This is a genomic window from uncultured Draconibacterium sp., from assembly GCF_913060805.1.
Taxonomy (GTDB): domain Bacteria; phylum Bacteroidota; class Bacteroidia; order Bacteroidales; family Prolixibacteraceae; genus Draconibacterium.
The window spans coordinates 1-41,310 of the sequence record NZ_CAJXTC010000044.1; the positions used below are offsets into that span (position 1 = coordinate 1).

Annotated in this window: 26 protein-coding genes; 7 read left to right on the top strand and 19 right to left on the bottom strand. The window is 38.4% G+C overall.

What is annotated here, in order from left to right; genetic code table 11:
• The 3 genes from QZ576_RS19675 to QZ576_RS19685 all read right to left on the bottom strand — a co-directional run.
• A partial coding sequence (locus QZ576_RS19675) for a TonB-dependent receptor plug domain-containing protein (RefSeq protein WP_297100393.1) occupies positions 1-1,025 on the bottom strand: 1,025 nt, incomplete at its 3' end.
• Between the two features lie 43 nt (positions 1,026-1,068).
• A complete protein-coding gene (locus QZ576_RS19680; protein ID WP_297100396.1) occupies positions 1,069-1,971 on the bottom strand; it encodes a carbohydrate kinase in 903 nt (300 codons plus the stop codon).
• A gap of 32 nt (positions 1,972-2,003) precedes the next feature.
• Complete coding sequence (locus QZ576_RS19685; RefSeq protein ID WP_297100399.1) at positions 2,004-3,341, bottom strand: sugar porter family MFS transporter; 1,338 nt, start codon at positions 3,339-3,341, stop codon at positions 2,004-2,006.
• Between the two features lie 323 nt (positions 3,342-3,664).
• Between QZ576_RS19685 and QZ576_RS19690 the strand changes: the two genes are divergently transcribed.
• From QZ576_RS19690 to QZ576_RS19720, 7 genes are all read left to right on the top strand, one after another.
• Positions 3,665-5,314, top strand: coding sequence for a DUF6377 domain-containing protein (locus QZ576_RS19690; RefSeq protein WP_297100401.1), 1,650 nt, complete (start codon positions 3,665-3,667; stop codon positions 5,312-5,314).
• Between the two features lie 279 nt (positions 5,315-5,593).
• Positions 5,594-8,653: a TonB-dependent receptor gene (locus QZ576_RS19695; protein WP_297100405.1), complete on the top strand. Its 3,060-nt coding sequence runs from the start codon at positions 5,594-5,596 to the stop codon at positions 8,651-8,653.
• Positions 8,654-8,672: 19 nt separating this feature from the next.
• On the top strand, positions 8,673-10,151 hold the full coding sequence (locus QZ576_RS19700) for a RagB/SusD family nutrient uptake outer membrane protein (RefSeq protein ID WP_297100408.1): 1,479 nt from the start codon (positions 8,673-8,675) through the stop codon (positions 10,149-10,151).
• Between the two features lie 44 nt (positions 10,152-10,195).
• A complete protein-coding gene (locus QZ576_RS19705; RefSeq protein ID WP_297100411.1) occupies positions 10,196-11,713 on the top strand; it encodes a SusF/SusE family outer membrane protein in 1,518 nt (505 codons plus the stop codon).
• Between the two features lie 50 nt (positions 11,714-11,763).
• Positions 11,764-13,554 (top strand): glycoside hydrolase family 66 protein, encoded by a 1,791-nt coding sequence (locus QZ576_RS19710; protein ID WP_297100414.1) that lies wholly within the window; start codon positions 11,764-11,766, stop codon positions 13,552-13,554.
• 37 nt (positions 13,555-13,591) lie between these two features.
• Positions 13,592-16,255 (top strand): trehalase family glycosidase, encoded by a 2,664-nt coding sequence (locus QZ576_RS19715; RefSeq protein WP_297100417.1) that lies wholly within the window; start codon positions 13,592-13,594, stop codon positions 16,253-16,255.
• 845 nt (positions 16,256-17,100) lie between these two features.
• Entirely contained in the window at positions 17,101-19,851 is a 2,751-nt protein-coding gene (locus tag QZ576_RS19720) for a substrate-binding domain-containing protein (RefSeq protein WP_297100420.1), read from the top strand.
• Between the two features lie 46 nt (positions 19,852-19,897).
• Here QZ576_RS19720 and QZ576_RS19725 read toward each other — a convergent pair whose 3' ends face one another.
• From QZ576_RS19725 to QZ576_RS19800, 16 genes are all read right to left on the bottom strand, one after another.
• On the bottom strand, positions 19,898-21,466 hold the full coding sequence (locus QZ576_RS19725) for a glycoside hydrolase family 32 protein (RefSeq protein WP_297100423.1): 1,569 nt from the start codon (positions 21,464-21,466) through the stop codon (positions 19,898-19,900).
• Between the two features lie 71 nt (positions 21,467-21,537).
• Positions 21,538-23,700 (bottom strand): GH32 C-terminal domain-containing protein, encoded by a 2,163-nt coding sequence (locus QZ576_RS19730; RefSeq protein WP_297100426.1) that lies wholly within the window; start codon positions 23,698-23,700, stop codon positions 21,538-21,540.
• 111 nt (positions 23,701-23,811) lie between these two features.
• On the bottom strand, positions 23,812-24,918 hold the full coding sequence (locus QZ576_RS19735; protein ID WP_297100430.1) for a DUF4960 domain-containing protein: 1,107 nt from the start codon (positions 24,916-24,918) through the stop codon (positions 23,812-23,814).
• An 11-nt stretch (positions 24,919-24,929) separates the two neighbouring features.
• A complete protein-coding gene (locus tag QZ576_RS19740) occupies positions 24,930-26,762 on the bottom strand; it encodes a DUF4960 domain-containing protein (RefSeq protein ID WP_297100433.1) in 1,833 nt (610 codons plus the stop codon).
• A gap of 57 nt (positions 26,763-26,819) precedes the next feature.
• Entirely contained in the window at positions 26,820-28,508 is a 1,689-nt protein-coding gene (locus QZ576_RS19745) for a RagB/SusD family nutrient uptake outer membrane protein (RefSeq protein ID WP_297100434.1), read from the bottom strand.
• Between the two features lie 4 nt (positions 28,509-28,512).
• Positions 28,513-31,608, bottom strand: coding sequence for a TonB-dependent receptor (locus tag QZ576_RS19750; RefSeq protein ID WP_297100437.1), 3,096 nt, complete (start codon positions 31,606-31,608; stop codon positions 28,513-28,515).
• Between the two features lie 11 nt (positions 31,609-31,619).
• The gene (locus QZ576_RS19755) at positions 31,620-33,821 is read right to left on the bottom strand and encodes a GH32 C-terminal domain-containing protein (RefSeq protein ID WP_297100439.1); all 2,202 of its coding nucleotides are present in this window, start codon (positions 33,819-33,821) and stop codon (positions 31,620-31,622) included.
• Positions 33,822-33,833: 12 nt separating this feature from the next.
• Entirely contained in the window at positions 33,834-34,730 is an 897-nt protein-coding gene (locus QZ576_RS19760; RefSeq protein WP_297100441.1) for a carbohydrate kinase, read from the bottom strand.
• A gap of 13 nt (positions 34,731-34,743) precedes the next feature.
• Positions 34,744-36,078: a sugar porter family MFS transporter gene (locus QZ576_RS19765; RefSeq protein WP_297100444.1), complete on the bottom strand. Its 1,335-nt coding sequence runs from the start codon at positions 36,076-36,078 to the stop codon at positions 34,744-34,746.
• 702 nt (positions 36,079-36,780) lie between these two features.
• Complete coding sequence (locus QZ576_RS19770; RefSeq protein ID WP_297100447.1) at positions 36,781-37,683, bottom strand: relaxase/mobilization nuclease domain-containing protein; 903 nt, start codon at positions 37,681-37,683, stop codon at positions 36,781-36,783.
• Between the two features lie 9 nt (positions 37,684-37,692).
• Positions 37,693-38,061, bottom strand: a complete 369-nt coding sequence (gene mobC / locus QZ576_RS19775; RefSeq protein WP_297100450.1) for a plasmid mobilization relaxosome protein MobC — start codon at positions 38,059-38,061, stop codon at positions 37,693-37,695.
• A 213-nt stretch (positions 38,062-38,274) separates the two neighbouring features.
• Positions 38,275-39,000, bottom strand: coding sequence for a hypothetical protein (locus tag QZ576_RS19780; RefSeq protein WP_297100452.1), 726 nt, complete (start codon positions 38,998-39,000; stop codon positions 38,275-38,277).
• Positions 38,954-39,358 carry a hypothetical protein gene (locus QZ576_RS19785; RefSeq protein WP_297100453.1) on the bottom strand — a complete coding sequence of 135 codons (405 nt, stop codon included), beginning with the start codon at positions 39,356-39,358 and terminating at the stop codon, positions 38,954-38,956. Before QZ576_RS19785 ends, QZ576_RS19780 begins: the two co-directional genes overlap by 47 nt.
• Positions 39,358-39,708 (bottom strand): helix-turn-helix domain-containing protein, encoded by a 351-nt coding sequence (locus QZ576_RS19790; protein WP_297100455.1) that lies wholly within the window; start codon positions 39,706-39,708, stop codon positions 39,358-39,360. The genes QZ576_RS19785 and QZ576_RS19790 overlap by 1 nt, the downstream gene beginning before the upstream one ends.
• 111 nt (positions 39,709-39,819) lie before the next feature.
• Positions 39,820-40,497 carry a hypothetical protein gene (locus tag QZ576_RS19795; RefSeq protein WP_297100458.1) on the bottom strand — a complete coding sequence of 226 codons (678 nt, stop codon included), beginning with the start codon at positions 40,495-40,497 and terminating at the stop codon, positions 39,820-39,822.
• A gap of 150 nt (positions 40,498-40,647) precedes the next feature.
• Positions 40,648-41,163, bottom strand: coding sequence for a hypothetical protein (locus QZ576_RS19800; RefSeq protein ID WP_297100461.1), 516 nt, complete (start codon positions 41,161-41,163; stop codon positions 40,648-40,650).
• Positions 41,164-41,310: the final 147 nt, after the last annotated feature.

Below are 41,310 nucleotides of genomic sequence, written 5' to 3' on the forward strand. Positions count from 1 at the left end.
TTTCCGTTAGAGATTGTGAGGTTGTACGATTGAATGAGTGAAGTTTGAGAAATCTCGTCGTACCAACGTGTATCTGCAGGACGCATGGTTTGTGCCGGATCGATATATTCAGGCAATAAAATCCTGTCGAGGACTGCATTGTCGCCATCCAAATGCCAGTCATATTTATAAATACTTGAAGTTGGTGTCAATCCGTCGTTGATTGCAGCCTGCCAGTTTACATATCCCCGGTCATAGGTATTCAGCACATCGAGTTTTGAAGTATATTGCTGAATAGTGGCATAAGAACTGAACTCAACCTTGGAAACTCCTTCTTTTCCTTTTTTAGTTGTAATAAGAATTACACCGTTGTTTGCCCGCGAACCATAGATACTGGCAGCAGAAGCATCTTTTAATACCTGCATCGATTCGATGTCGTTCGGGTTTAGTTGTTCAATACCTCCGGTTGTCGGCACACCATCAATAATATAGAGCGGATCGTTGCTTCCTCCACCCATGGTACTACCACCCCTGATTCGAACAGTAGCGAATGACCCCGGATTTCCGTCAGTAGTTACATAAAGCCCGGCAACACGGCCCTGCAATGCTTTAATAGCATTTCCTGTTGGTGTTTCCTTTACTTCATCCATTTCAACTACGCTGATAGCACCTGTTAAATCAGTTTTTTTCTGTGTTTGATAACCCGTTACAACAATCTGGTCTAAGCCAATAGCTTCTTCATTCAACTGTACATTAATTGTTGTTTGGTTGCCTACAGCAATTTCCTGTTTAAGCATACCCACAAAACTGAATACGAGTGTTGCATCTGTTGAAACAGAGATGGTATAATCTCCGTCAATACCAGTAATTGTTCCATTCGTTGTTCCTTTTTCAATAATAGTTACGCCGGGCAAACTTTCCCCGTTGGAGTCTGTAACATTACCAGAAACAGTGGCTTGCTGTGCAAACGACACTGTTGAAAGCAAACTCAACAGGACAATAAATATCCCTTTGCCTGCTTTTTTCAATTTGATTAGTTTCATCATAATTAGATAAGATTACTTAGTTTTAGTATTATTTATTTCTCACTTACACTTTAATTTCAGATAGTATCGAATTGATTTCTTTCATGTCGTAATTTGGGGTCGCTCCCGTTTTTGTTGCCACAAAGGCACCGGTTGCGCATGCAAATGCCAAGGCTTCATCAGGGGATTTACCATTTATGAGCGAAGAAATTAATCCAGCCAGAAATGCATCGCCCGCCCCAACTGTATCAACTGCATTTACCTTGAAGCCCGGATGCTCATAAAATTCACCTTCGCAGTACAAAATGGCTCCGTCTTCACCTTTTGTAATACAAACCATTTTTATGTTGTATTGTGAAGCAAACCATTTAATCAGGCTTTTCTCGTCATATTTATGTTTATTGTACCAGTTTGCAAAAACGACTAATTCATCTTCATTCATCTTCACAATATCAGCTTTCATCAAAAGCTCTTCGACTACCTTTTGCGAGTCGTAAGGTTTTCGAAAATTGATGTCAACGAGCTTTACTCCACTATAGTCTAATAAAAACATGATAGATTCCCGTGAGATGGGATTTCGAGAAGCAAGCGTACCATAAATCAGCAGACCGGACTTTTTTGCTTTATCCATTAATTCTTTTGTCAAACGAATGTTATCCCAAGCTACCGGCTCACATATTTCATAGGTTGCATTATTGTTTTCATCCAGTTGAACAATAACTTCACTTGTTGGCAAAAAATCTTCCGTTTGGATATAACTGGTATCGAGCCCCGACCTATTCAAAAAGGCTTTTAGATTATTGCCTTCATCGTCATTCCCTATGCTACTTGCAATGGTAGCATCCATGCCGATAGCATTTAGGTGAAGCGCCACGTTCATTGGCGCTCCTCCCGGTTTTGCTCCCGAAGGCAACCTGTCCCAAAGCACTTCCCCAATGCACAATATTTCCTTGTTTTTAATTTCCATGATTAGTTTCTTTTGATGTTATATGATGGGTGTTATTTTCTTTTCATCTCAAGCTGAATTTCCTCCAGCGATTTCCCCTTGGTTTCAGGAAGAACTTTCCATGCAAAAAAGAAATGGAATACCATCATGATCGCGAAAAAACCAAAGGAGACTCCGCCGCCAACTGCATTGTTTAAAACCGGAAATCCCCATATAAGTGCAGCAGCAAAAATCCAATGTGTAAAACTTCCGAGTGCCTGTCCCTGCGAACGAACTTTGTTAGGAAAAATTTCAGAAATAACAACCCAGAGAACAGCTCCCTGGGAAAATGCAAAAAACGCGATAAACCCCATCAGGTAAATCATCACCCCGTAACCTCCCAGGTCGGAGTAATCGCCCGTGAAGAACGACTTTGAAAGCATCCCAAGAAAAAATACCATACCAACTGAACCAACCATTAACAATGTGCGCCGTCCATATTTGTCGATAAGAAAAAGAGCTACAAAGGTGAAAAGCAGATTTGTTGCACCTACCGAGATGGATTGGAGTAAAGAGATATCGGTTTCGAACCCTGCCATTTCGAAAACACGCGGAGCATAAATCATTATGGCATTAATACCGGCTAATTGGTTGAAAGCTGCAATCATTATTGCAATCATCACCGGTAAACGGTTTTCTTTTACAAACAGTTTACCGTAACCGATAGCTTCTTCCTGCTCAACTGATTCTTTGACAATCCTGACTTCCTCTTCCGGATCCTCAGCTTTGATACGTTCAAAAGTGGACAAAGCCTCTTCATATCGTCCATGGTTAATTAACCATCTCGGACTTTCAGGAACCAGATTCAACAATAAAAAGAATGAAAGGGCAGGAATTGCCTCAATTCCAATCATCCAACGCCAGGAATCGAGATCAATGGTGCTGACCAAAAAATAATTAACTGCAAATGCCAGGAAAATAGCGAATACAACAAAAAACTGATTGAGTAACACTAATTGCCCACGTTTTTTTGCCGGTGATATTTCGGCAATGAACATGGGTGTAACCACTGAAATACAACCTAGCATTATGCCTGTTACCAATCTAAAAAACAGTAACATACCCCAGCCTATTGAAAAAGCACTTCCTAAAGCTGAAATAAAAAAGATACCTGATAAAATGATTAAAGATTTGCGTCGGCCAAACTTTTCAGCTGGTTTCCCTATTATTATAGTACCAATTATAGTACCTACAATAGCTATTGCTATGGTAAAACCTAACCAAAAACTATTTAAATTATATAGCTCTTCAAGTTGTGTTGTCGTCCCCGACATCATGGCAATATCGTAGCCAAAGAGAAATCCGCCTAAAGCAATGATCAAGGCGACGGTTAAAACGTTCTGTTGTTTCATTTCGATTCAGAATTATTGGTTTAAAACTTTGAACCAAAAGTAGCGGGACGCCAATTTGAAGGCATTAATGAATGTTACAAATACAAGCAATGATGTTTCAACTCTTTAGCAACTAAGACTCGAAGCAACAACCCTGAAACATTTTTACAAGTAAATGTAACAATTGTGTAAGAGGCATCTTATTCCATTGTTCCAATTATAAAGAGCCAACAATTATTATCCTCTAATTTTGAAATAAGCTCTATATTTATGCAAAATGAACGAAATTCATTTTGAAATTTTAAACGTATTTTTGAAGTAGTATTTTTTTACATCCAAATTATATGGGAGTTTTCATACTTAAATTTATTTTTCTTTTCACTTCAATCATATACGTTTGTAATGGATATAGCCAGGAGACTTCGAAAGATATATTGACAACCCTGGATGAAGTTATCGCTCAAAGAGAATACTTTGTAACAAAAAAGCTCGACCGTCTTATCGAGTTAAAAGAATCTACACCAAGTCCGGAAAATGAGCATTATTTGACCAACTATTATGCCTATTGCTTAAGGCTTTATAATGAGTATCAAACGTTTAAATTTGATTCAGCATACTATTATGCAAAAGAGCTAAATGAAACTGCTCAACAAATTAATAACTCTGAATTGATTGCAAGTGCAAAGATTGAATTTGCCAATATTCTTATCTCTGCCGGAATTTTCAATGAATCGTTAAAGACATTGAATTCTATTAACTTATTCCCCCTTTCGGATAAAGTAAAAGCAAATTATTATCAGGTACTGAGCCGGGGATATTTTGATATGGAAAGCTTTTCGCAAAGCCCCGAATTTGCACAGGATTACCGGGAAAAAGGGATGGCCGGTTATGATTCGGCTTTAGTGTATTTGCCGCAATCTTCGTGGCAATACCATTCATTAATAGCTCAGAAAAATCTAAAACTGGGAAATAACGATACAGCCATTGTTGAGCTCGAAAATATAATAAGTACTTATAGTCTTACAAATGACGAATTAGCATTACCGTTAATATCTCTTGCTTTTACCTATGGAATTGTTGGAGACAAAGAAAAGGAGCTTATATATATGGCAAAAGCAGCAATGGCTGATCTAAGGGGAGCCAAAAAGGAAGCTGTTGCATTGCTTTTTCTTGCCAATAATCTCTATGAACAGGGAGATATAATCCGTGCCAGCAAATATGTAAATATAGCCTTAGAAGATAGTCGCTTTTACGGAAGTAATTTCAGGCTTTGGCAGGTTTCCAATTTTCTGCCTTTTATTAAAGCAGAGCATATTGGAACCATTGAAAAACAAAAGAAACAACTATGGAATTACGCCTTGGTTGTAACTTTACTGATTATCGTTGTGGGAATTTCTTTTGTTGTTATTGCAAGACAGACTGTAAAACTTAGAAAATCGAAAATAATCGTAGAAAAAACCAATAAAAAGCTGGCAGTAAGTAACGAGGAGTTACTGCTTGCCAACAGGATAAAAGAGGAATACATTGGTTATTATTTCGAAATTAGTTCTCAGATTATTGATAAGCTTGAAAAGTTAAAATTATTGGTTGGCAGACGGTTGAAGAAAAGACAGTTTGATGAACTTTCACTTGAAGTTGACAACCTAAATATACATAAAGAAAAAGCAAAATTGTACCACAACTTTGATAAAGCATTTCTCGAAATTTTTCCAGAGTTTCCGAATAAAATAAATGCCTTATTAAAACCTGAAGAGCAAATTCGCATGAAAGAAGGACAACTTTTAAATACCGAGTTGCGCATTATTGCTTTATTCAGGTTGGGCATTCAAGATGCTGAAAAGCTTTCCCGAATTCTCGACTGCTCGGTAAATACCATTTATGCTTACAAATCGAAAATGAAAAACAAGTCTCAAAATCCTACCCAGTTTGAGCAGGATATCATGTTGGTTACTCGTGGGGCGAATATCGAAAATACGAGTTTATTACCTAAATAGAAAGTTCTGAAGAGGATGTTTTCGGGGCTGATTTCCTTTTTTTTGAATCATATTTCATCTATATTTTTTCAGGATCAATGCATTGTAACTAATTGACAAATAGACATGTATGAGAAGGACCCTCAAAATAAATCTATATAAACCTTTTACTTTTTCCTTTTAGCACTGCCTTAAAATACTTTTGAATTAGAAATCAAAAATTTTCAGATTCCCAGTTAAGCTTAATTATCAAAACCGGGAAATGAAAATTAACACTGTAAAACTAATTCAAAGTAAACTATGACGAAATTTGTAAACAGCGTACTGGCTATTGGTATTATTCTAATTACGGTACATTCCAGTTCTGAAGTTTATGCAAACGGGAACTTACAATCCGGTTCAACAAAAACTTCAGTACAGCAAAACGAAAAAACAGTAAAAGGTACGGTTACTGATTCCAGGGGAGAGCCTTTACCAGGCGTAACAGTTGTTTTAAAAGGTACAACCAAAGGAACAACAACCGACTTCGATGGAAATTACTCCTTGTCGAATATTCCCGCAGATGGTATTCTGGTATTTTCTTTTGTTGGTATGCAGGATGTTGAAGAAAGTATACAAAACAAAAGTGAACTTAATGTAACCATGCTTGAGAAAACGATTGGCCTGGAGGAAGTGGTTGCGATAGGCTACGGTTCACAAAAGAAGAAAGATCTTACCGGTTCTGTCGTTTCAGTAAGCACCGATGATTTAAAATCGCTCCCACTGGCGAGCGTTGGTGAAGCCATGCAGGGGAAAGCTGCCGGTGTGCAGATTATCTCGAGTGGTACTCCCGGTAACGACCCAACCTTTCGTATTCGTGGTATTGGCACCATTAATAACAACGATCCTTTACTCGTAATCGACGGTGTACCAACTCAATCCGGTTTAAATCAATTAAACATGGATGATGTGGAATCGATACAGGTTTTAAAAGACGCATCGGCAACGGCAATTTATGGTTCGCGAGGTGCTAACGGTGTAGTTATTATAACCACAAAAAGCGGTAAATCAGGAAAAGGGGTTATTTCTTTCAATGCCTACTATGGTATGCAAGAGGCAACCAATATGGTTGACATGCTAAATGCTTCCGAATTTGCTTCGTTGCATAATGAAATGATGGCTAATGCCGGTCAGAATCAAAATCCGGCATATTCAAATCCGGCATCGCTGGGCGAGGGAACAGATTGGCTTGGGGCCATGTTTTCTACGGCTCCCATTCAAAATTATTCTATCTCGTATTCTGGCGGTAACGAAAAATCAAATTATTACGTTTCCGGCAACTATTTCGACCAGGAAGGAATTGTAAACAATACAGGATTTGAACGTTACACTTTAAAATTCAATTCAGACAATCAGATTCTTGATAAAGTGAAATTTGGTAATAACATTACTCTAAATCACGACAAAAAATACAGCGGCGACTATAGCATAATAGATGCTATGAGAGCACTTCCAACTCAGGAAATTTATAACCAGGATGGTACGTATGCCGGACCGGTTGGAATCCCAATGTGGTATGGCGATGTTGTAAATCCGATTGGACGTTCAGAAATAATTGAGAATACAACCCTGGGATACAACCTTATGGGATCAGTTTATGGCGAAGTAGAAATATTGAAAGGGCTTGTTTTTAAATCGCTGGCAGGTATAAAGGCTAACTTTTGGGAATCACGTTCGTGGTCACCAAAATATGACTGGCAGCCTACTCCACAGGAACAATCTTATCTTGGCGAAGGCTGGAATCGCTCCATAACCTGGAACTGGGACAACACGCTTACCTATAAAACAACAATAGACGAGAAGCATAAGCTAACACTGCTGGCTGGTACAAGTGCCCAGGAAAATAAGTTCAAATATATGACCGGTTCCATTCAGGAATTTGCCAGCGACTTAACCCAGCAACTTGACAATGGTTTAACTCAAAAAAATATAGGAGGAAATACAAATGAGTGGTCTTTAATGTCTTATATGGGGCGTGTAAATTATTCGTTTGCCGACAAATACTTGCTTACCGGAACAGTTCGTTACGATGGTTCATCAAGGTTCGGGCAAAACAACAAATGGGGATTATTCCCATCGGGTTCTGCAGCCTGGAGGATCTCGGAGGAGGATTTCTTTGAAAACATTGAATTTGTTGACGATTTAAAACTCAGGGCAGGATATGGTGTTACCGGTAATCAGGAAATTGGAAACTACTCGTTTGCTTCGGCGCTAAATACCATTAAGTATAACCTAAACGATAATCTTGTAAATGCAGTTGTGCCTATTGTGATGCCCAATCCCAATGTTCAATGGGAATCGCAAAAGCAGGCAAACATTGGTTTCGATGCTACTATTTTAGACCAACGCCTGAATATCACATTCGATGCCTATATCAAAAATACGGAGGACATGCTTGTTCCTGCTTCAATACCCATTACTACGGGTTATTCCGATATTTATGTTCCATCGATTAATGCCGGAGAAATTGAGAATAAAGGAATCGAGCTTAGTATTACCTCGCATAATTTAAAGGGTGATTTTACATGGGATACTGATTTTAATATTTCGGTAAACAGAAACGAGGTTAAAAGCCTGAACGACACCATTCCGATGGCACGAGGCAGCGTAGGTTTTAACCAAAGTATTGCCCGCTTGGAAGTTGGACAGCCCATGGATGTATTCTATGGTTTTGTAACTGATGGGATTTTTCAAAATCAACAGGAAGTTGACGAACATGCCTTGCAGGTACCCGGAGATGACCCGTATTCAAGAACATCGGCTGGAGATATCCGGTATTTGGACTTAAACAGCGACGGCATAATCGATGATAACGACCGTACGTACATTGGTAACCCGAATCCTGATTTCATTTTTGCTTTAAACAATACTTTCACCTATAAAGGGTTCGACCTTACAGTCTTTCTTCAGGGGGTTTACGGAAATGATATTTACAACGCCAATAAAATCTGGAGTGAAGGTATGGCCGTAGCCCAGAATCAAACTATAGGAGCACTTGACCGTTGGACAGCAGAAGGTACAAGCACTACAGTACCACGAGCCGTATTTAACGACCCCAATAAAAACATTCGCCCATCTGACCGCTTTGTAGAAGATGGTTCGTACCTGAGGGTGAAAAACATAACATTTGGTTACACCTTACCGGCCAGCATCATTCAAAAGGCAAAAATGAGTTCTGCTCGCATCTATGTCTCAGGAACGAATCTTTTCACATTTACCGATTACTCGGGATTCGATCCTGAGGTTGGTGTTAACGGAATTGATTTAAATACTTATCCGGTGACAAAAACCTACAGTCTGGGTGTAAATATTAGCTTCTAACCAATTAAATCAGAATAAAATGAATACAATAAAAAATATACTGGCAATAGCGGTTTTGGCTGTAATTGCTATTTCGTGTAGCGATGAATTTCTTGATAAAGCGCCACTCGATTCGATAAATACTGATAATTATTATCAAACTGAAGAGGATGCCATAAATGCTGTAAACGGGGCATACCAACCATTACAATGGCCCAAACTGTATAACATGCGCATGTGGACAACGGATATTATGGCTGGAAACAGTATTGTTGGTGCCGGAGGTGGTGATGATGGCCGCGAAACACAAGACATGGCCAACTTTGTTACAACAACCGATAACCCGGGCGTTTTAGATTTATTCCGTGGTCCGTGGCCGGGTATTTTACGCAGCAATATCGTTCTGGAGAAAATTCCGTCAATGGATATTGATGAGTCCTTAAAGAATCGAATTTTAGGTGAAGCACATTTCCTAAGGGCACATTACTACTTTATTCTGGTGCGTTTTTTTGGCGATGTTCCGCTAATAACAGAACCACAAGTACCTGGCGATGATTTACGTCCGGCACGAACCGACAAAAGCCTGGTTTACGATCTGATTATCGATGATTTAACCACCGCAAAAGATTTATTGCCAACAAAATCAAGTTATTCTTCCAACGATTTAGGAAGGGCAACCAAAGGTGCTGCCACAGGGCTGTTGGCTAAGGTTTACCTCACGTTAGGCGAATGGGAGAATGTGGTTTCGTTAAGCAACGAGGTTACTGCATTAGGCTATCGTTTAAATGAAAACTATGCGGATAATTTCGATGTTTACAATAAGAATTCCATAGAATCATTATTTGAAGTGCAATATACCGGAGATGCGGGCGAAGACTTCTGGTCAAACGAAAACCAAGCATCATGGTTGAGTACTTTTCAGGGGCCACGAAACTCAGGAATGGTAGCCGGTGGTTGGGGCTGGAACCAGCCAACGCAGGAATTTATCAATGCTTACGAGGAAAACGATTTAAGAAAGGACGCAACAGTATTCTACGAAGACTGTCCAAATTTTGATGGTCAGAAATACAATCCTACTTACTCCATAACTGGTTTTAATCTTCGGAAATTTCTGGTTACCAAGGCAATTTCAGCCACTTACGATAATAGCCCAATGAACTTTCCGGTACTACGTTATGCTGATGTCTTGTTAATGAAATCTGAAGCACTGAACGAGTTGAACAGGACTTCTGAAGCAGAAGCTCCGTTAAATGAGGTGCGCGAGAGAGCAGGATTAGAAGCAGTAGGCGGAAAATCGCAATCAGAAATGAAAGAGATCATCCTGAATGAACGCCGTTTGGAATTGGCTTTTGAAGGTCAGCGCTGGTTCGACTTAATTAGAGTTGATAACGGGCAATGGGGACTGGATTTCCTACACTCAATTGGCAAAGTAAACGCTACCGAAAAGCATTTTCTGTTTCCAATCCCGCTAAAAGAGATTGAGTCGAATCCTAATCTTACCCAAAATCCGGGATACTAAGTTAACGGGCAGTTTCTTAATAAATCAAACGTAAATAGTAAACAATGAAAAACTTTAGATATAAAAATAATAACTGCAGTAAGCGAAATTACATGCAAAACGGGATGTGGATTTCTGTACTCGTAGTAATAGCTATAACGCTTTTAAATTCTTGCCAAAAAGAAGAAGATGTTGTTGTTGCATTGGGAGCCCCCATAGCAATATCAGTATCAAATTCTGAACTGACACTGTCTCAAAAACAAGCTTCTGAATCTGTTTTTTCTTTTAGCTGGACACGCGGAACAAACCACGGAACTTCCAGCTCAATTTCATATTCACTTGAAATGGATATGGAAGGAAATGAGTTTGCAACAGCACAGATTTACGACCTTGGAAAAGGTGTTTATGAAAAGAAATTTAATGCCGAAGAATTAAACGATTTACTGTTGAATTATTGGGGGGTGGAACCCGGCTCAACAGCTTCGTTCGAGGCAAAAGTTACGGCAAATGTGGTTAAAGAGGGGGTTGAAGACGGTGTGTCAGAAACATTAATTTTTTCTTTAACGCCTTATAAACCGGTTTCCGAAGAATTGTACATGGTTGGCAGCGCCACTCCAAATGGTTGGGATATTGGCAACGCTACTCCTTTGATACCTAATTCTTCTCAGCCCTGGGTTTTCACTTATGAAGGGCAAATGAAAACCGGAACATTCAAATTTGCAGTGAATACCGATGGATGCTGGTGCCAGGATTTTTACACAAAAGATGCAAATGACGATTCAAAAATGGTGTACAACGAAGGAGGTAGTGGCGACGATCTGCAATGGGAAATCATTGAAGGAGGAAACTATAAACTCACGGTTAATTTATTGGACCTAAGCATTGAAATGAAAAAACTTGCGGGTCCTGAATTTGGTGAACTGTATATTGTTGGTGATGCTTCTCCATCGGGATGGAACATCGGAAATCCGGAGGCTTTTACTCAAAGCGCAGCCGATCCGTTTGTATTTACTTATGAAGCGATGCTAACTCCCGGAGAATTTAAAATATCAACTTTTGCAGGCGATTGGTGTGATGGGCAATGGATTAATCCAAGTCAACCCGATCAGGATGTTACAGCTACCGATTATATTGTAACCAACAGATGCGATGGCCCGGACAACAAATGGCGTGTTACCGAAGAAACCCAGGGACGATACCTGATTACAGTTAACCTGTATAATAATTCGATAAAAATAGAACGAGTAATGCTTTACATCATTGGAGATGGTGGCCCTAACGGATGGAATATTGGAACTCCGGAACCGATGACAATAGTAAACGGCATTTATGTTTTTGAGGGTGAACTTGGTGCAGATAACCCAACCGGCGAATTTAAAATTTCAAAGTTCAAAGGAGATTGGTGCAATGGCGATTGGATTAATGCAGCCAATCCAAACCAGTCAATTTCAAATACCGATTTCATTACAACTCACGGGTGCGATGGACCGGACAATAAATGGAAATTACAGGATGGTGACGCTGGAACTTATCGGATTTCCATCGATCTGGAAGCAGATGTTCTTACAATTGAGAAACAATAAATTTTAATATGCGCAGGGGGTGTATTGCTCCCTGCTGATTTTAATCAAAAATGAGAGAAAACAAAGTGCAAATAGTAGTATTATTAATGCTTCTGTTCCTACAAATGGGATGTGGCAGCAACGAAGAAATAGTTCCGCCAGTAGCGGAGCCGGAGTTTCCTACAAATCCGTCATTACCGGGTTTCAATAATTACTTTGTTGAAACAGATAAGTCAATTTATAATCCGGGCGATGAAGTTCAATTCAATCTTGATATTACATCGGTTCCTGAAAACACAAAAGTACGATACAAATATCTTGGGGAAGTTGTACTGGAGCATGCTTTAACAAACAGTTCATGGGTTTGGAATGTACCATCAGAGGATTTTAAGGCTTACATGGTTGAAGTTTATACAACTGCAAACAATGCCGAAAATATTCTTGCTGCAATTGCAGTTGATGTTTCTTCCAATTGGACAAAGTTCCCGAGATATGGATTTTTATCAGACTATTCAAATATTGATGACGAGACAATAAGCTCGGTGTTGAAAAATCTGAACAGGCACCATATTAATGGTATTCAATTTTACGACTGGCACCATAAACATCATCAACCGATGGCTGTGGATGGTGACTCTCCAAAAGCGGTGTGGAAAGATATTGCCAACCGTGATATTTACTTTTCAACAGTTGAAAAATACATTGAAAACGCCCACAACTACAATATGAAAGCCATGTTTTACAATTTGGTGTATGGAGCATGGGATCACGCAGAGCAGGATGGTGTAAAGGCAGAATGGTATATTTTTAAAGATGCCGGTCGGATAAACAAAGAGGTAATGACACTTCCTCAGCCCCCGTTTTTAAGTAACATTTTTCTTCTCGACCCATCAAATACAGAATGGCAGGCTTACATCAATAACGAAAACAAAAAGGTATATCAATACCTCGATTTTGATGGCTTTCACATGGATCAGTTGGGTGATTGGGGACAACATTATACCTACCACGGCAATTCGTTAAGTCTGTATAAAACATTTAAACCATTTATTGAGTCGGTTAGGACGAGCGAGCCGGATAAGTTTATCGCCATGAATGCCGTGAATCAATACGGACAAGAGAATATTGCTTCCGCATCGACGGATTTTCTTTATACGGAGGTTTGGGGACCAAACGATACCTACAACGATTTGGCAATGATTATCCAGAATAATAATTCATACAGCGATAATACCAAGAATACAATACTAGCCGCCTACATGAATTACGATTTAGCGGAAAATCAGGGTTATTTCAATACCCCGGGAGTTTTACTAACAAACGCAGTAATTTTTGCCTTTGGAGGTGCACACCTGGAATTGGGCGAACACATGCTGGGCAAGGAGTATTTCCCAAATAACAACCTTAAAATGAAGTCGGAATTAAAAACCGCAATGGTACATTATTACGACTTTTTGGTTGCTTATCAGAATATTTTACGCGACGGAGGTGAATTTAATGCCGTAGAGATTCAGTCGGCAGAAAACAAATATCCTATCTCCCAATGGCCTGCCCAAACCGGAAACATTGTATCTGTAGGCAAAAAAGTGGGAAACAGGCAGGTTGTTCATCTTATAAATTTTAAGGATGCCAACACGAATGAATGGCGCGATAACAATGGAACTCAATCCAGACCTGCATTAATGGAGAATATTCCTATTTCAATAAATATTTCAGAGAAGGTAAGCAGTATTTGGTTTGCTTCACCCGATGCAAACGGAGGAACATCGGTATCGTTGAATTTTACCCAGCAGAATGGTGAAGTATTACTTACAGTACCTCAACTAAAATATTGGAGCACAATTGTTCTGGAGCTTGAATAGTTTGTGACCAATAAATAGGCTTTAAAATCAGAAAAATATGACACGACTTATTGCAATACTATTCATTCTGTTTCTTTTTGCGGGCTGCCAAAAAAAATCAGATATGCTCTATAAAGGAAATGAATTCTCGGTTTTTACGGATAAGGTTGTTCAGGGAAATTACGAATCGAAAGCGAATTCCCGGACAAACCTGGTTTCAAACTATGTAAGTACCGCATCCGACAATTATTCGCGGCTAATTACCTTCAAATTCAGTATTAATGAAAAGGATAATGAAATGATTTCCGGGGAAGACCACTGGATTATGATTGGTGACGAAAACAGTTCTCCATTAATAAAGTTTGGTGAGTCAGACGGTAAAGTCGCTGAAAATAACGGATCCAAACTTCCGGTTAATTATTTGTACACCTTCAGGCTGGATATGTCAGAAGTTTTAGACGCTTTCGACAAACAAGGCTATTATGAAGCTTTTGACGGAAGCAGAATTGCAAAATCTGATTTTAAAGGAGTTTATATTGCTGGTGGTTCTGAGCCACTAACCTGGGACTTTTCCAATCTGGAAGAAAACAATCTGGAACTGAAGGATGAAAACCATGATGGAATTTATGAGCTGACAGTTTTGCTAAATCCTACTAGTAGCGACGAACATCAGGCAAAACAATGGAATTTATCTCGAAATGTTGCTGCAAAACCAGCTTATCATTCGGAGCAGATTATTGTTGATGCACTGTACAATCTGGCCCTTGAAGAAGCTTTATTGAATATCGAGCCGGATAGCACACTTCGTACAGGAGCAAAATGGGGAGGAGTTTGGACCCGCGATGTGAGTTACAGCACTTTGTTAGCTTTTGCTTATCACGAGCCAGAAGTAGCCAAAATCAGTTTAATGAAAAAAGTGAAGCGTGGACGAATAGTTCAGGATACAGGCTCCGGTGGTGCCTGGCCTGTTTCGTCTGACCGCACCACTTGGGCATTAGCTGCCTGGGAAATCTACAAAGTTACCGGAGAAGAGGAATGGCTGGAATACGCTTTCGATGTTATTAAAAATACCCTGGATGATGATATGAAAACTTTGCGATCAGGGACCACCGGAATGTACAAGGGAGAATCGTCGTTTCTCGACTGGCGGGAGCAAACCTACCCCAAGTGGATGTCGAACATGGATATTTACGTTTCTGAGAATCTGGGAACCAACGTAGTTCATTACCAGGCTCACATTATTCTGGCTGAAATGGCCAGGCTTTTAAACAAACCTTCCGAAGAATATTTGCAGAGAGCAAACGAGATAAAAACAGGCATAAACAAATACCTTTGGATGGAAGACAAAGGTTATTATGCACAGTATCTTTATGGACGAAATTCACTGATACAATCACCACGTTTTGAGGCACTGGGAGAAGCGCTCGCGGTACTATTCGATGTTGCCGATAAAAATCAGGCTGAAAGTATCTTATCAAATTCACCGGTTACCGAATTTGGAACGACCTGTATTTATCCTCAAATCCCCGGAATTCCGCCCTATCACAATAACGGTATCTGGCCTTTTGTGCAGTCATTTTGGAATATAGCGGCAGCAAAGGTTGGTAACGAAGTGGCGCTTGAACATGGCCTGGCATCAATATATCGTGCGGCAGCCTTATTTCTGTCAAACTATGAAAATTTTGTAGCTGAAAATGGCGATTATGTTGGTACAGAAATAAACTCTCATCGTATGCTTTGGAGTATGGCTGGTAACCTTGCCATGGTACATCGTTTATTTATCGGGATGCATTTTGATGTTGATGGTATACGTTTTAATCCCGTGATTCCTGAATCGTATAAAGGAACAAGAACCTTATCGAATTTTAAGTATAGGAAAGCAGTTCTTGATATTGAAGTCGATGGCTTTGGAAATGAAATTGAGTTTTTCATGCTTGATGGGCACGCAATTGATAACGCATTTTTCCCTTCAGAACTAGAAGGAAAACACAATGTGCATATTAAAATGAAGAATAAAAGTTTTTCTTCTTTTGGTATAAATTTGGTCGCTAACAAATTTTCCTTGCCTAATCCACAAATCAAATTTGAAAATTCAAAAATTACCTGGAATCCGGTAAAAGAGGCTAAATCTTATAAAATATATAGAGACGGAGCTTTTTTGAAATCAACCAGTACAGAATATTTTATTCCTGAAAAAAAAGGTTTCAGCGAATACTCGGTAACTGCTGTTGACGATGAGGGAAGTGAATCGTTTGGAAGTGAACCTTCAGCAAATTGTTCTTCGGAGAATGAATTAGTATTTGAGTTAGAAAATTATATTAGTCCTTCAAGTGCCAATTACACCAACTTTTCTGGTACTGGATTTATCGAAACCAGTTATACAACAAATACTGAAATTGAAGTTCCTGTAACTGTTGAAACTCCTGGTAGTTATCTAATCGATCTCCGTTATTCCAACGGGACGGGCCCTTGGAACACAGATAATAATTGTGCCATACGTAGTTTGTATGTAAACAATGATTATCAGGGTGTTCAGGTATTTCCACAGCGGGGACAGGATGAGTGGTCGGACTGGGGATGGTCAAACTCAACAAGAGTCAAGCTACTAAAAGGTAGTAACAATATTAAACTGATTTTTGAAGAATGGAATAACAACATGGATGGTAAAATCAACACGGCTATGCTGGATAAAATTAGGTTGATAAAACTCGATACAGAGTAATACCATTTTTCTAAAGCAGATTCGTGTTTATCGTTTTGTTTAAATTCCATATCAACTCTAAATCATGAAGAAATGGTGTGAATACAAGAATCATTAGGGATATTACAAAAGCCTGATATTGGAGAATAGTATCAGGTTTTGTTGTATAGTTTGCATGTATACAAACAGCCCGTCATATCCATGGTGCCATTTGTCTAACAAAACTTAAAACAATGGTTTCTAAATGGAATAGCGACAAACAATTAATCAATATATTCTCTGTTTCGTTTTGTTGTATTTTTTTATTTCACATAAAGCAAAAGGAACAAAACAGTGTACCATTCCATACCGTTAATAGCTTCAACAATAATCAAAAGAACTTAAATAAGGTTCCTTCGAAGGCAATGTATTGAATTAATATTCTAATATCGAAGATTATTTTGCACATTTAAAACTGCACCAAGAGAACAGGTTATACCGTCAGCATCCGAGAGGCCTCTTAGTATGTGGACAGCCGTCAAAATAAACTGTATCCATCTTTTGTGTTTTTTAGAAGTACATTGTTGTACTATAAACTTTGGATCGGTCTAGGATGCTACTTTTGGCCGGTGTTCCAAACTTATCCACAATATTTACTGAAATAATTATCTGTTTCTTAATATGCCCTCCGCCAATGATAAAATTACTCACAGCTTATCACCTTTTCTTATAAATATGAATCTAATTTTCAGACCGTTAATTTATTTATTGATAATAATGTTAATGAGTCCCCAGAATAAGAATGGGACTAGCACTCGATTTATTTAGTTTGGTAATAACGTTAAGCAAATTTATTCTATTTTAGTCAGGCTTTTCAAATATTAGGAATGAGTTTTTTTTTAAAACAAATATCAACGATTCTACTCCTTCTTTTCATTTCAGAATATGGATTCGCCAAAGATAAATACCTAATAGGTTTTTCTCAGTGTGCCCAACATGGAGATTGGCGACTAAATATGGAAGCTGAAATGGAGCGTGAAATAATGTTTCATGATGATTTATCCTTGATCATAAAACAGTCCTATGACGATGCCAACCTACAGGTGCAACAGATTCACGAATTGGTTGAAATGGGTATCGACTTGTTAATTGTATCTCCCTATCAAATTGATCCCGTACAACCGGTTATCGATGCGGTATTTAAAAAAGGTATACCGGTAGTATTGGTTGATAGAAGAATCAATTCAGATAATTATACGGCATACGTAGGTGGTGATAATTACATGATTGGGAAAGTTGCTGCAAGTTACATCGCCAATAGGCTTAACAACAAGGGTAATATTGTAGAAATTATGGGAGGTTTAACTTCTTCACCAGCTATTGAGCGAACCCGCGGTTTTAATGAAACTCTGGAGAATTTTCCTCAACTTCAAAATATTATGAGGATTAATACAACTGAGACACTTGAAGTTGTGACTGACAGTTTATCTGAGATCATCAAAAGAGACATCGATGTTGATGCAATCTTTGCATTCAATGATGATTATGCGGTAATGGCCAGGAATGTTATTAATCAATCGATAAACGAAGATCATATTTTAATAATTGGAATCGACGGATTACCTAATGCAGGAGGAGGAATAGAAATGGTTGAAAAAGGAATTCTCTCTGCCACTCTAATATACCCAACTGGAGGAAAAGAAGCGATTGAGATTGCGTCAAAAATTCTGCACAATGAGGTGTTCGAAAAAGAAAATCTACTAAGTACGACACTTGTAGACCGCTCAAATGTTGACATAATCAGGAAACAATTTGATAAAATCAACTCACTTCAAACCGATATTTCCAAATCTAAGGATATGCTACTGAACCTGGGTGAAAAGTTTAAGTTTCAACAGTTCATGTTATATCTAGTTACAGGCACTTTCGTGCTTGTTATCCTTTTAATGTTCTTGCTCGTTCGATCATTTTATAAATTAAAGGATGCTAACATTCATCTCAAAAAGCAAAAGAAAGAATTAAAAAAGCTATCAGATAAAGTAGAAAAGATTACGCAAGAAAAACTGAAGTTTTTTACAAATATTTCTCACGAATTCAGAACACCTCTCACTCTGATTGTCGGCCCTCTTGAGGATCTTTTAAAGACATCTGATTTACCGGATAATATTTATAAACGAGTTAGCCTGATGCATAAGAACTCATTGAGGTTACTCCAGTTGATCAACCAGCTCATGGACTTCCGAAAAATAGAAAATTCAAAAATGAAACTTCAGGCAGGTCATTATGATGTGGTTAAATTTCTTAGCGATATTCATGAATCATTTTTGTCGCTTGCCGAGAATAGACAGATTAATTTGATTTTCGACACCAATTTATCGCAACTTAAAGCCTGGTTTGATTGGGACAAACTAGACAAAGTTGTATTTAATCTTGTTTCCAATGCATTTAAATTTACACCAACAGGTGGCACTATTATAATTAAACTTCGAAAAGAACTACTCACTGTAAAATCTTTGTGGGAAGAACAACTGATAATTGAAGTCACGGATAACGGAAAAGGAATCTCACAAAAACATATCAATCATATTTTTGACCGTTTTTATCAGGTTGACAAAACAGACAATTTGAAAGGGACAGGACTGGGACTGGCTTTATCAAAGGAATTTGTTGAGATGCACCGCGGTAGAATAACTGTTGAGAGCATTGAAAGTAAAAAAACAACATTTATAGTAAAACTTCCATTGGGAGATGCACATTTAACCCAGGAAGAAAAAATAAAGGATGAATGTCAAAAACCGTTGGTGCAAGATCTGCTGGGTTATAGTAATACCAACCAGAATGTGGACAATGATAAAGGGGCAACAATCAAAACACCGGACTCCATACCAAAACCAGTTGTTCTGCTTGTTGAAGATGACAATGACGTACGGTCATATGTGAAAGAATGTCTACAGGATACATACGACGTTTTTGAAGCCCAAAATGGAAAAATTGCCTTAAAAATGATTGAAGAAGAAGAACCAGATGTAATTGTGAGCGATATAATGATGCCAGAGATGGACGGTTTGGAATTAACCCATCAACTTAAAAATGATCTGAAAACCTGCCATATTCCAATCATCCTGTTAACGGCAAAGTCTTCACTTGAACAAAGGTTGGAGGGCCTTGAAGAAGGAGCGGATTCTTATATTCCCAAACCTTTTAGCAAAGAGCATCTACAAATCAGGATTAGAAAATTGCTTGACCTGCGTAAAAAAATTCACGAACGTTACAAAAGCCAGTATATTATTGAAGATGAACAAAATAATATTTCAAGATTGGATAAAAACTTTCTAGATAAAATTTCCAAGATAGTGAAGGATAATATTCAAAAAGAAGAGTTTACGGTAGAAGAGCTGAGTGATTTGGCAGGTCTATCAAGAGTACAAATGTACAGAAAAGTAAAAAAACTAACCGGAATGTCGGGAAGCGAATATGTCCGATTAGTGAAGCTGAAAGAATCCCTTGAACTGATTAAGACGAGCGGAAAAAGTATGGCAGAAATTGCTCATGAAGTTGGATTTTCATCTCCTTCCTACTTCGCACAGTGTTTTAAGAAACAATTTGGGATTTCTCCATCCGACTATGCAAAAAAATAGCCCGATGCATGCACCGGGCCTTTGCCTACCAAACTTCAAACTATACTTACCAAACAGATTTTAAACTCCAAACTTCTGCTTCATAGAGCTTAACACTTCCATTTGTTGAGAACAATTCTATCTTATCGTATGATTCTTTTGGGAAAACAATGTCGGTAAAAACTAACTTTCCTCCATCGACAAACACCTCCACAGAGGCTTTATCAACAAATAGATGAATGTTCATGGTTTCACCGGCTTTATAATCCGCTGTATGAAGTCCTGCAAAATTATCGGAGAATGAACAAATACCTCCTTCTGAACGATCAGTGTAAAATTTATTCTCAGTGTGGTAATATCCAATTTTAAAATACTCACCTTTGTCATTTTTTAAAACAATACCAAACTCTTCGGGCGCATTATCCCCTGAATCCGGCTTTAAGTTAAAATTCAGTTTCATTTCGGAGCACATGAGTTCAATTTTTGGCATTTCAAGTTCAACCGAACTGGAAACAACTTGCTCTGACAGCTCAATTTTCTCACCGCGAATTTCTTTTAACTCATCTACAGGATTTGAAGCCAAAATATATTCGTCATTGTAAATTTCCAAAACCAACTCCCGCGGTATTGTATTTGCGCTGCGCCATTTTTCTGTTGGCACAACAGTAGCGTAACTCCAGTTACTCATCCAGCCGATAAATAGTCGACGTCCATCTTCTTTTGGGATATCGCTCCAGGTAACACCAGCGTAATTGTCCCTCCCGTAATCCAGCCATTTTGTGTCAGACTGTTCTGTAGTAAATGTATTGCCATCAAAGTCGCCCACAAAATATTGTGTTGCAGAACCACCATTTGGTCCACCAGGATTAATACTAACCAAAAGTACCCATTGTTTTTCATCGCTTCCCTCAAGTTCCATCTCAAATAAGTCAGGACACTCCCATACGCCACCATGTGCACCTAAATCTATTCCAAAATCACCTTCCTTTTGCCAATCGATTAAGTTAGGTGACGAATAAAATTCAATATGGTCTTTTACGGCCAGTGTCATAATCCATTCTTTGGATTCTTCGTACCACATCACCTTTGGGTCACGAAAATCGCGGATGCCAGGATTTTTTAAAACAGGCTCACCGTATTTTGTCCAGGTACGGCCTTTGTCGTTACTATATGCAATTCCTTGTGTTTGAAAATCTATTTTTCCCTCTTTCTCTAAAACAGGGTTGTGATAAGTGAAAATTGCAATCAATGGAGGTAGTCCATCTTCTCCCAAACCTGAAGTGTTTTCCCAATCAACTACGGCACTTCCTGAAAATATGTATCCATTCTCATCAGGTGCCAATGCAACCGGTAAATGTTTCCAGTGAATAAGATCAGTACTTACTGCGTGTCCCCAATGCATCGGTCCCCAAACCGTTGAATCCGGATAATACTGATAAAACAAATGATATTCGCCCTCATAATAAAACATCCCATTGGGATCGTTCATCCATTTTTCTTCTGGTGTGAAATGAAATTGTGGACGATAGTTTTCAGAATAATAAGTGTTAGCTTCAATGATTACTTCTGGATTATTTGTTTTGGTAGTGCAACCAAATATTAGCACTGCTGTAAAAAGAATTAGTATTGTCTTCATTATATATTTCTTGAAATATTTATTCTCGTTCAATTATCTATTTAAGTGGCAATTCGGTAAAAATTATTGAATTATTTCAGTAAAAAGTCTGTTTGATTATTACTGCTTCTTAGTTCCCAGACTTTTAGTTCTTCAATTAGAACAGTTCCACCCTCTGCAAAAAACTCAACTTGATTGCTATTCTCATATTTTGGAAAAATACGGGTTGTAAAACCATCTTTTCCATTAATGAATCCTTCTACTACTGAGCCATCAATAAAAAGTTGAATCTCTATCTCTTCATCTGAGTTAATTTCATATTGCCCTTTTTCAATTTTCTTTTCAACCAACTCGTTTTGGCTTGATCTCGTTAGATCAACAACCATTTCGTCGGTTTTAAGGTCGAAGTATATTCGGGTTTCTTCCCCGTTTTCTTTGTTTTTACCAATGTTGAATCCGAACTTTTCACAGTCTTTCGAAATCACTTTGGCCATAATTTCCAATTGCTGTTTACCGTTAGAAAGAAGCAGCTTTTCACCCGCTTTGATTTCCTTTTCAGCAATGCTTTCTTCATTAGTACGAAGAGCTTTCAGTGCCGGATGTGGCTGCTGATAGATGTACCCATCAACCAGGTCCCACGTGCGCGGCATGCTGTAAAGGTGGGTCCAGCCTTGCTGCATCTGCATTTCTGCCGGAATCAAATCAGGTATAATTGCAATAGCTGTTGTTTGTCCATTTTCGTCAAAACTTACGGATGGAGATAACATTCGATTGATTACTTCCAGACGCTTCGGTATTTTATGGTCGGGAATAAATTTTTCATCTACAAAATCACCAGTCCAATAAACAGTAACTGCAGGTTTTCCGTCATGAGGAGTTGGATTCACCAAAAGGATGTATTTTCCATTTATTTTCCAAAACACAGGCATTTCCCAAAATATACCGGTATCATCAACGGAGCGATTTCCTTTAAATAACGGGTGCAAATATTCCCAGGTCTTCATATCAGATGATTTGTAGAGCAACACGGTACCTTTCTCTTCCTCACCTTCAACCAACCCAAAACCAACTATCATGTACCAGTTGCCCCCCTCTTTCCATAAATAGGGATCGCGAAAGTCGATTCGTGAAAAGTTTTCGGGAGGTCCCTGAACAAGAGGGTTATTCTTATATTTCTCCCAGACAATTAAACTTTCATCTTTAGGAGTTGCCAAGCACATTCCGAATTCTTTACCATCACCTCCGGTATACATTATTGCTGGCTTGCCATTATCATCTATAACTACATGCCCCGACCAGATTCCGTATTGGTCATAACCTTTTTCGGGAGTTAATACCGGACGGTGTTCGGTCCACTGAACCAAATCCGAACTACTATAATGTCCCCAGTTTATTCTTCCCAAATAGACATTCGTACCGTTCTTTTGATTGAAAATGTGATATTTTCCGTTGTAATAAATTAACCCGTGTGTTTCGTTTGTCCAGTTCGCTGCCGGCAAAACATGGTATTTCGGACGATTAAAATCACTTTCAAAACGATTTGAGGGTATAGATAAATCTGGTTTATGTTGAGCGAATTCCTTAATTTCTTGTCTATCAAAATCGTTTTCTGTTAATGGCTTGAACCAAACTTTTACTTCATCAATTATCCCGTTAATATAGTTAATCGGGAAAATATGAATTTTGCTTTCACGTGAATCACGTCCAATAAATAAAGACGAATATACCATTTGAGAAGCGGTAACCGGGGTGCTAAGAATAGGTTCACCATTTACAAATAGAGCAGCTTTGCTTTCGGAAATACCAAGTGCCAGGTTGAACCATTCAAATTTCTGAAGTTGCACACTTGTCGGATACCATTCTGTTTTTCCAGCAACACAAACCGAGAGCATTAATTCTCCAAATTGATTGATATTAGCAGCTATCCAATTGTTGGCATCTTGTTGAAATGAGAAAAATCCAGCGGTATCCGTCGGGTAAGTTTCCAGCGCAAACCAGGCTTCTACTGAGATATTTGATACGTTCTCAGGAAGTTTTGTTTGTAAAAACGTGGAATATCCATCCGTTCGCAAACCATTTCCCAAAATTCCAGGCACTAATTCAAGGTTTTCTTTCAAAGATTGAACCGCCTTTAAAGTTTCGTTCTTCGTATCCTCTTCAAATGACCAATTGACGTTGTACTTTTGCCGTTTGGTGCAAGCAATTAAAAAGGAGAAAGTAAATACAATTAATATTGGTATGTATTTCAGTTTCATTTTACCAGATTTGAGTTGGAAATGTTGTTAAAAATTGTAGGCATAAAAAGAGGCTGCCTAAATAAACTGCTTAAACAGCCTCTTTATGTTTCAATTCAGATAAAATGAATTTTATTTGTTCAATAAATAATCAATACTATTCTTATATATCTTATGCACATTGCTTAAATACGGATTGTCGCGGCCATCGTTCATATTCCATTCCATACCACCAATTCCAATTGTAATGATATAACCTTCGAACCTATCAAATGGGTTCCAGACAATAATACCTGCAAAACCCTGTCCGCCAACAGCCCAATCCCATGCAGCAATCGGTTCGGCGCCATAAAGCGAATTAAAGGTGGTATATGGCGCGTTGGTAATAGAGCCTAAATTCCACAAAGCATTATGGTCTTCTTTATATCCAGCGTCGATTACGTAAGCCATATTTGGCGCATAGAAGTCTAAACCAGCAGAAATAATATTAGCGACCTCAGAACCGGAAAAACCAACTCCCCAAGTATCCGGATTATTGCCTCCTTCTCCTGTTCCAATTATATTTCTTAAACCGGAATTGTCACGTCCTAACTCTTCAACAAGGCCTGTCCCCAACAATCCGGCTACAATTTTACCACCTTGTACATAAAACTTAGAAAGCACATTCAGTTTTTCTAATAAGGCTGCCGGTTGGTCTGAAGTTCCTACATTGTCGTAAACATATACTATAACATTAACTCCATCCAGTGCTTCATCCGATAATTCATCGAAAGAAATGTAAATAAAGTCAGTTCCATAAGTTGCTTCTGTCCACTGGGCTGCAGCTTTCACATCATCATCGGCTATTTCTGCAATAGTTGTACCGTCACCCAAAAAAGCTACTTTCGAGGGCAGCAACGTTGCATGAACCATATAGGTTCTTTCTGAAAACCCGTTACTTACAACAACCTGAGTAGGACTATTTAAATCAAGACTTGAGCCGCTTGTGGGTGTTACAGTGACTCCATCGGGCACAGTTGCCTCAAATACCACAGAACTTAAATCGGTACCACCTGCCAAACTGATATTTATGGTGCCGGACAAATGGTCAATTTCAGCACTTTTACTATTGATTGTAACATCTTCAACTATATCGAGAACCGATGGGCCATCCATATAGTTTTCCCTCTCGTTGCAGGATTGCAACCCTAGTAACAGGGTTACAATCGCTACTATATTTATATAGACTATTCTCTTCATTTTATTGAACTTTAATTATTTAAATAATCAATAATGTTCGAAGTAAGCATCTCAATATTGCCTTGATAATCATTAGGTCTTCCGTCATTTGAGCCAAACTCGTAACCAATAATTGTATTTTCAAGTGTAATTACCTTGCCCGCGAAATCTGTTGAGATGTTCGAGTCGAAGTTTGGTTCAACTGCTCCGTTTGTGGGTAGAAACTCTACTGCACCGTAGCCAAAACCATCTCCAATCCAACGTAGTGTTCCCAATTTAACGGCATTAACAGATTGTTCAAACACTAAAGCCGCATCTTGTCCACAACATCCGGGAGTTAAAATACCATCCATGTGCTGCCACCAAATTAATCTTGCTTCCCGGGTACCGGCATTGTTTAGATAAAGTTCTCCATCCCCTTCAAATGTCAATCCATTAAATATCGGATGTCCCCTTCTATCGCCTGAATTGTTAGCATCTCTTACACCTAATCCCCAAATATCATCTACCGGTTTGTCGTAATCTACGCAACCACCAGCATCGGCACAGCCAAACTCGGTATATCTGTAATTTCCTAAACCTCTATCGGCATTATAATCTGCCGGCATACGACCTAAAACATGAATAAATGATGTTGGGTCACCAGCAAGGAATAAGTTTCCACCACCTTTTACCCAACTTGTTAAAGCACCTGCCTGAGCCGCTCCTGGCTGCAATTCTGCTGGCAATAATGTCATCACATTATCTGAAGTAGCAAAATACTGTGTCCCATTTGTAAGCGGAGTCAGGTAATATAACATGGCAACATTCGTATTCGCCAAGGCCTCTTCTGTTATGTTGGCAATTTTAATGTATGCAAAGTCATCCGGATATTGAGCTTTCAAATATTCTGCTGCTGCTTTTGCATCGTCATCTTCAAGGGTATTTATACAATCAGCTTCTCCTAAAAAGACCACTTTGTTGGTAGATTCCTGCGATGATATTGTAACTTGGTATTCTGTGGTTAAACCTTCTAAATTTGTAACAATATAAGTTACCGGCCCCTGACTAAAATCCTGAGCCTCACCTGAAGTTGGAGATACTGTTAATTCATCGTTTAATGTAATTACAGGCGAAACAGAAGACAAATCTGATCCGGCAGGTAGAATAATGTTAATTGTCGATGCATCATTATCAATAACTCCTGTTACTGCACAAACATCTTCAGATGTAGCAAAAACATCAATTACAGGAGCTGCCAGTTGTGTTACAGTAACAATATATGATTTCCCGGTAAATCCGTCGTCAGATAAAACGGTATATTTAACAGGGGCTGTAAAATCATTTATTACTCCAGATTGTGGAGACGCAGTAGTCCCTCCAGGTATAGTATACTGAGGTGTTAATGCTTTAATATCTTCCTCACTTCCAATCGTAACGTCAATTGTCCCATTTACCTGGTCAATTACACCTACATTTTCACCAATGGCAAAAGTCATAATCATCGGATCTCCATAGGCAGCGATGGTAACTGTATATTCTCTGCTCACCTCGTTATTGGTAACTGTGAAAATTACCGGGCCGGAAGAAAAATCAAGTGTACTTCCTGATTCAGGTTCTATTGTTGCTCCTTCTGGAAGTGTCATATCAACGGAAACAGAACTGACATCTGCGCCAGCAGGTAAAATTAAATTTACCACACCATTAGTATGATCAATAGTTGCCTTTTGTCCATTAGCAGAGAAAGACCTCATAATCGAATGAGTATAGTCAGGCACCATATCTTCAAATTTAATGTCATCTTCACAGTTTGTGAATAAGGCTAAAGTGATTCCGAAAAAAAGAACAGGAATCCATCTGTATATATTTTTAATTGAATTTTTCATTTTATCGTTTCTTTTTAATATTCATAAATAGGTTAATTATTTTGTCTAATTCATGGATTAATATCCTGAACGTTGTTGGTAAACACCACCTGATGCATCAATTTCAATTTGTGGAATTGGAAGGTATTCATCTCTTCCCGAAGTAAATGATGCTCCTGCATAATAACTTCTTTTAGTACTCTCTTTAAACATGTAGTTATTGATCCAACTCTCGGCAATACCCCACCTAACCAAATCATAAAAATGATGTCCTTCATTATGCAACTCTAAACGTCTTTCTAATCGTAAAGCTTTTCTTGCATAATCTTGTGTTACTTCTGTAGGATACAGTTCTATAGAATAAGTGGCTGCATCTTGCGAGGGACTGTTAAAGTCATACACACGGGGTGTATTTTTTGCCCTGGTACGAATTTGATTAATAATACTCATTCCTGTAGCCACGTCACTTAATTCTATTGCTGCTTCGGCTTTCCACAATAGTACATCGCTAAATTTAATTATTGGAAAATCCAAAGCTCCTTTTGCCCAAGGGAAACCTCCTGATGCCCTTAAATCAGAGTAAGGATCTATTTGATATTTTTTTACTACATAATAGCCGTAAGTTGGCACATCCCTGTTCCAGTTAACTCGCATGGGCATGTTTTCCCAATGCTTCCATGTTATTCCTGGTCTACCTATTGAGTGGTCCAGTCTTGGATCTACTGGAGTTGAAGTATCGTCGTACTCCAAATCAGAGTTATTATACGAATCTAATAACGGTAGCCCACTCGAATTTACCTTAAATGCGTTCACTATGTTTTGTGAAGGTTTATGAAAATCGTCTCCATTTAAATATGGGTGATTGGGATCATCAGCCGGAGAATCAGGAGAATTTATTAAATCTCCAAAATTTAAGTTCCCGAATTCCGATCCATCGTTTACAGAGTACTGAATAGCGAATACATTTTCATCATTGCCATAACCAGGCGTTGAGTAAAGTTTTTCAAGGTCATCAACCAACCTGTATGGTCCGGCTATAACTTTATCCGCATAGGTTATTACCTCACTCCATTGTCCTTGAAATAATTTAGCCTTTGCCAAATATGCATAGGCAACCAGTTTGTTTACTCTACCTAAGTCTTCTTGAGTCTCTGGTAATACTGAAATAGCAGTATTTAAGTCCTCTTCAATTTTACCCCATAAAAATGATGAATCAAAAGAGTTTTCAATACTGGTAACATCTTCAACTGGTGTGTTTTCATCTATGTAAGCAAAAGAGCCAAAATTTTTCATTAGTTCGAAATAGAAATGGGCTCTCAGAACTTTCAATTCCGCAATCCTTAATTCTTTTTGGGAAAAATCAGATGTGTTATTGAGTACTACTATTGCGCTATTCACCCTGAATATTGCAAAATACAAGGCTCGCCATAAATTGTAAACATTTTCTGAAGAGGGAAATACTTGATGAATTTCCAGAGCATGCATTCCGCCTCCAGGATTATCACCAACACCGCCTCCTCCTTTATAAGCATCTCCGCTTCTAATATCGGAGAAACACCAATTAGATGGAGCATGGTCAAAGGGCCAATTATCTCTAAATTCACCGGTGTTAAATCTATAGTCTAATCCACTATAGGCACTAACAACAAGTTGTTCAGGATCCAAATTTTCCTCAGAAACTACATTTTCCGGCGCAACATCCAGAAAGTCTTCCTGACATGAAACAAGCAATAATGCTGCAAATATTATTAATAGTAATTTTTTCATCTTTTTAAAATTGTAGGTTAAGTCCGAAACTATACGTTTTAGTGTGTGGGTACACACCCATTCCTGCAATACCAATGCCTGTCCTGCTAAGCCCAGGCACTTCGTAGTCAAACCCTGTAAAAGAAGTTATGGTCATCAGGTTTTCTGCCTGTACATAGAATTTACCAGCATCAAGTCCCAATTTCTTAAAAAAGCTGTCTGTTTTAGTTGAAAAGTTGTACCCAATATTGACACTCTTTAGCCTAAAATAAGAACCATCTTCAACAAAATATGTAGAAGCTCTTTTTTGATCGTTTACATCTGAGGTACTTAATCCAGGAATAAGAGAATTAGCATTATCGACAGCCCAGGCATCTAAAGTGTTTCTTCCATGATTAAAACCAAAGTATGCAAAGTCAAGCATTTCGCGTTGAGCATTATACATGTCATTACCCTGTCTTCCATCAAAAAACACATTAAATTCCCAGCTCCTATAACCTGCATATAGATTTATTCCGTAAATAAAATCGGGATGTGGATTTCCTATAATTGTTCTATCATCCTGGTTGATCACTCCATCTCCATTAAGGTCTCGGTACCTGATGTTTCCTAAAGCTTTTCCAGGTTGTACTGCATGTACAGCCACTTCTTCCGGAGTCCTGAATAAACCATCGGCGATATACCCAAAATAGGAACCAATTGGATGTCCAACTCCTGTATAAGACACCCCTTCTAAAATGAAATTATCTGAGCTGCTTAGATCTGTTACTTCATTTTCATAAGCAGAGAATGTGAGATCGGCTCCAAAAGTAAATGCTTTTTGTGGAGAGGACCTATAGCCTAGTACCACATCGATCCCCTTATTGGTCATATCACCTGCATTAAAAAATAAAGTTTTGCCGGCCTCTCCCAATACAGAAGGCTGAATGACCTGTAATAATAAATCAGAGGTTTTCTTTTCGTATAAATCTAATACTAAGCTTATTCTATTGTTGAATAAACTTGCATCTACTCCCACATTGGTTTGATAGGATTGTTCCCATTTTAAATCCGGGTTACCGACTTGATTGGGAGATACACCTAAATCAATTTCACCACTACCACCACCGTTTAAATCATAATTACTATTCTCTATGGCTTGCTGGTAAATAGAATATTGTGCATATTCAAGAATGTCGGCATTACCATTAGCTCCCCAAGAAGCTCTGAGTTTTAAGTTATTTACGATTTCACTGTTTAATAGAAAATTTTCGTTACTTATAGTCCATCCAATTGAAGCTGTTGGGAAAATGGCATACCTATTATTGCGCCCAAAGCGAGAAGAGCCATCTCGTCTAATACTGGCAGAAAGGTAATATTTGTCTTTAAAGTCGTATGATGCTTTTGCAAACATAGACTCTCTTCTGCTATCTGCACCTATTCCATAAGCATCAAGATTACTATTATCTGCAAGAATATCGTAGGCTTCAATATTTTCAAAATCAACCTCCGTACCATAAGGAACCTGAACACGATAATAACTGTTATCCTGGTCTTTTCGATATACCTCGTGACCTACAAATGCGTTTAATGAATGTACACCTAACTCGCGACCATAGGTTAACAGATTCGTAAAGATATAGGTGTCCATGTTATTTCTATTTCGGGAATAACGAGCAACCTCTTCTCCACCAGACAAATACACCAAGTTTCCTAAGATACTTCCATTCTGATTAAAAGCTTCTGTCTGCTCGTTAAACCTAAAGCGATTATTATCGAAGTTAAGTTTCGTACTGAATTTTAATCCCTCAACAATAGTTAGGTCGGCATAAATATTACCAAAGGTTCTCCAGGTTTTCTGTACATTATTCCTGTTAATGTATAAAATTGCCAATGGATTCCATTTGTCCTGAAGACCAGCTCCAACAGGGCCTCCCCAAGTTCCATCTTCGCCATATACTGGAATCAATGGATTTTGTAACAAGGCATCTTCCATCGAGTTGCCTTTAACTTCCTGAAAATTTGATACTGTAAGGTTTTCACCGATTGTAAGTCTATTATTGAAGAAATTAACGCTGGAATTTAACCTGAAGTTTGTACGTTCGTAGTAAGTATGCTCTATCACCCCATCGTCTTTACTATACCCCAGTCCCATAAAAACTTTATACCTCTCACTACCATTTGAATAACCAAAGTCAGTAGTGGTGGAAATGGAATTTTTCAGAATAACATTTATCCAGTCAGTATTTGACACCCTTAGGTTATTATCTGAATCCAAAAACTCAGGTAAAGGCGTACCTGGAGTATAAGTTATATTACCTGCGGTAACAGGAACATTTCCTTGGGCAATATATCTTACGTCTAACCATTCCTGCGAGCCTAACACACTAAAATTGTCACGGACGGTATTCAGAGTCACCCTACTGTCTAATGTTATTTTGGCTTTTCCGCTTTCGGCTTGTTTGGTTGTCACAATAATTACACCTCTAGCTGCTTCTGTACCGTAAATACCTGCTGAAGCCGCATCTTTAAGTACCTGAATACTGCCAATATCATTAGGATTTAAACCTGCCGGAGATGTTGTTTGTACACCATCTATTACCCAAAGCGGGCCAGTTCCTCCAAATACTGAAGTTAAACCACGTATAGAAATTTGGGTGTCGTTACCTCCGGGAACTCCGGAAGAAGTGAGGGTTAAGCCCGGTACTCTACCCTGTAGTTTCGAGATCACATTAGGAGTAGAAACCATGTCCAATTCTTCGGTTTTCACGATCGAAATTGCTCCCGTTATGTCTGATTTCTTTTCAACTGCATACCCCGTAACAACCACTTCTTCCAATTGCTCGGTGTCTTCTATTAAAATAAAATCATAGATACTCTCAGAGCCTACAACGGCGGATACTTCTTTGAAACCAATAAAGGTAACTAGTAAAGTATCACCTTGACCAACCTGAATTTGATAGTTACCATCAAAATTCGAAATTGTCCCATTCGTTGTACCTTTTACGACAACAGTAGCGCCAGGCAATGGCTCACCATCACCGGATTTTATTGTTCCGGAAATGGTGCGTTGTTGCGCAAAAGATAACAGCGAAGTAAAAAACATTAATGTAAAACATAAGCTTTTCATTGCATTCTTCATTTTAATTATCTTTAGTTAGTAATTTTAAAAACTGTTACATCGGCCGTTGCAGTTCCTCCGTTGGCAAACATGTCGACCCCGGTTGCATTAGCAAGTGTTGGGAAAAAACGTCCTGTAAAATGTGATTGATTATCTACGAATACTTCCAAAACCGATCCATCAACAAAAACACGCACATCAACTACATCTCCCTGTTTAACAGGATAGTAACCAGTCCTAATGTCTTTTCGAACCAATGAACTAAGTGATGATTTTGAAGCGTCAACCACCCACTGTTGTGTTGTAAAATCGTAGTATACTTTATATTCTTCCTTACCATCAGGAGATTTTCCGAAAATAAATCCTACCTGATTAGCATCGCCAGTATTAATAGTTGCGTTCAGTTCAAAATGACGTTCATTATAATTATTTAGATAGTTGCTTCCAGTGGCTTCTAATGTAAGACCAGTGAATGTTTTTTGGTCTCCCCTTAAGGTCTCCAGATTAGGGTGAGGTTTAATTACAATTGTATTCGATTCATCTAATTCCCAAACCTGTGGTACGCTGAATAAATGAGCCCATCCTTGCTCCATTTGGAATTGTGCATCCACCTCGTCTGGGATAATTCCTATGGCTGTTATTAACCCTTCTTTATCCTCTGTTACCGTCGGTGACAAAAATCCATTAACAACCTCTAATTTTTTAGCCTTTTCGAAATCAGGAGTGAATACACCGTTTTCGAATTGTCCGATCCAATATGTTGTAATGGCCGGAGTCGCATCGGGAGTTTTTTGAACTAAAAGCATTTCTTTTCCATTAGGGAATTCATAAACAACAGGCATTTCCCAAAAAGCTCCTTCTCCTTCACTCTTCCGCCCCTGAAAGGCTATTCCTTCATAATTCCAATTCTTAAAATCTTCACTTTTATAATAAACAAGATTACCACCTATTGATGATATTCCACTGCCAACTACCATGTGGTAGGTACCATCTTTTTTCCAGATATACGGATCTCTAAAATCCATATCTACCTGATATGGTGCGAAAGGAATTACGGGATTATACGAATCTTTAACAAGTGTCTGATAATTATCGGAGGATGTTGCAGTACCGATACCTGCCTTAACCCCATCAACACCTGTATATGCAACTGCGGGAGTACCATCGTTAAGTATAATTGCACAGCCTGACCATATGCCAAAATTATCCCATCCTTCATCAGGCCATAAAACGGCATTCTGTTCATCCCAATCTACAAGGTTAGAACTTGTGAAGTGCCCCCAATTTTGTTGAGCGATTCCCAGAAAAACTTCATTTTTCTGAAAGAACATGTGGTATTTATTCTGATGGTATATTAGTCCGTAAGATTCATTTGCCCATCCATAATCGGGAAGAGCGTGATATATCGGCCGATAAAAGTTATCAGAATAATTAATATCCAATTGATAGGATACCGGAGGCGATGGTGGGCTATACTTACTATATTCAGAATTTACAATTTCTTGAGTTAATTGACCAGAAAATATCATTAACTCATCTATTGCTCCTGAGAAATAGTCAATATCATAAATGCCAATCTGCTCACCTTTTGTATTTTTCCCAATAATGAACGAAGTGTTGCCTGCTGGCCATGAGATGTTTCCGTTCGGGATAGTAGTATTTTTAATAATCGTTTTATCAAGAAAGATCTTCAATAAACCGTTTTTGGGACTGATGCTTACCATCACAGAGCTCCATGCATTTTTTGGCAGACTTTCGGCAGTTACATGTTCATACGAGACTCCATTTATAAAGTAGTTCACTACTATCTGACCAAACTTATTTATACCTACCATCACTCCAGTATTCGAGCCCTCAGAAGTCAGTGCCAACATAGCAGAAGTGCGTATAGGATACGATCTGGGTGAAACCCATAAAGACAAACTAAACTGACTTTTAGGAAGAATACTGCTAGATAATGTCCCGGTTATCTGGCTTGACAAGCCATCGAAAAACAATCCATTACCCAATACGCCAGGCATTCGGTTAATACCGTTACCCAATATTTCGTAGTTATTGTTGGTATTCGATTCGACGGTGGTATTCCCGGAGGTTTCATTAAACTTAAACGCAACTACTTCCTCAATCGTTTCTACAGGAGTGACTACCGGAGGAAGTGGTCCATCATCATCGCTACACGATAAAGAAAAAGCAGCAATGAATAAAGATGAAATAATTAGAATGATTAGTTTCATTTTGTTCCCTATTTAGTTTCCTGATAAAATTTCATTAATTTCAGCCATGTCGTACCTTGGAGTCGCTCCTTCTTTTGATGCAACAAATGCTCCTGTTGCACAAGCAAATGCCAATGCATCGGCAGGTTCTTTTTTATTTAGGAGAGATGCAATTAATCCTGCAAGAAATGCGTCTCCTGCACCAACGGTATCAACCGCATTTACTTTAAAACCAGGGTGTTCATAAAATTCGCCATTGCAATACAACAAAGCACCATTTTCGCCCTTCGTTAAGCAAACCATTTTTATATTGTAATGTGCTACAAACCACCTTATCAGACTTTTTTCATCGTCTTTATGTTTGTTGTACCACTGCGCAAAAACCACTAGTTCATCATCGTTTAATTTTACTATATCGGTTTTTTCCAGTAGCTGTTCAACGACTTCTTGCGAATCATAAGGTTCACGGAAGTTTACATCAATAAGGTTAATACCTTCATTATCCAACATTTTCAGAATGGTCTTTCGCGTTAGTGGATTACGTGAAGCCAAGGAACCGTATATAACCAAGCCTGAACTTTTTGCTTTTTTGACTAATTCGTCAGTTAAAAGAATACTGTCCCAGGCAACCGGTTCACAAATCTCATAGGTAGCGTTATTATTATCATCCAGATGGACCAAAACCTCACTGGTTGAAAGAAATTCATCGGTTTGGATGTATTTCGTAGTAACACCAGACCTTTTTAGAAAATCTTTCAGTTTTTTACCTGACTCGTCGTTCCCAATTCTGCTCGCAATAGCAATATCTAACCCAATTGCATTTAAATGAAGTGCTACATTCATTGGCGCTCCTCCAGGCTTTGCTCCCGATGGTAAACAATCCCACAGCACCTCTCCAATACACAAAATTTCGTTATTCTTTATTTCCATTTTAAAGTGATTATTATCGTATTAGCTCTTTTTGAATGTCCTCCAATGATTTTCCTTTAGTTTCAGGAAGTATTTTCCATGCAAAGACGAAATGTAAAACCATCATTATTGTGAAAAAACCGAATGAAATACCTCCACCAACAGTATTGTTCAGTACTGGAAAGCCCCAAATTAAGGCAGCTGCAAAAATCCAATGGGTAAAGCTGCCAAGCGCTTGTCCTTGTGAGCGAACTTTGTTTGGGAAGATTTCTGAGATAACAACCCAAAGTACAGCACCTTGTGAAAATGCGAAGAAGGCGATAAATCCCATTAGATAAATCATGACACCATAGCCACCCAGTTCCGAGTAGTTTTCGGTAAAGAATGCTTTTGATAACATTCCGAGGAAAAATACCATACCAATCGAACCCGCCATTAGCAATGTGCGGCGGCCATATTTGTCAATTAAAAATAATGCTACGAACGTGAAAAGTAAGTTGGTTGCACCAACAGAGATCGACTGTAAGAGCGATGCATTGGTCCCAAAGCCAGCCATCTCGAAAACACGCGGTGCATAAATCATTATGGCATTGATACCTGCCAGCTGATTGAAGGCCGCAATTAGAACCGCTATTAGTATTGGGAAACGGTTTTCCTTAACGAATAATTTGCCATGTCCCATTGCCTCTTCCTGTTCTACTGATTCTTTTACATTTCGAACTTCCTCTTCAGGTCTTTCTGCTCCTATACGTAGAAAAACACCTAAAGCTTCTTTGCTTCTTCCTTTATTGATTAGCCAACGTGGGCTTTCAGGAACTAAATTCAGTAATAAAAAGAAAAGTGTAGCAGGCAGGACTTCAATTCCAATCATCCAACGCCAAGAGTTGCTTTCAATTATATTTGCCAGAAGATAATTAATTGCAAATGCCAAGAATATGGCAGCTACAACAAAAAATTGGTTCATGAGTACCAGCTGTCCGCGTTTCTTTGCCGGTGAAATCTCTGCGATAAACATTGGAGTTACTACTGTTATACACCCCAGTAACACACCTGTTATCAAACGACACACCAGAAGCATTGTCCAGTTTATTGCAAAAGCGCTACCTAAAGTTGATAAGGCAAAAAGACCAGATAATACAATTAATGATTTGCGGCGACCATATTTTTCTGCAGGCCTACCTATTATTAATGTACCAATGATGGTCCCAATAATAGCAACAGCCACAGTAAAACCCAGCCAAAAGCTATTTAAATTGTATAAAGTTTCTAATTGAGTGGTGGTTCCTGACATCATAGCAATATCATAACCAAATAGGAAACCACCCAAGGCGATTATAATTGCAACTGTAAAAACATTCTGTTGTTTCATCTCGATTCAGAATTATTGGTTTATCATGAATCAAAGATATTTTGCGCCTATTGGTTTCGCTTCCATCAACGATACAAAAGCTCCTTTAAATGTTACATTTTAAGTCGATTTTATGGGCATTTTAGTTTATGTAACAAATTGTAAGAAATGTTTCATTGAAAAGATTGCTCCTTTTTGAGAAACCTACATTCTTCTTAATTGTTGGACGACTGAATTTAAATGCCCTTTTTTTTGCGATCTCTATAACTTTTAATCAAATTACATTTTTTCAAATTCAAAAATGTCTTCACCACAACTCCCTCCTAATACTCACTAATTAAAACACTTGAGCCAATTATTCTTATTTTCGCCATTTTTTCATTTGTCCAAAAAAGATCCCCAGTTTCCTGAGAATCCATAAATTACACATTAACTCAATAATCAAAATTATCAGAATATATAAATACAAGTTTGCATCACTTCATTGTATTATGGCATATAATCAGGAGGTCGATGAAGAGGATTATGGCTACTTTAAAAGTTTTAGATTAATTATTTATGATTAAGGGTAGTTATAGTATTTTCAATTAATTAGCTCATAAAAATCGCCATCATTTTCTCACCACTGATTTCCACCTTACTAAACCTTTCGTTGATAAAATGGGAATCAGATAAAATAAATCTTTATTTTGAAAGGTTCCTTAAATCCCAAGACAATTAGCTTCAAAGACTCATTCCCCGATCTCTATTCTTCACCTTATATTTCATATTTGGCTCCTTTTTACGTCCTTTACTTTTCTCCACCAATCGATTCAGATCTCTTGCCCATTGTGCCAACTGAAATTGATCAATTACCTGTGTCGGAATTTGAATTTCCTGTTCAGCTTTGGCCGTTAAGTAGAACTTTGGCCGTTCCTTAAACTCAGAAAGCCTGATCGGATAACGAACCGGATTCCCTATTTCATCCGTGACAAAAACAACATGTCCTCTTCCCGACCTCCTAACCTCCACATTAAAAAGCTCCAGCGATTTGTTGTATAACTGTTTTGTCGATATGGATTCAATTTGGTTTAGCTGATAAAATAAACTCTCCAGGTTCTGTTTCAGATTTCTACTACCTGCAGAAAATTTCAAATTGGATTGTACCTGGTTCTGCTCTTGGGACAAATCATATTTTTGTTCGAGGGATTTGATGAAACGTTGTGTTTTCTCCTTCTCATAATTGTCTTTAATTTTCTTCCCGGTTTCGCAATCAATCCGTGTGGAAACAATATGAAAGTGTGTCCGGTCCAGATCTGAATGCTTATACACAAAGTAAGGCTGATTTCCATAACCCATATGTCCCATAAAGTTTCCGATTTCTGAGCGGATTCCTTTGTCTCCCAGTTTTACCAAATCCGTTACTGTTGGATTTACAGAAATATGCAAGCCTTTCTTTTTCACCCGTGTGTTTCTCTCCTCAATTTCTTTCAGGATATTCAGCCGATCGTGTTTTGTTCCGGCAAAAGGATTTATGGTTGGCGTATTGCCGCTTTTATAAAAGTGTGCCTTTTTCTGCTCTACTTTCTTTTCGTTGTAGAACAAAGCATTTTGGGTATTGCCCGATTGATGGATTACGATGACCATAGTAAAAATTTAGCGCAGGTGTTTTTGTAAAAAAGCCAGACATTGCATCACCATCTGAAAAGTCTGTTTTAGCAGACGCCGGTCATTATCTCCAACATTGTAAGTAGAAAATGAATTCATCTTTTTAGAGAGCTGGTTCAGGTTCACACCGATCCTATTTAATTCATAGTCCAAATTAGTCAACCGTTCTTTTGTCTCCGAATCCAAGTGAACTTCCTTCTTAACTGATCTCCGAAATATGGCAAAGCGTATATAATCACTCCGGCAGCCAAACTTCCCGGTACGCACCATACTATCCAATCGCTGCTTTTCCTCTTTAGTAAGAAGCAGCCGGATAATCTCGGTTCGTTTTTCGTTTTCCGGTAATTTTGGTCGCATAATATACTTTCGTTTTGCTTTTTTGGGGAGGGGACTGCAAGTTGGTTTGGTCAAAACCAGGGGCTCCTGCCAGACAAGATACCGAAGGTTTTTATGGTAATAAAAACACATCTTGCAGTCCCCTCCCCCCGTAGTTGTTTCGTAGTGACTTTTCGAGGTCTTCTCTGGTCGGAGTATTCCCAAATTGTATCCCTGAAAAAGTCAATTGTTGATTCATTGTCTTCTGCTTTCTCCCTTCATAGTGAAAAAATTGAACATCATTTTTAGCCGGTCGCCAATCATTCCTCCGTAAAATTCATCGGAAGAAAGAGTCTTAAATGTAAAATTTGAAGTGGCATGAGTTATGGTTCCCACATCACTTCTGAGGCTTAATAATTCAGAAATTGGCCGACTGATATTTCCGTAATCCATGACTGTTTTTGATTCCCTTCCGAATTCATCGATGATCAAAGGCCTTTTGACAAACATTTCCATGGACTGCTCTTTAATCTGTTCCTGGAGCTGAACGGATTTGACAAACCGAAGTACGGGATAATTCAGATTCAATTTTCTGACGATATGGTTATGAAGCATGGAATAGGTTTCGAGCAAAACTGTTTTGCCACATCCGTATTTTCCTTGCAATAACAATCCCTTTGCGAGATCTCCGGTGAAAGAAGAATTGCCAGTAACGTACAAGTAAAGTTGTTTTATCACCGGCTCGTTGAATTTATCGATCACAAAATTCCGGTCCTGATTTCGTTGAGCCAGGCACGTGTTCCCGAATGCCTTTATCAGGTTTTGAAATTCAGCATATTCAAAAGGAAAAATTAATCGGCGGCGGCGCATCTTTTCTTTTTCACCGGCAATTATCTTTTGAGCATCGTTGAGCAATACATCACAGAATTTTTGCTTAGTCGAAATCACTTCCTGTATGGACAAATCCTTTCCCTTTTCCATTCGTCTTTGTATTTGTACTATTGTCTTTAGTCTTTATATTATAGGGTGTAGATCTAAGGTCAGACCTAAGTGTAGACCTAGGTGTCAGAATCTGATACTTAGTTTTAACCCTAAATCCACCCCCGGGAACATAGTTTAACAATCCTGCTTCCTTCAATTGTCCCCGGGCCGATTTCAGTACCTGCAACGAAATATTGGCATTGGCCGCCAGTCTTTTGTCGGCATATTCAATCCATTCCGGCCATCGTGATCGGTTGGCCACATGAAGCAAAAAGAAATACAATCGGGTTTCATTTCCAGTAAAATTTAGCTGTTCATCCAGTCGCCAAAAGTTATTAATCAACTCAAACAGATTCATTATCCTCTCACTTGCGAACGCTTTCTGAATCCGGCTTTTGCTTCGTTTTCAATCTCCTGCAGTGTTTTCTTTTTACCACTGGTGATCCATTCGAGTAATTCGTCTTCGAAAAAGTAGAGTTGCTTTCCGTTTTTGTAGCAAGGAATCATACGTTTGCGCACAAGGCTGTAAACGGTTGGTTTAGCTTTTTTGATGATCTTACAGGCTTGGTCGATTCCGATCGGAATACGTTTGTTGACTTCAACCGGTGTCTGGCCTTTTTCAACCAGAACTTTTAATTCTGCCACTTCGGTAACCAGGTGGGCTACTGCTTTGGGTAAGTTTTCGAAAGAAATTTCATTGACATCCATAACTATGTTTTTTAATCGTTATGAAGCAAATAAAGCCAGTGTTTTTTCTGTGTTGCAAAAACACAGGAGAAACACTTCAAAAACACAGGGGATGATGATTTTTATTTGTGCTTATTCTTCGGAAAGGCTTTTCCGAATCTGAATAATACCTCTTTGCTCGTCATCTTTTAAATGCCGTTTGATGGTTTCGGTTTCCACATTTCCAAGAACTGAGGGAAAGACTTTTTTAAGAAAGGCTACCATTTGCAGCTGATTACCAATCCTGAAATGGTTCCAGATATTCCAGCCAAAATGATAAACATCGATACTGCTTAATTCGGTGACTTCTACCGATTGAATTTCATCTGCCGGCTTCTTTTCTGCATAGGATATTATATTCCTGGAAAGCAGAACCAAATCATTTTCGGAGGTATAGGCTGCAAAAACTGTTTGTGTGTATTTAACTGCAATGGCAATCTTATTATTTTCCTGATCTGTGATCAACTGTCTTTGCTCAGTCCTGATTTTATTGATCCCGGCTGAATCATTAGATTTTTCAGCGGGATCTTTTGATTGTTTCTTTTTAGGAAAAAATATTCTGGCTATTACAGTATAAAGATCCGTTAAAAAAATAGACAGCAGTACATAAACAAGAACACCAAACAAAGTAACGGCTACAAAAACAATATTCGCCGTAAATTCATCTGCGCCAATACCTATTACAAACATTCTTGCAACAACACCCAGAATGATACACGCCAGTAATACGGATAAATAAATTACGATATTTTCAAAATATTTGGAGTGCATCTCTTTCTCAGCTGACTTTTAAATGCAGGACTACAAACTTCTGTAATTCCTTGGTTTTTATTGAATCTAATTATTGATATGTGTTTCTAACTATTGCAAGGTAACAAATGAAAATTGAATCCAAAAGATGTATGTGCATTTTGAGTGTTGTTACTCCATCCAATAAATAATACCTGTGAAACAAAGAATCTGAATTGATTTTATTTGAACAAATAAAACATTCCTCAAAAGAAACGAAAAAAGGGAAAAAAAGAAAAGAAAGCCTAGTAGTTGTCGGCCGTGGATAAAATGCAGGATTGCCACGGAGACCTGTAAGAATATTAGAACTACCTGCAAAATTAATAATCCGGGGCATTCATCTTGATCTTGCATTTTTCCCAGGAAAGGTTCTGTGGGGAGGCCGGCGATATTGGTTTTCTTTTTTGTTTTTCCACCTGTAAGGTCATTAAAACCTGTAAGGTCGTATATGTGGGCGGCTAAGGGAAAGTGCAGGACTGCAGTGAAACGAAAGGATGGCTCTTTTGCGTGCGGTGCCTGAAGGCGTTTTTCGCTGTAACGGTGGAAAAGAGACCGTTCTCCGTGAGTGAGCGAACGGGATAAGGGAGTATTGCAGCCGGTCAGGGGAAATGGCCGCGGCACGGGAATATGCTGCAAAAACAATAACATCAGAATTCTTTTTCAGATAATATATTATCTATTTTCGTTTAATTTTTGTATTTTTAGCTAATATCTTATTCACAATATGTACTCATTAGAACAAACACCTACCGAGGTTAGTAAAAAGTTAGCACAAAGATTTCGTACCCTGCGAAA

Coding starts and splice junctions, on each gene's coding strand:
- QZ576_RS19680 (WP_297100396.1), bottom strand. CDS start 1,971: ATGGAAATTAAAAACAAGGAAATATTGTGCATTGGGGAAGTGCTTTGG.
- QZ576_RS19685 (WP_297100399.1), bottom strand. CDS start 3,341: ATGAAACAACAGAACGTTTTAACCGTCGCCTTGATCATTGCTTTAGGC.
- QZ576_RS19690 (WP_297100401.1), top strand. CDS start 3,665: ATGGGAGTTTTCATACTTAAATTTATTTTTCTTTTCACTTCAATCATA.
- QZ576_RS19695 (WP_297100405.1), top strand. CDS start 5,594: ATGACGAAATTTGTAAACAGCGTACTGGCTATTGGTATTATTCTAATT.
- QZ576_RS19700 (WP_297100408.1), top strand. CDS start 8,673: ATGAATACAATAAAAAATATACTGGCAATAGCGGTTTTGGCTGTAATT.
- QZ576_RS19705 (WP_297100411.1), top strand. CDS start 10,196: ATGAAAAACTTTAGATATAAAAATAATAACTGCAGTAAGCGAAATTAC.
- QZ576_RS19710 (WP_297100414.1), top strand. CDS start 11,764: ATGAGAGAAAACAAAGTGCAAATAGTAGTATTATTAATGCTTCTGTTC.
- QZ576_RS19715 (WP_297100417.1), top strand. CDS start 13,592: ATGACACGACTTATTGCAATACTATTCATTCTGTTTCTTTTTGCGGGC.
- QZ576_RS19720 (WP_297100420.1), top strand. CDS start 17,101: ATGAGTTTTTTTTTAAAACAAATATCAACGATTCTACTCCTTCTTTTC.
- QZ576_RS19725 (WP_297100423.1), bottom strand. CDS start 21,466: ATGAAGACAATACTAATTCTTTTTACAGCAGTGCTAATATTTGGTTGC.
- QZ576_RS19730 (WP_297100426.1), bottom strand. CDS start 23,700: ATGAAACTGAAATACATACCAATATTAATTGTATTTACTTTCTCCTTT.
- QZ576_RS19735 (WP_297100430.1), bottom strand. CDS start 24,918: ATGAAGAGAATAGTCTATATAAATATAGTAGCGATTGTAACCCTGTTA.
- QZ576_RS19740 (WP_297100433.1), bottom strand. CDS start 26,762: ATGAAAAATTCAATTAAAAATATATACAGATGGATTCCTGTTCTTTTT.
- QZ576_RS19745 (WP_297100434.1), bottom strand. CDS start 28,508: ATGAAAAAATTACTATTAATAATATTTGCAGCATTATTGCTTGTTTCA.
- QZ576_RS19750 (WP_297100437.1), bottom strand. CDS start 31,608: ATGAAGAATGCAATGAAAAGCTTATGTTTTACATTAATGTTTTTTACT.
- QZ576_RS19755 (WP_297100439.1), bottom strand. CDS start 33,821: ATGAAACTAATCATTCTAATTATTTCATCTTTATTCATTGCTGCTTTT.
- QZ576_RS19760 (WP_297100441.1), bottom strand. CDS start 34,730: ATGGAAATAAAGAATAACGAAATTTTGTGTATTGGAGAGGTGCTGTGG.
- QZ576_RS19765 (WP_297100444.1), bottom strand. CDS start 36,078: ATGAAACAACAGAATGTTTTTACAGTTGCAATTATAATCGCCTTGGGT.
- QZ576_RS19770 (WP_297100447.1), bottom strand. CDS start 37,683: ATGGTCATCGTAATCCATCAATCGGGCAATACCCAAAATGCTTTGTTC.
- mobC (WP_297100450.1), bottom strand. CDS start 38,061: ATGCGACCAAAATTACCGGAAAACGAAAAACGAACCGAGATTATCCGG.
- QZ576_RS19780 (WP_297100452.1), bottom strand. CDS start 39,000: ATGGAAAAGGGAAAGGATTTGTCCATACAGGAAGTGATTTCGACTAAG.
- QZ576_RS19785 (WP_297100453.1), bottom strand. CDS start 39,358: ATGAATCTGTTTGAGTTGATTAATAACTTTTGGCGACTGGATGAACAG.
- QZ576_RS19790 (WP_297100455.1), bottom strand. CDS start 39,708: ATGGATGTCAATGAAATTTCTTTCGAAAACTTACCCAAAGCAGTAGCC.
- QZ576_RS19795 (WP_297100458.1), bottom strand. CDS start 40,497: ATGCACTCCAAATATTTTGAAAATATCGTAATTTATTTATCCGTATTA.
- QZ576_RS19800 (WP_297100461.1), bottom strand. CDS start 41,163: ATGTTATTGTTTTTGCAGCATATTCCCGTGCCGCGGCCATTTCCCCTG.